This window comes from Halorubrum sp. CGM4_25_10-8A, assembly GCF_005435025.1.
Taxonomy (GTDB): Archaea; Halobacteriota; Halobacteria; order Halobacteriales; family Haloferacaceae; genus Halorubrum; species Halorubrum ezzemoulense.
Window position 1 is genome coordinate 1 of the sequence record NZ_SGTX01000004.1, and the last position, 57,671, is coordinate 57,671.

At 56.3% G+C, this 57,671-nt stretch carries 53 protein-coding genes and 6 pseudogenes (1 of these 59 running past the window's edge); 27 read left to right on the top strand and 32 right to left on the bottom strand.

The window, feature by feature from the left end; translation table 11 throughout:
* The 6 genes and pseudogenes from EXE52_RS05910 to EXE52_RS18260 all read right to left on the bottom strand — a co-directional run.
* A pseudogene (locus EXE52_RS05910) lies at positions 1-196 on the bottom strand (flagella accessory C family protein); the annotation flags it as partial.
* Between the two features lie 143 nt (positions 197-339).
* Positions 340-915, bottom strand: a complete 576-nt coding sequence (locus tag EXE52_RS05915) for a chemotaxis protein CheD (RefSeq protein WP_049930113.1) — start codon at positions 913-915, stop codon at positions 340-342.
* Positions 912-2,102 (bottom strand): chemotaxis protein CheC, encoded by a 1,191-nt coding sequence (locus tag EXE52_RS05920; RefSeq protein ID WP_137703504.1) that lies wholly within the window; start codon positions 2,100-2,102, stop codon positions 912-914. Before EXE52_RS05920 ends, EXE52_RS05915 begins: the two co-directional genes overlap by 4 nt.
* Positions 2,102-2,458 carry a chemotaxis protein CheY gene (cheY, locus tag EXE52_RS05925; protein ID WP_006628944.1) on the bottom strand — a complete coding sequence of 119 codons (357 nt, stop codon included), beginning with the start codon at positions 2,456-2,458 and terminating at the stop codon, positions 2,102-2,104. Before cheY ends, EXE52_RS05920 begins: the two co-directional genes overlap by 1 nt.
* 71 nt (positions 2,459-2,529) lie before the next feature.
* Complete coding sequence (locus tag EXE52_RS05930) at positions 2,530-3,321, bottom strand: hypothetical protein (RefSeq protein WP_158413985.1); 792 nt, start codon at positions 3,319-3,321, stop codon at positions 2,530-2,532.
* Positions 3,219-3,707 carry a hypothetical protein gene (locus EXE52_RS18260; protein WP_158413986.1) on the bottom strand — a complete coding sequence of 163 codons (489 nt, stop codon included), beginning with the start codon at positions 3,705-3,707 and terminating at the stop codon, positions 3,219-3,221. Before EXE52_RS18260 ends, EXE52_RS05930 begins: the two co-directional genes overlap by 103 nt.
* Before the next feature lie 202 nt (positions 3,708-3,909).
* Between EXE52_RS18260 and EXE52_RS05935 the strand changes: the two genes are divergently transcribed.
* Positions 3,910-4,362: a zinc ribbon domain-containing protein gene (locus EXE52_RS05935; RefSeq protein ID WP_089308388.1), complete on the top strand. Its 453-nt coding sequence runs from the start codon at positions 3,910-3,912 to the stop codon at positions 4,360-4,362.
* Between the two features lie 486 nt (positions 4,363-4,848).
* On the opposite strand, the gene EXE52_RS05940 is transcribed toward EXE52_RS05935, so the two are convergent.
* Entirely contained in the window at positions 4,849-7,092 is a 2,244-nt protein-coding gene (locus EXE52_RS05940) for a PGF-CTERM sorting domain-containing protein (protein ID WP_158413987.1), read from the bottom strand.
* Positions 7,093-7,218: 126 nt separating this feature from the next.
* Here EXE52_RS05940 and EXE52_RS05945 point away from each other — a divergent pair, with 126 nt between their 5' ends.
* Positions 7,219-8,361, top strand: a complete 1,143-nt coding sequence (locus tag EXE52_RS05945) for a hypothetical protein (RefSeq protein WP_137703506.1) — start codon at positions 7,219-7,221, stop codon at positions 8,359-8,361.
* A gap of 388 nt (positions 8,362-8,749) precedes the next feature.
* Here EXE52_RS05945 and EXE52_RS05950 read toward each other — a convergent pair whose 3' ends face one another.
* Positions 8,750-9,868 carry a DUF1616 domain-containing protein gene (locus EXE52_RS05950; protein ID WP_137703507.1) on the bottom strand — a complete coding sequence of 373 codons (1,119 nt, stop codon included), beginning with the start codon at positions 9,866-9,868 and terminating at the stop codon, positions 8,750-8,752.
* A gap of 119 nt (positions 9,869-9,987) precedes the next feature.
* Between EXE52_RS05950 and EXE52_RS05955 the strand changes: the two genes are divergently transcribed.
* Genes EXE52_RS05955 through EXE52_RS05965 form a run of 3 tightly spaced genes read left to right on the top strand, consistent with a single transcriptional unit; the run spans position 9,988 to position 12,391 of the window.
* Positions 9,988-10,263 carry a hypothetical protein gene (locus EXE52_RS05955; protein ID WP_089308389.1) on the top strand — a complete coding sequence of 92 codons (276 nt, stop codon included), beginning with the start codon at positions 9,988-9,990 and terminating at the stop codon, positions 10,261-10,263.
* Between the two features lie 57 nt (positions 10,264-10,320).
* A complete protein-coding gene (locus tag EXE52_RS05960) occupies positions 10,321-11,388 on the top strand; it encodes a DUF4350 domain-containing protein (protein WP_241988201.1) in 1,068 nt (355 codons plus the stop codon).
* Positions 11,381-12,391 (top strand): MoxR family ATPase, encoded by a 1,011-nt coding sequence (locus EXE52_RS05965; protein WP_137703509.1) that lies wholly within the window; start codon positions 11,381-11,383, stop codon positions 12,389-12,391. The genes EXE52_RS05960 and EXE52_RS05965 overlap by 8 nt, the downstream gene beginning before the upstream one ends.
* 43 nt (positions 12,392-12,434) lie before the next feature.
* On the opposite strand, the gene EXE52_RS05970 is transcribed toward EXE52_RS05965, so the two are convergent.
* The 3 genes from EXE52_RS05970 to EXE52_RS05980 are packed head-to-tail and all read right to left on the bottom strand — an operon-like array spanning position 12,435 to position 15,428.
* Positions 12,435-13,304 (bottom strand): hypothetical protein, encoded by an 870-nt coding sequence (locus EXE52_RS05970; protein WP_137703510.1) that lies wholly within the window; start codon positions 13,302-13,304, stop codon positions 12,435-12,437.
* 31 nt (positions 13,305-13,335) lie between these two features.
* Complete coding sequence (locus EXE52_RS05975) at positions 13,336-13,977, bottom strand: hypothetical protein (protein WP_137703511.1); 642 nt, start codon at positions 13,975-13,977, stop codon at positions 13,336-13,338.
* A 26-nt stretch (positions 13,978-14,003) separates the two neighbouring features.
* Entirely contained in the window at positions 14,004-15,428 is a 1,425-nt protein-coding gene (locus EXE52_RS05980) for a DUF58 domain-containing protein (RefSeq protein WP_137703512.1), read from the bottom strand.
* A 104-nt stretch (positions 15,429-15,532) separates the two neighbouring features.
* Here EXE52_RS05980 and EXE52_RS05985 point away from each other — a divergent pair, with 104 nt between their 5' ends.
* The 6 genes from EXE52_RS05985 to EXE52_RS06010 all read left to right on the top strand — a co-directional run bounded on the left by EXE52_RS05985 (position 15,533) and on the right by EXE52_RS06010 (position 21,975).
* Entirely contained in the window at positions 15,533-17,656 is a 2,124-nt protein-coding gene (locus tag EXE52_RS05985; RefSeq protein ID WP_137703513.1) for a hypothetical protein, read from the top strand.
* Between the two features lie 61 nt (positions 17,657-17,717).
* Positions 17,718-18,251, top strand: coding sequence for a metal-dependent hydrolase (locus EXE52_RS05990; protein WP_099288874.1), 534 nt, complete (start codon positions 17,718-17,720; stop codon positions 18,249-18,251).
* Positions 18,241-18,975, top strand: a complete 735-nt coding sequence (locus EXE52_RS05995) for an ABC transporter ATP-binding protein (RefSeq protein WP_308203505.1) — start codon at positions 18,241-18,243, stop codon at positions 18,973-18,975. The genes EXE52_RS05990 and EXE52_RS05995 overlap by 11 nt, the downstream gene beginning before the upstream one ends.
* On the top strand, positions 18,968-20,185 hold the full coding sequence (locus EXE52_RS06000) for an ABC transporter permease (protein ID WP_137703514.1): 1,218 nt from the start codon (positions 18,968-18,970) through the stop codon (positions 20,183-20,185). The genes EXE52_RS05995 and EXE52_RS06000 overlap by 8 nt, the downstream gene beginning before the upstream one ends.
* Positions 20,185-21,411: an ABC transporter permease gene (locus EXE52_RS06005; RefSeq protein WP_094520457.1), complete on the top strand. Its 1,227-nt coding sequence runs from the start codon at positions 20,185-20,187 to the stop codon at positions 21,409-21,411. Before EXE52_RS06000 ends, EXE52_RS06005 begins: the two co-directional genes overlap by 1 nt.
* 45 nt (positions 21,412-21,456) lie before the next feature.
* Entirely contained in the window at positions 21,457-21,975 is a 519-nt protein-coding gene (locus EXE52_RS06010) for a metal-dependent hydrolase (RefSeq protein WP_137703515.1), read from the top strand.
* Between the two features lie 61 nt (positions 21,976-22,036).
* Here EXE52_RS06010 and EXE52_RS06015 read toward each other — a convergent pair whose 3' ends face one another.
* The gene (locus EXE52_RS06015) at positions 22,037-22,318 is read right to left on the bottom strand and encodes a hypothetical protein (RefSeq protein ID WP_241988203.1); all 282 of its coding nucleotides are present in this window, start codon (positions 22,316-22,318) and stop codon (positions 22,037-22,039) included.
* On the opposite strand from EXE52_RS06015, the gene EXE52_RS18465 reads away from it, so the two are divergent.
* Positions 22,317-23,780, top strand: a complete 1,464-nt coding sequence (locus tag EXE52_RS18465) for a hypothetical protein (RefSeq protein ID WP_241988204.1) — start codon at positions 22,317-22,319, stop codon at positions 23,778-23,780. The genes EXE52_RS06015 and EXE52_RS18465 overlap by 2 nt on opposite strands.
* Before the next feature lie 300 nt (positions 23,781-24,080).
* Here EXE52_RS18465 and EXE52_RS18990 read toward each other — a convergent pair whose 3' ends face one another.
* Positions 24,081-24,209, bottom strand: coding sequence for a hypothetical protein (locus EXE52_RS18990; protein WP_255510313.1), 129 nt, complete (start codon positions 24,207-24,209; stop codon positions 24,081-24,083).
* Between the two features lie 122 nt (positions 24,210-24,331).
* Here EXE52_RS18990 and EXE52_RS06030 point away from each other — a divergent pair, with 122 nt between their 5' ends.
* Positions 24,332-25,606 carry an IS4 family transposase gene (locus EXE52_RS06030; RefSeq protein WP_137703516.1) on the top strand — a complete coding sequence of 425 codons (1,275 nt, stop codon included), beginning with the start codon at positions 24,332-24,334 and terminating at the stop codon, positions 25,604-25,606.
* Positions 25,607-25,736: 130 nt separating this feature from the next.
* On the opposite strand, the gene EXE52_RS06035 is transcribed toward EXE52_RS06030, so the two are convergent.
* Positions 25,737-26,618: a hypothetical protein gene (locus tag EXE52_RS06035; RefSeq protein ID WP_137703517.1), complete on the bottom strand. Its 882-nt coding sequence runs from the start codon at positions 26,616-26,618 to the stop codon at positions 25,737-25,739.
* A gap of 223 nt (positions 26,619-26,841) precedes the next feature.
* Here EXE52_RS06035 and EXE52_RS06040 point away from each other — a divergent pair.
* A pseudogene (locus tag EXE52_RS06040) lies at positions 26,842-27,876 on the top strand (RNA-guided endonuclease InsQ/TnpB family protein); the annotation flags it as partial.
* Between the two features lie 221 nt (positions 27,877-28,097).
* Positions 28,098-28,316: a zinc ribbon domain-containing protein gene (locus EXE52_RS06045; protein WP_394347642.1), complete on the top strand. Its 219-nt coding sequence runs from the start codon at positions 28,098-28,100 to the stop codon at positions 28,314-28,316.
* Positions 28,317-29,244: 928 nt separating this feature from the next.
* Here EXE52_RS06045 and EXE52_RS06050 read toward each other — a convergent pair.
* The 4 genes from EXE52_RS06050 to EXE52_RS06065 form a co-directional block, all read right to left on the bottom strand.
* Positions 29,245-29,484, bottom strand: coding sequence for a type II toxin-antitoxin system VapC family toxin (locus EXE52_RS06050; RefSeq protein ID WP_158293626.1), 240 nt, complete (start codon positions 29,482-29,484; stop codon positions 29,245-29,247).
* Positions 29,459-30,709, bottom strand: a complete 1,251-nt coding sequence (locus EXE52_RS06055) for an RNA-guided endonuclease TnpB family protein (RefSeq protein WP_137703518.1) — start codon at positions 30,707-30,709, stop codon at positions 29,459-29,461. Before EXE52_RS06055 ends, EXE52_RS06050 begins: the two co-directional genes overlap by 26 nt.
* A gap of 414 nt (positions 30,710-31,123) precedes the next feature.
* Positions 31,124-31,474, bottom strand: a complete 351-nt coding sequence (locus EXE52_RS06060; RefSeq protein WP_137703519.1) for a type II toxin-antitoxin system PemK/MazF family toxin — start codon at positions 31,472-31,474, stop codon at positions 31,124-31,126.
* A 15-nt stretch (positions 31,475-31,489) separates the two neighbouring features.
* Complete coding sequence (locus tag EXE52_RS06065; RefSeq protein ID WP_137703520.1) at positions 31,490-31,759, bottom strand: AbrB/MazE/SpoVT family DNA-binding domain-containing protein; 270 nt, start codon at positions 31,757-31,759, stop codon at positions 31,490-31,492.
* A gap of 505 nt (positions 31,760-32,264) precedes the next feature.
* On the opposite strand from EXE52_RS06065, the gene EXE52_RS06070 reads away from it, so the two are divergent.
* Positions 32,265-33,449: an orc1/cdc6 family replication initiation protein gene (locus tag EXE52_RS06070; protein ID WP_094520032.1), complete on the top strand. Its 1,185-nt coding sequence runs from the start codon at positions 32,265-32,267 to the stop codon at positions 33,447-33,449.
* Positions 33,450-33,562: 113 nt separating this feature from the next.
* On the opposite strand, the gene EXE52_RS06075 is transcribed toward EXE52_RS06070, so the two are convergent.
* On the bottom strand, positions 33,563-34,363 hold the full coding sequence (locus tag EXE52_RS06075) for a hypothetical protein (protein ID WP_094520031.1): 801 nt from the start codon (positions 34,361-34,363) through the stop codon (positions 33,563-33,565).
* 115 nt (positions 34,364-34,478) lie between these two features.
* Here EXE52_RS06075 and EXE52_RS06080 point away from each other — a divergent pair, with 115 nt between their 5' ends.
* Together EXE52_RS06080 and EXE52_RS06085 are read left to right on the top strand one after the other, a co-directional pair.
* Positions 34,479-34,967 (top strand): ArsR family transcriptional regulator, encoded by a 489-nt coding sequence (locus EXE52_RS06080; protein ID WP_137703521.1) that lies wholly within the window; start codon positions 34,479-34,481, stop codon positions 34,965-34,967.
* A gap of 112 nt (positions 34,968-35,079) precedes the next feature.
* Positions 35,080-36,075 (top strand): hypothetical protein, encoded by a 996-nt coding sequence (locus EXE52_RS06085; RefSeq protein ID WP_137703522.1) that lies wholly within the window; start codon positions 35,080-35,082, stop codon positions 36,073-36,075.
* Positions 36,076-36,273: 198 nt separating this feature from the next.
* On the opposite strand, the gene EXE52_RS06095 is transcribed toward EXE52_RS06085, so the two are convergent.
* From EXE52_RS06095 to EXE52_RS06125, 5 genes and pseudogenes are all read right to left on the bottom strand, one after another.
* Positions 36,274-36,573 (bottom strand): type II toxin-antitoxin system HicB family antitoxin, encoded by a 300-nt coding sequence (locus EXE52_RS06095; protein ID WP_049933459.1) that lies wholly within the window; start codon positions 36,571-36,573, stop codon positions 36,274-36,276.
* 257 nt (positions 36,574-36,830) lie between these two features.
* Complete coding sequence (locus EXE52_RS06100) at positions 36,831-37,310, bottom strand: NUDIX domain-containing protein (RefSeq protein ID WP_080508758.1); 480 nt, start codon at positions 37,308-37,310, stop codon at positions 36,831-36,833.
* Positions 37,304-37,753: pseudogene (locus tag EXE52_RS06105) on the bottom strand (UDP binding domain-containing protein); the annotation flags it as partial. The gene EXE52_RS06100 and the pseudogene EXE52_RS06105, both read right to left, overlap by 7 nt.
* Complete coding sequence (locus EXE52_RS06110; protein ID WP_158413988.1) at positions 37,681-37,980, bottom strand: DUF5615 family PIN-like protein; 300 nt, start codon at positions 37,978-37,980, stop codon at positions 37,681-37,683. The pseudogene EXE52_RS06105 and the gene EXE52_RS06110, both read right to left, overlap by 73 nt.
* Before the next feature lie 424 nt (positions 37,981-38,404).
* The gene (locus EXE52_RS06125) at positions 38,405-39,316 is read right to left on the bottom strand and encodes an NAD-dependent epimerase/dehydratase family protein (RefSeq protein ID WP_137703523.1); all 912 of its coding nucleotides are present in this window, start codon (positions 39,314-39,316) and stop codon (positions 38,405-38,407) included.
* 700 nt (positions 39,317-40,016) lie between these two features.
* On the opposite strand from EXE52_RS06125, the pseudogene EXE52_RS19130 reads away from it, so the two are divergent.
* Positions 40,017-40,094 (top strand): annotated as a pseudogene (locus tag EXE52_RS19130) (IS6 family transposase); the annotation flags it as partial.
* A gap of 1,052 nt (positions 40,095-41,146) precedes the next feature.
* Positions 41,147-42,421 carry an IS4 family transposase gene (locus EXE52_RS06135; RefSeq protein ID WP_137703524.1) on the top strand — a complete coding sequence of 425 codons (1,275 nt, stop codon included), beginning with the start codon at positions 41,147-41,149 and terminating at the stop codon, positions 42,419-42,421.
* 56 nt (positions 42,422-42,477) lie between these two features.
* On the opposite strand, the gene EXE52_RS06140 is transcribed toward EXE52_RS06135, so the two are convergent.
* Positions 42,478-43,413, bottom strand: a complete 936-nt coding sequence (locus EXE52_RS06140) for an NAD-dependent epimerase/dehydratase family protein (protein WP_137703525.1) — start codon at positions 43,411-43,413, stop codon at positions 42,478-42,480.
* A 149-nt stretch (positions 43,414-43,562) separates the two neighbouring features.
* Between EXE52_RS06140 and EXE52_RS06145 the strand changes: the two genes are divergently transcribed.
* The 5 genes and pseudogenes from EXE52_RS06145 to EXE52_RS19135 all read left to right on the top strand — a co-directional run.
* Positions 43,563-44,777, top strand: a complete 1,215-nt coding sequence (locus EXE52_RS06145) for a glycosyltransferase family 2 protein (RefSeq protein ID WP_137703526.1) — start codon at positions 43,563-43,565, stop codon at positions 44,775-44,777.
* A 329-nt stretch (positions 44,778-45,106) separates the two neighbouring features.
* A complete protein-coding gene (locus EXE52_RS06150) occupies positions 45,107-45,235 on the top strand; it encodes an AbrB/MazE/SpoVT family DNA-binding domain-containing protein (RefSeq protein WP_080508704.1) in 129 nt (42 codons plus the stop codon).
* 6 nt (positions 45,236-45,241) lie between these two features.
* Complete coding sequence (locus EXE52_RS06155; protein ID WP_137703527.1) at positions 45,242-46,480, top strand: RNA-guided endonuclease TnpB family protein; 1,239 nt, start codon at positions 45,242-45,244, stop codon at positions 46,478-46,480.
* 400 nt (positions 46,481-46,880) lie between these two features.
* Positions 46,881-47,696, top strand: coding sequence for an IS5 family transposase (locus EXE52_RS06160; RefSeq protein ID WP_137703528.1), 816 nt, complete (start codon positions 46,881-46,883; stop codon positions 47,694-47,696).
* 648 nt (positions 47,697-48,344) lie between these two features.
* Positions 48,345-48,778 (top strand): annotated as a pseudogene (locus EXE52_RS19135) (cell division control protein Cdc6); the annotation flags it as partial.
* 209 nt (positions 48,779-48,987) lie between these two features.
* Here the strand turns inward: EXE52_RS19135 and EXE52_RS06170 are convergent.
* The gene (locus tag EXE52_RS06170; RefSeq protein ID WP_137703529.1) at positions 48,988-49,440 is read right to left on the bottom strand and encodes a GDP-mannose mannosyl hydrolase; all 453 of its coding nucleotides are present in this window, start codon (positions 49,438-49,440) and stop codon (positions 48,988-48,990) included.
* Complete coding sequence (gene rfbB, locus EXE52_RS06175; protein WP_137703530.1) at positions 49,440-50,366, bottom strand: dTDP-glucose 4,6-dehydratase; 927 nt, start codon at positions 50,364-50,366, stop codon at positions 49,440-49,442. Before rfbB ends, EXE52_RS06170 begins: the two co-directional genes overlap by 1 nt.
* Positions 50,367-50,417: 51 nt before the next feature.
* Here rfbB and rfbD point away from each other — a divergent pair, with 51 nt between their 5' ends.
* Positions 50,418-51,308 (top strand): dTDP-4-dehydrorhamnose reductase, encoded by an 891-nt coding sequence (gene rfbD / locus EXE52_RS06180; protein ID WP_137703531.1) that lies wholly within the window; start codon positions 50,418-50,420, stop codon positions 51,306-51,308.
* Here the strand turns inward: rfbD and EXE52_RS06185 are convergent.
* The 3 genes from EXE52_RS06185 to EXE52_RS06195 are packed head-to-tail and all read right to left on the bottom strand — an operon-like array spanning position 51,305 to position 53,031.
* A complete protein-coding gene (locus EXE52_RS06185; protein WP_100050322.1) occupies positions 51,305-51,484 on the bottom strand; it encodes a hypothetical protein in 180 nt (59 codons plus the stop codon). The two genes, rfbD and EXE52_RS06185, sit on opposite strands and share 4 nt — an antisense overlap.
* 2 nt (positions 51,485-51,486) lie before the next feature.
* A complete protein-coding gene (locus EXE52_RS06190) occupies positions 51,487-52,560 on the bottom strand; it encodes a glucose-1-phosphate thymidylyltransferase (protein WP_137703532.1) in 1,074 nt (357 codons plus the stop codon).
* Positions 52,561-52,563: 3 nt separating this feature from the next.
* Positions 52,564-53,031, bottom strand: a complete 468-nt coding sequence (locus EXE52_RS06195; protein ID WP_137703533.1) for a dTDP-4-dehydrorhamnose 3,5-epimerase family protein — start codon at positions 53,029-53,031, stop codon at positions 52,564-52,566.
* A gap of 206 nt (positions 53,032-53,237) precedes the next feature.
* On the opposite strand from EXE52_RS06195, the gene EXE52_RS06200 reads away from it, so the two are divergent.
* Entirely contained in the window at positions 53,238-54,653 is a 1,416-nt protein-coding gene (locus EXE52_RS06200) for a polysaccharide biosynthesis C-terminal domain-containing protein (protein ID WP_137703534.1), read from the top strand.
* Between the two features lie 396 nt (positions 54,654-55,049).
* Here the strand turns inward: EXE52_RS06200 and EXE52_RS06205 are convergent, their stop codons facing one another.
* Together EXE52_RS06205 and EXE52_RS06210 are read right to left on the bottom strand one after the other, a co-directional pair.
* Entirely contained in the window at positions 55,050-56,789 is a 1,740-nt protein-coding gene (locus tag EXE52_RS06205; protein ID WP_137703535.1) for a hypothetical protein, read from the bottom strand.
* Positions 56,790-57,298: 509 nt separating this feature from the next.
* Positions 57,299-57,671, bottom strand: a pseudogene (locus EXE52_RS06210) (ISH3 family transposase) (it continues 758 nt past the right edge of the window).

The window sequence follows — 57,671 nt, forward strand, 5'->3', positions numbered from 1 at the left end:
CGCCCATACCGCCGCCCATCCCTCCACCCATGTCGCCGCCGAAGGGATCGTCGTCGCCGTCCATACCCCCGGAACCGTCGTCGCCGGATCCGTCGTCGTCGAGGAACCTGTCGAGGACGCTCGCACCGACGAGCCCCAGCGTGGCGACTGCCCAGACGGCGGTTGGAGCTCCCCACACCGGTAGTTCGAGGCCCATTACCGTGTACGACCCGCAGAAGGCACTTCAATTCACCCCTCAAAATATCAACCGTGAGAAAGCATGCCGTCGGGCGAATATCAGACGTTACAGGAGTATATGCGGAGAACTGAGACGGGACCGGACCGGCCGCCGATCGGCGCTCAGATCGCCCGCTCGAAGCCGTCGGCGGCGCGGACGACAAGCCGACCGTCCGAGCGGAGCCGAACCGTGCGGCCAACCGCGTCGCCGACGTCGCTGGCGACGATCGGGACGCCGGCGGCGTCGAGCACCTCGCCGACCCGCTCGACGTTCCGCGGACCGACCGCGTCGGTGAGGTCGAGCATCTCGGCGCCGCCGGCGACCCGCGCCTCCAGACGGCGGGGGTCGGCGCCGGCGTCGTCGAGCCCCCCGATCAGCGAGTCGATCCCGGTGTCGACGTACTTCGCGGGCCGCGAGGCGGCCGTCGTCCGTCCCTCGCCCGCGGGCAGCATGGCGTGGAGGAGTCCGCGGACGCCCGCCCGTCGGTCGACGAGCGCGACCGCGACGCAGGAGCCGAGCCCGCTGGTCGTCAGGATCGCGTCATCGGCGGTGACCGCGAGCTCGCCCACGCCGACCTTGATCCGCCCAGGGTCGTCGGAGGCCGCGCCACCGGTGACGGCGGCCGGGTCGGCGACTGCGTCGCTCTCCGTCCGCTCCGGCGGGTCGTCAGGCCCATCGTCGGAGAGCGAGCGGGTCACGGGTCGGAAAGGTGGTCGAGCGCCCGAGCCAGTTCGCGCTCGTCGGGGAGCGCGTACACGTCACAGCGCGCTTGGATCCCCTCGGTCTCGATAGCGGTGTCGATCACAAACCCGTAATCCTGTCGCTCGCTCAGCTTCGCGACGAGCGGGCTGATCGTCGAGGCGCCGATGTCGTGGACGAACTCCGGCGGCGAGTGGGTGATCGACGTGCCGAGCACGTTCGCCCAGCCGTCGATGAACCCGCTCGTCATCACGTTGCCGAGCTCGCAGAGCGCGTTTTGGGCCATGTCGCCGAGCGGCTCGTCGGGCTCCATCGGGAGCATCGCATCCGCGACCGCCGCCGCCGAGGACTCCTCAAAGAGGATCGCGAGGTAGCCGCTCGGCTCTCCCTGGAGCTCAAACACCGTCCCCGCATGGGGCTCGGTGCCGACCTCTGCGGGCACGTCGGCGAGCGGGACGAACCGGAGCCGGCTCACGTCGACGCTCGTCTCTAACCCGGTCATCATCGCGATGTTGTCGGCGGCGTTCGCCGACCCCTTCTTCGCCAGCGACGAGAACGTCGACAGCGACTCGTACGGCACCGCCGTGCTCGCCGTGCCGCCGGCCGCCTCGCCGCCGGCCGCTGCCGCGGGCGCCGTCTTCCCGACGATGAGGTCGCGGAAGGGCCCCGAGTCGGGCAGCATGTAGATGGAGAAGTCGAGGTCGGTCGTCGTCGCGTCGAGGCGGCTCTCGAAGAGGAACACACCGTCCCCGGCAAGCGCGCCGTCCGGCAGCACCGCTGCGCCGTCCGCCTCGAAGTACCGCGGCGGCGACATGTCGATTGCCTTCCCGAGGTAGTTCGCCCAGCCGTCGAGGAAGCCGCCCAAGGCGATGTTGCCGACCTCCGTCACGGCGCTGCGCTCCATCGACTGCCCGCCGGGGAGAAGCGAGAGCAGGGCGTCGGCGTTGACCGCGTCGAACGCGAGGACCGCCTCGCCGTCTAACCCGCCGCGGAGCCCGACGCTCACGCCGATCGACTCCCGGCCGGCGAACGACTCGGCGAGGTCCTCGCCGCTGGCGACGCTCGCGCCCGTCACCTCCACCGCGAGGTCGGTCCCAGTCAGGTCCGAGAGCGCGCCGGCGGCCTGTTTGGCCCCTCGTTCCGCGAGGCGGTTACAGGCGCCGAGCGCGCGGACGTCGACGCGCATTATACCGCCGAGCCGATGGCGTCGAGCACGTTCGGCTTCTGGAACGGCTTCGTGATGTACCCCTCCGCGCCCGCCTTGATGGCCGCCTTCATCTTCTCCTCCTGCCCGACACTGGTACACATGATCACCGTCGCGTCGGGATTGTCTTCGAGGATCTCCGTCGTTGCCTCAATACCGTCGCGGATCGGCATCACGATGTCCATCATCACGAGGTCTGGCCCGTGTTCCTCGTACATGTTGACCGCCTCTACGCCGTTCTCTGCCTCCCCGACGATCTCGAACTCGCCCTCGAGGATCTCCCGGAGCAGGTTCCGCATGAACTCCGAGTCGTCGGCGATGAGTACCCGCGTAGCCATTGTTGTCTGAAACCGGGCGCAGCGATCACTTAATCGCTCCCCCGCGGTTCTCAGCGATGAGAACGGAGCTGTCACGAGTCGAGCGCGGCGCGGGCGCGAGGAGCGACGAGCAGCGGCGGAAAAGCCCGAGGCGGCGGCTCGTGCGAAGGCCGATGGTCGGAGCGCCGGTCAGACCTAGTGCCTGAGGAGGTGGACCGCGCCGACGAGGACGGCCCCGCCGAACGCCTCGTGGGCGCCGAACGGGAGGGGATCAGCCCCAAGCTGCGCGAGCCGTCGTCGGTCGGCCCCTCGGACAGCGCGCCATCGCCGTCGGTCCCGTTGGCGGCGTGCTCGCTGTCGGGGCCCTCCCCGTCGTCGGATGCCGTCTCGTCGGTCGACTCGCCGTCGTCGTCCGGCCCGTCAGCCGCGTCGTCGTTCGCGGCGCTGGCGGTCGTCCCTCCGTCGCTCGTGTCGATCACGAGGTAGAAGCGCCCGGGCGCGTCGGGCGTCTCCAGTTCGGTCGCGTCGGCGAGAAAGAGTGTGACGTCCTCCGGGTCGGCCCGCGACAGGTTGAGCCGCGAGGCGGGCTCGTTGATCCCGGGGTTCGTTTGCCTGACGCGGAGCGACACCCCATCCTCGGCGGTCAGGAAGTCCCTCAGCACGCGGTGGTCGACCGTCTGGCCGGCCTCGAGCGGGCCCGCGTCGCGCGCCGCCGAGAAGTGGAACAGCGCGCCCCAGATGCCGGTCGCCTCGGACCCGAAGACGATCCGGTTGCCCTTCGTCACCGCGGTCCGGTCAAGCCCGTTGGCCTGGAGCCCGGCGAGCGACTTCGTGTCGCCGTTGCTGTCGCTGTCGATGGCGGCCAGGTCGATGCTGGTGAACACCTCGATGTCGTCGTGGAACGCCGGATTCTCCAAGCCGAGGTCGGCTGGACGATGCCCGACCCGTCAACGGCGAGGGTGCCGTCAGTGATCGCGAGCCGGTACCGCTGCGAGACGAGCGGGCGAACGAGCCTGGCAGCGGCCGTCGCGCCGGCGAAGCCGCTGACGTTGGCGAGGGAAGTCGCTGTCACATCGCCGTCCGCGTTCCTGAACGTGAGACCACACGAGGCGTCGTCGCGGGTGCAGCTCCGCCCGTTGGTCTGGTTCGTCCCGATCGTCCGGGTGTTGATCGTTATCGTCGTCTGGGCAGTGATCTTGATCACGTCGACGTACCCAACCGACTGGCCGGTGTCGCTGAGCCGGTTCCCGCCGACGAGCAGGTACGCCACCCGTTGGGGTTGTTCGCTGGGTGGCGTATCTCGATCGGATCGCCGGCCACGGGGGTGTAGGTCGCCCGGGAGAAGCCGCCGCTGATTATCAGGCCGTGTAATGAGGCCGGCGAACTCGGCCGCCGAAATCGAGAATCACCCGACCCAAACGCCTCTGCCGGTCCGAAGAATTAAGCCCTGCGGGAGCCCGAATCACGGCAATATGCCATCGTGTCCCCGCTGTGACGCACCGGTCGACGACAACGCGCGGTACTGCGCGCAGTGTGGCGCCCCGCAGACAGAGGACGCGGCTGAGGAGCTAGACGAGTACGTCCAGCGGCAGGCGGAGCAGGTCGCCGGATCCGACGGCGGGGGCGGCGGAGGCAGCGGATCGAGCGGGACCGACGTTTTCCCGTCGACAGAGGAACTCACCGACCGCGAACAGCTGTGGCGGCGGGGGTCGTATGTCCTCGGCTACGGAACGATCGTGATCGCGATGACCCGCGTGCCGGCGGCCGAGTCGTGGCCGCTGATCCTCGCCAGCGTGGCGATCTTACCGCCGATCCGCCGGCTCACCGCCGAGCCGCTGGGCAGTCCACTCAAACGCGAGGTGATGGCGGGGATATACGCAGTTTTCGCAGTCATCGGGATCGCGTTGTTCGTATTGTTGGGGTGAGCCAGTGGGTGGCAGTTTTGTGAGGAATTTCGCCTACCCTCCGTCTTTAGTTACGGTTTTCGCAGCATATTGTTGATGGATTGCTATCTTGTGACTTCGGTCTGTCGCGGGTGAATTCTATTCGGCTTAGAGAGACGTTCAAATCGGTACTCAGCTTTGAACGTTGTCGTGTTGACACTATTGGACCCGAAATCGGAGGAAAAGACGTTCTACGAGGAGTTTACGGTATCGGCCGAACTGGAGAGTGATTCACAGAGGATAATGAAGGCAGCGTTCAGGGCGTTTGAACCTCTAGTGGAAAGTGGAGCGTCTGCGGCTGAACTCCCTTTTCCATGCTCACACCGTCTCAGCCGCCATTTTCGGTCGATTAAGTGTTAGATACTCAACGTTCAAAGCTGAGATCGGTAGTTGTAGCTACTCAGGGGAATACAGTGACTGTATCAACAGTCTCCTACCGAAGAGCGAGAGGAAAAAATGACGGCGTTATCAGCTGTGTTGGCGCCGGGAAATGAGCCCAACGATTAGCAATGCTATGAGGGCAGCTACAACCCCAAATCCAGGCGTTGAGCCGTCCGTATCTTCTCCTTCGTCTGTTTCATCCTCTCCGCTTGCGGAGTCTTCGTCAGCGCTATCACTTTCATCGTCACTTCCCATGCCGTCATCAGCACCCTCGTCACTATCCGTGTCATCTGTCTCGTCACCATCATCTGGGATCTCAACGGTCAGCGTTCCAGTTTGACTATCCGATTCAGTCATAACGGTGTACTCAAGGCTGCCTTCGATTCCCGACGTGTTGATCCCAGTAAATGTAACAGTCGTGCTACCCTGTTGGTCAAGTGTTACTTCTTGAGTGGCGACCGTGTCGTTCCCAACACGGAGTTCAACATCCTGAGTGCTGTCGCTGTAGCGGCTCGTTGTGACTGTCGTGGATACATTGAACCGTTCACCTTGCGTCACAGTGATATTCTGCGGATCAAGGTTTGAGAGGGAGAACGTAGTCGGGAGACTACCGCCGCCACCACCGCCGCCACCGCCACCACCACCACTGCTGTCATCGTCGTCCTCATCAGTGGTCGAAGATTCGGCGACTGCGAACGGTGAGAGACCGCTACTGGTTGCCGTCAGCCTAACGTCACCATTAGTCGGAGTTGCGTCGGTAGCAAGCTGTTTCCACGCGCCATCAACGTAGTGTAGCAGCACGGCGTTTTCTGTAGCGATTCCTACCTCGTCAAGCCGAGACTGACTGATCGTTACTGTGACCTCTGTGTCTTCACTCACACTGGAATCACCACTAATGTCAAGATATGTCGCAACAGAATTATCCGGGGTTGGTGCTCCTCCAGTGGGTGAAGATGACTCAGTGACCGACACGTTCTTTACACCAGAATCAGACGGCAGGCGAACACTCACGTTGCGGACATTACCGTCTCCTGTGAGCTGAACATTAGTACGCCCGTCATCAACAGAGTTGCTTCCGCTGCTGATCGCATTAATGACCTCAAAGTCGACTCGATTTGAGGACATCCGCGTTGGTTCTCCTTCAACCATTGCAACGTGAACAGCGACGTATTCACCCGGGGCAAAGTTCTCAAGTGTGTCGACAGTTAGGGTAGTATCGCTCCCTGCTTGTTTCGAGGTTACAGAGGCATTTATTCGTGAATCGCCCACAGAATCGGTCTGCGGTTCGCTAAATTCACCCTCATTCGCAAGGAACGTGATAACGTCAGGAAGTGCGTAGACGCCCGATCGTTTGTTTGAGGTTAGAGTGCGGCCAAATGCTGACACATCATCTTTCGTCCGCTGAACACCATTAACCTCGTCAATTGAGTGTTCGATTTCGAATTCATCTGGTGTCGTATCAGCGTCGATGTCACTAGGGGCTACAAGAGTTAGGTCTTCGCTGGCTACTTGTGATTCATTCCAAATTGCGACAGCATGCTCGATGTCACTGCTTCCTAAGTTAGCGTTAACATCGAATGTCACACTATCGCCCGCCGCATATGTTTCGCTAGCACGTTGGACACCCAGCGTAGATGCCGTCTCTTGGACAATCGCAGAGTCAACGCCAACAACGCTCACCTCACCCGGAACAGTAATGTCGCCGTTGTTGACGACGTTGAGTCCTTGGCCGCTGTTCGTAACTACTGCCATGTAGAGATACGACCCTGGCTCAGCGTTGTTGATTGTGAAGTCGGCCCCGCCGTTCGTTACCTGCTGGGAGCTAACATTGTCAAACGTGACATCGTCGCTATCTGCGTTGTCACGAATGAACTGACGGAGGGTATCAATATTAGTCGTGGATGGGACTTGTGTGTCTGTGGACTCGATCCTCGCAGAAATGAGATGAACCTGTTCGTTGTCAAGGTTATTAATTGGATCAAAGCCCAAGTCGATTGTGGCAGTATTCTCATGTACAACCAACCTGTTAATCCCTAGGTCGACCTTAACTCTTGGATTGTCGAGGCGTACACTGGTGTCCATATTTTCTACCGCTGTTGCAATAGCATTGTTTTGGCTTCGATCTACACGAAGCGTGAATGGTGCGGAATTCCGAACATCAACACTCTGCGTTACGTTGATAAAATCGCCAGACTGTTCAACCGGTTGACTGGTGGTGGGCGGATCATCTATTGCCTGAGGGGCTGGACCGACTGCTCCAGCAGCTCCTGCCACTGGGGACATGAGCATAACAGCAGTAATAACGCCCACAAACAACTTGTTGAGTGGCATACTAATTCGAATGTCACGCGGGGACATATTAATTTCTTTGGAGGGGAGTGCGTCGCAGTAGAAAGATAGCACCAGAGGTCGCACGATGCCGAAAGATTCAGTACCCCGATGGATCTGAATTGAATTATGTCACGAGTTTTGTTCGTTGCCCTCCTTGTTGCTTTAGCGAGCCTCTTTGGCGCAACAGCAGTCGTACAAGCGAACGGCTCAGATGTCATAACGGTTGAAAACGGAGAAGTTGATGTGCCGGACCGGCCCGTAGAGATTGACCCATTCGGATCATACAACGTGTCATCGGTTGCCCCCATTAAGCCAGGTGAACAGATTGAAGTTTCTGTTTCAAAGAACACAGATGAGCGATTTAATCTGTACTTGTACGACGCCAATAAGAATCCGGTGAAATCAACGAACACGACAGAATCTACTGTTACGTTTGATTCGGACGATCTCAGCGCTGGAACCTACATACTTGCGTACTTTTCTAATGAAACGTTGCAGACAGTTCAACCAGTTGTGATTCAAGGGTATGAGACAACGGTCACTGCCCCGTCAACAGTTGCGGTTGGTGACAATGGTTCAGTAAACGTTACTCTAACAGCGTATGATGGTTCGGATGAGCCATCGATCGAAAGTGTCGGAGTGGTACTCGTAGATGGCGAGCAAGGAGAGCCGATTCCAGCAACTAAAGAGGGAGACACGTACACAGCACCACTTGATGATGAGTATGAGCCTGGCGACTACCGCCTGTACGCTGTCGTGAATGGGTCCGGTCAGGTTGCTGGACAGTTCTCGAACATTCTCTCCGTGAGCGATGAGCAATCGCTGACTATCACTGAAGAAACGGCAGATGAGTCAGGAGACACCGGAAACAATGGTGGTAGCGGTGGCGGTGGCGGTGGTGGTGGAGGTAGTGCTGCTCCCGTGGACAATACGACATCTGAGAGTGTGAATGAGACGACTAACGCCACCAGTGAAAACAAGTCAGTCGAAGTAAACAGTACTGGTCAGAACGTCTCGAACACGACTAAAAGTAATGTAACAGCAGACGGAGAAGCGAATACCACCAACGCTACAGGCAGCGAGAAGTCTGACCCGAGTGGAAACGTTACGGGAAGTACACAAGACACTGGAGACAATAGTAGCCAAGTAACTGAACCATCGGAACCAAACCCAGATCAGAATACCGACGAATCAGTTCCACTAAATGGTCCTACGCTGCTGCTAATTTCGCTGTTTGTGATTGGAGCGGTGACACGGCTCAGAAATTGACATCCTCCTCCGCGTGAACGCGGAGGAATCCCGAGCGGTGGGTGTTTCAGGTTCACAGTTCAGTCACTCAGCTTTGAACGTTGAGTATCTAACACTTAATCGGCCGAAAAATGGCGGCTGAGACGGTGTGAGCACGGAAAAGAGAGTTCAGCCGTAGACGCTCCGTTCTCCACTGGAGGTTCAAACGCCGTGAACGCTGCCTTCATTATCCTCTGTGAATCACCCTCCAGTTCGGTCGATACCGTAAACTCCTCCTAGAACGTCTTTCCCTCCGATTTCGGGCCCAATAGTGTCAACACGACAACGTTCAAAGCTGAGACAATCACACAACTCCCACACCTTTCGGGCACGGGTAGCGTGGAAGAGGCGCGTCAGGGCCGGAAAATTGTCAACCAGTTGCTTCAACGTCGATCCAAAGATGGAGGTTACGATATGCGTTCTCACTGGTGGGTGTATCTGGCAGACTGCCATTATATAAGAGGTACTGAACCCGAAGGTTCTCACCAGTCTGTGGTGGGCGAAGGGTATGTTGCTGATGCTGGGTCTCGTTGTGAGGGACCGTCACCTCAAACCGATCAATTTCGGTCCGATCAAGTACAGTTGTTGAGTTGTCTGTCGTATTGACTTCTTGTACTTGGACAACAACAGTATACGTCGTCGATTGATACTCATTGTTTCCGATTCCGACGATCAGTTCTGCTGTCTCGCCTCGTGTCATCGTTTCAGGATATCCGTCGGCAACGAGTTCACCATCAGGATTCTCCGTAAGGAGGTAAAACTCCGTGAACTGCTCGCCTTGAGGTGGAACCGCAACCGCATAGCCAACGCTGCCGATAGCAAGTAGTACCGAAATGGCGAGTACAATATTGAGTGTGCCGTCAACCCGATCATCCGGATCAAACAATTCTTGTTTTGTGGCACCGATCCAATCGGGATAAGGGACAACGAACCGCTCGTCTGGCGGCAGTTCCCAGCGGCGTTGTGCGGCAACAGCGACACAGATGAGTGTGAACCCAGCAACGCTCGTCGCAATTGGGACAAGCCGGATTCCCCATGGTGTGAAGTTCAAGATGAGCCCGATCAGCGGCACAATCGCAATCGAGAGCCCAAACGAGAGCGCCGTCCGTTCGATCCTGTCGATCCCTGAACTATCAGTCGGGTCAGAGTTGACCGTTTCTGTATTGCCGTATTCTGCGGCTGCCTCAGTACCTGGAACTGGCTGCGGTGTTGAGTCGTCGGTACTCGCTGTTTGCTTTGATTGCTCGGCAGTTTCGACCGGTGGAGACTCCGATCCGGATTCTGGAAAGAGCGCGGCAATGAACGCATATCCAGGGAGAAACAACACGAAAGTGAGCCCGAATCCGACGCGGAGTGGCGTCTCATTGATTACGGGTACGAAGACAGTCGCAAGCGTCAACAACGTCAGGATAACTACCGCAGCGAGATCAGCTGGCAGTCGACGAATAGGATGTGGAAGAACGAGCCAAACATCCTGACGATCCACCATGGTGCTCTGAAATGGGACAGAAGACAAAAGTCACTCGGTCAGCGAATGCGTGGCCTACGTCTTTAGCCGGGAGAGCCAGCACCAGAGGATTGATGCCGGAGGATACAGAGACACGAGTAATGGGACTCGGGAAGCGACGCCAGTTTCTCTACGGGGTCGTCGCGTGGATGCTCAGTGTCATTGTCTTGTTGACGGCGCTTGAATCGTTGACACTAGAGCTCTTTTTTGTGATGTCGCTTATTGGACTGTTAGTCGTCGTTGAACTCACAGCCCCATTCAACGTGACACCACGTTGGCGGCGCCGTCTTCTGCCTGTAATTGCGATTGGACTTGCGGGGTTCGGATATATCGTTATCAGACGCATCTTGGAGATTCTTCCAGAGGGAGTCATATAGATGCGTAGACCACCGGTCCCACGTCTCGTATTGTATGCGCTGATTCTCACGCTCAGTGTGGCAATCGTCATCGCAGCGAGTACAAGTACGGCTACATTCGGCGGGTATAACATCGACTGGGACGGAACGAGTGAGTTTCGAGAACTCGCAGATCAACAAAGCGAGTCACAGATCGCCCTCGAAACGACAGCCTATGAGCGTTCTAACACGAGTGAAACAACCGCAATTATTCTCGCTCCCGAAGAACCCTACACAGCAAACGACTCACGGCGTGTCCGAGCGTTCGTACGGTCGGGTGGTACTGTTGTCATTGCTGATGACTTCGGTTCCGAGGGGAATGCGTTACTCTCAGCGGTCGGTGCGGATGCCCGGTTTAACGGGACACAACTACTAGATGAACGTGAGTACTACCAAGCGCCCTCACTCCCAGTAGCGACGAACATCACTGACTCACAGTATACCTCTGACGTTGCGCAGCTGACGTTGAACGGCGCAACGGCAATCGACGCCAACGGATCAACCGTACTCGCCACAAGCTCGCGGTTCGGCTATCTCGATCGAGACGGAACAGGAGGATTATCGCCGGGCGATGAACTGAGTACCTATCCGGTAGTGACCGTCGAATCCGTTGGTGATGGACGCGTGATCGCGGTGAGTGATCCCAGTGTGTTCATCAATACAATGCTAACGCAGCCCGACAATGAGGCGTTCGCGACGGCACTCTTGGAGACACGCCAGCAGACGCTGCTTGATTACTCGCGAGCTGGTGAACAACCACCTCTATCTATCATACTCTTGGCTGTTCGGTCATCAGTAGTGGTTCAGATGGGTATCGTCGGGGTTGGGATTGGATTCGTCTGGGCGTACGGTGTCTTCGGTCGGTTCACCAGCCGATCGATCTGGGGTGGGCTACTCGAGATAGTACCGGAGCCCCTACGTGACCACTTCCCAATATGGCTTCGTGAAATCACTAGTGGCGACGAGGATACGCCGACGGAACTTATTGATGAGGACACGCTCCTCAGATCGCTCAGTCAGCGACATCCCGAGTGGGATGAGACACGACTTCGGCAGGTGATGACAGATGTTTTATCCGAGCGCTCACGAACCGAAGATGATGAGTAGTCCGGAGGGGGTGTATGAGGCGATCTGTGAGGCGACCAGTGGGGTCGTCGTCGGAAACGAAGACATTCTGGAGGGGCTTACGATAGCACTACTGACAGACGGCCACGTCTTGCTTGAGGGAGTTCCCGGTGTCGCAAAGACTACCATTGCCAACGCATTCGCGCAGGCAACAGGCTTGTCGTATAGCCGGGTTCAGATGACACCGGATATGGTTCCGGCTGACGTCGTCGGAACAAACGTATACCGACAAGCAACAGGGGAGTTCCAACTACGGAAAGGCCCGGTGTTTGCGAATCTTGTCGTGGCCGACGAAATAAATCGGGCAACCCCGAAAACACAAAGCGCACTGTTGGAGGCGATGGAAGAGTCAACGGTTACTATCGACGGCGAAACACTCTCGTTGCCAGCACCGTTCATGGTGATTGCGACACAGAACCCAATCGAAATGGAGGGTGTCTTCGAGTTGCCTGAGGCCCAACGGGACCGATTTCAGTTCAAATACACTGTCGATATTCCCGACCGAGCAGAGGAACGAGAAGTACTCAACCGATTCGATAGTGCGCCGGCGTTGGATGCGGAGACAGTCTCACAAGTCGTTGACTCAGATGAGCTTGCGGCCGCACAAGACGTTGTCACAGACGTGTTCGTTGCTGAGTCGGTCAAAGAGTACATCCTAGATCTCGTCGCTGCAACACGAGAGGCAGCCACGCTCCAGTATGGTGGCTCACCGCGGGCCACACTGGCGTTTCTCCGCGGGAGTAAGGCCCGGGCAGCGATCCGAGGCCGTTCGTATGTCATTCCTGATGACGTGAAAGCGCTCACAGAGCCCGTGTTCGTCCATCGAGTCATTCGGACGACTGATGCGGAACTTGCCGACCAGTCTGTCACAGCGATCATTGAGGAGATCGTCGATGGTGTGATGCCGCCAAGCGCAGATCTCGAGTTCGACGCGAACAGCCAACCACAGGCACCCGATGGCGGCTCAGAACTCGACGAAGAGTAGTCCGGGACCGCTACACAGCAGGACTGTGTGGAGACCACCGGCTTCAGGTCTCATTTTGAGTGTCGTACCGACAGGTGATCGCGAGCGGATCATCGTCAGTTATCTCGACACGGACCGGTATACTAAGCGTTTCAACCAGACTGACAGCCAGAAATGAGGGAATCGGATGATCAATTCCCGTGGGATCACCGAGCCCGGCACCAACCACTTCGAAGGTGACCCGACCTGTGTCGGTATCGACCGCGTACTCAACCCCATCAGCGAGTTCAAACAGTTCAACCAGCGCATCGGCAGCCGTCGCCGCAATCGTGTGCGGAGTCTCGCCGAGTGGCTGGCTGCGGGTGTCTTCAAACGCCTTGAAGAGTGGTCTCCCAGTTGGATGGAAGGCGACGCCACCCTGCTCAGGTGTCTCGGGAACGACAAACAGATCCGATAGTGCTGAATCAGGTGGAAGCGGCCGGTCCTGGTAGCGTGGAACGAACAATCGGACGTCATCTGTCGGCACATACACCGGATCTCCTTCCAAGCCAAGTTCATCCACAGTCGCATCGCGATCGGCTCGGAGCGCTTGGAATAAGCGCGCACCGACGCGCGCGGATACAAATCGTTCTGGGGTTAACACGAACGTAAGCACGCCGGCGAAGACGCCTGTTCCGCCGAGAGCGAACAGGACAGCCCGAGCGTCTGGAAAGATGAGCCCACCGGCGATCCCGGCGACACCAACAATAAACAATCCGAGTGCGGTCCGTCGATAGGTGGCCTGTTGGGCGCGGGCATACTCTTCACGGAGTTGGCGATTCTCCGCTTCGAGGACAGCAAGTTGTCGCCGGAGATCAGCTGGTGACGTCTCCTCGGGTGATTCCGACTCCGTCACAGCTGATCGTGTTGCGTCTGTCTCTCCGGTACTGGCCATTCCGTCGCTGTCCCTTTCGAGACTGGTATGTTTACCTTTTCGGCTCGCTTTCGTCGTTGGTTGAAGAAGGATTGCTCTGGATCTCGTCAGTCTCGCTCAACTCAGAGGCTGGATCAGTATCAGGATGTGTGTCGGGAACAGAAGTCTCACCGGCTGTCTCATCAGTTGACACAGCAGTTGTCGTCTCAGCACCACTAGCCCCGTCAACTGACGGTGTGTGATCCAAAGCGACACGACCGAGCTGTACCAACGTCACCCGCCGGGCAAGATACGTCCCCACTATGACAGCGACACAGAGGAGCCCACCTGCCACGACGAGCCCCTCACGGAGTCCAATAGCAACGACAGCCACGAGTAAGCCATACGTCGGTAGCGTGCCGATAAATACTGCCCACCGCTGGTGACATCGGGCAGGCTCAGTAAGCACACAGAGCAACGCGAGTTGCGTCACACCGACAAGCAGCGTGTCTTCGAGAGAGATCGTGGGAAAAACGGCAAGCTGGCCTGTAGCGAAGGCAATCGGTGCGGGGAGCACCCCTGCGACGAGTAACAACGGAACGGCAATGAGGAGTTCACGCGTCATCCCGGTAATAGCGATAACGCCGAGGAGGATAACCAGCGCACCGATACTGACGGGATCGCGAGCTCGAAGTGATCCGATGGGCGGGTCCATACGCGACTGTGGTGTGTCCGTGTGAGTCATCGGGTAGTTGAACTCATCCGACGGTGTGCGAGCACCGCATCGACACGGCTGTCTGGTGCGATTTCGAGTGCTGTCATTCGGGGATGCGTATCGAGATCCTGGCGGAGTGTTTCAAACGTTCTATACTGGTCGTATGCGACATCGAGATCCGTCAGCCCAGCCGGTTCGAACAGACATTGGGGAGTCAAAAACAGGATCGTCCGGCCACCGCCACGGACAGCAGCCTTCGCCGCCTCCGTTACTGTGGTCGGATCTGTATCACTGGTAACGATAACGAGCACGTCGTCGGCGCCGACTTGGTTACGAACGCTGCGGACAGTCCCGACAAGTGGGTCATCACGGATTCGTGTCACATACGGGTCCTGATCACGCAGATACGCTCCGAGAATCCGCGCAAATGGTGTCTCATCATCAGTGAGGCGATCACTCCGCTCACGGGCCTCACGCGCCGTCCGTCCACCTGAGGATGAGTCGGCGGTGGTCGGGACGAGGTCATACAGTCGAGACTCGATCTGTGCGTACGTCTGATCGCTTGTCCCAGATTGAACGATATTCGTCAGGCCGTCATCACCGACCGTGCGTAAGCCAAGTGGGTCATCACGAGTAGCAGCCGCGCGTGTGATTCCGATTCCCACCTCACGGGCGTACTCCAACATCGTCTCTCCGTCACGGCCCACCCCCATCTGTGAGCGGTGGTCGATGATAAGCGTCGTCCGCCGATCGGTTTCTCCTTCGGTTTCTCTGATATAGGTCTCTGCGAGCCGCGCCGTTGCGTTCCAATCGATCTGTTGAACATCATCACCGGGGACGTACTGTCTGAGTTCCCGAATTGTCACGCCAGGACCAGGACGATCCGATTGGTGTTGCCCATAGGCGCTGTCAACGCGTTCACCACCCCGGCCGACATGGAGGTCCGGCGTTGGTGGACGGACCGTTACCGTCGGTGTGGTCTCCCACTCAACATGCGTCTGATACAAACCTAGCGGATCGTGTAGAGTTATGATTGGCTTGGGGAATTCAAATCGACCCGATATCGAGGCGGTAACGGTGAACTCCGTCGTGTCTTCTGTGTCACCTGGCGCTAGCGAGAGCGTCTGATCGCCGGCTTCGGTGGTGACGCCCGGTGGTGTGGTCGCCTGAACGGTCACCGGGAGGGTAGTACGAGTGTTCGGTCGCGATAGCGACACCGTAGCTATAATCGGCGTATCAACAAGTGTATCATCAGCACCGAGCGTGTAGGTTACTGTCGTTCGGTCGTATGCCTGCGTAAATGTCCGACCCGCAACCGCGGCGGTGGCAAGAATCCACGCGCCGAGTCCCGCTGCCGCAAGTAGCAACGCCGGTCGTTCAGCAAGCACACCGATGATGACGAAGACAAGACCGCTTCCGGCCGTTGCCCACCAGCGGTCTGTGACGTCCATTGGGTACATCTCAGTTTCAATTCAATTCAAACTTGGCTTCCGATCTGGCCGTTCATCTTTGAGGAAGAGGAACATTCAAATCACCTGACGGCTGGTATACTGGTGTGTTGGCTCGCCGTCGCCGCTACAGCGCACTCGCCGCTGCGATCATTCTTGTCAGTGTCATCGCCGGTGGGGTTGGAGCAACCCCAGCTCCAGGGCCAGAAAGTTCGGCCACGAACGGGACAGCTAATGAGACGGCCAACGCCACGCCCCCGCACCAGAACCCCGAAGTCATCTCTGAAGCTGGTGACGACCAACGCGTCGCAAGCCATCTCGCGACACAACTAGGGTCACGGTTGAATCTGAGTGCGGCCGCACTCAGCGAGGGTGAGTACGCGGAGGGTCGGCTACCACTCGAAGCCGAAGAATATGCTGTCCTTCTCGAGCGGTATTCGGCCGTGGCTGCTGACATTGGTGCCGAGGAGACAGCGGATCGGTTCAATCTAACTCGTGAACAGCAGCTACAACTGACAGATTCAATCGAGGAATTGGAAATAACTGGCCAAGAGTATCAGAATGCGGTCGACAACGGGAGTGATGAAAAAGCACGGCAATTGGCACGTGAACTCCTAACGACTGCTGAAGAGCTGAATCAAACGACAACGGAGCTCAACGAACAGTACGACGCACTCGAAACAGAGACTGAAATCGATTTCAACGCAACACAGGAGTCGATCTCCGTCGTTCAACAAACGGTCCAGCGAGCGGCAGCTGGCGTCATCGACCGTGAGTTTACTGAGACGAACATAACTGTCGAGACGAACCAAACAACGGTCGCCGCAAGCGATCCACTGCGTGTTTCCGGACAGCTGACCACGGTCGATGGAGCGCCAATCAGGAACGCATCGGTAAGCGTTAGCTTAGGTGAAGATTCCATCACGACACGCACGACCGAGACTGGACAGTTCGAGACGACATACCGACCACTGCTCGCCTCGACAAGTGTGAGGAACCTCACAGTAGCATATACGCCCACTGGGAGTGAGCCGTATCTTCCAGTTACGGAGACGGTTGCCGTCTCGATCACTGAGCAGGCTGCGACATCGGTCGAACTCGAGAACACGACTCAGGCGGCCGCGTTCACCGAGCCAGTTCAGGCCACTGGACAGGTTATGATCGCAGCCGAATACAACCGATCGCTTGCGGGCATTCCCATTGTTTTGACACTCGACCAGCAGCGGATCGCGACTGCCGAAACCAATGCTAGTGGTCGCATTACGCTTTCGGGATCGATGCCGGAGACAATTCCAGCCGGTGATGCTAATCTCCAAGTGTCAATCGATCGGCGTGAGCTGGCGATCGAGCGGTCGATGGCAACGGCACCGATCACCGTTCGATCGACCCCAACAGACCTCTCGATTGACCCGACCGTCACCAGCACGAACGAGACTCGGAATGTAACGGTGGGTGGGCAGTTACGGACTGCCGATGGTGACCCACTGTCCGATCGATCTATTCGTGTCGCGATCGGAGAGACTACTCTCGGTACTGTCGAGACGAATGCGAGTGGGGGGTATCAGGCTACTTACGAGCTTCCAGCCGGTCTTCGTGGCAGTGACATCACGGTGACTGCGACCTTCGAGGGTACTGGCACGAACCTAGAGGCGAGTGCGGCTCAACAACGCGTGCCACTTCCAAGCGCCGGAGTTGGAGTCGGCAGAGTCCTCGCTGGTGTCGTTGGTGGTGGCCTCTTAGTCATGAGTGTTATCGTGGTGTTGCTCGCTTCGCGTGGCGTTGATCGAGAGTGGATCACGCAAACCTGGGCTCGAGTTACCGATTCAACGGACCCGGCCGCAGACTCCGAGACAACGACAACCACCGCGTCGTCTGCCACGACTGGACTGTCGGATAACGGCCAGATAGAGGCGGTCACGCAGGCATCATTACATTCGGCCCGTGAAGCGCTGGCTGCTGGCCACCCAAATGTTGCCGTCCAGTCTGCGTACGCAGCCGTCCGGTCACGGTTACAATCTAGTGACTCACTGTCGACCCCACAGACTCATTGGGAGTTTTATCGCCAGTTACATGCCGATCATGAGATCAATACGGCACAGTTAGCACAGGTCACAGAAGCGTACGAGACCGCTACGTATTCGGCAGACGGACTGTCATCGGATGCGGCTGCCGAGACCCTCTCAGCAGTAGAGGAACTGATCGGCGACTCGGGGACGAGTTCTACCAGGTGATATCCCGCAAAAGAATTCTATTCAACGGCGTTATATGTTGTCCAAAATTAAATCAGAATAGATGTTACCGTGGGGACATGCTGCGTTCGGCTACCTCATCTACTCGGTGTATGCTCGCTGGCAGATCGGGCATCCGCCGATCGGCTTGGCCGTCTTCGCACTTGGACTTGGAACACAGTTTCCCGATCTGATTGATAAACCGCTGACGTGGACGATCCCACTGCTCCCCTATGGACGGAGTCTGTCTCACTCATTAGTGACGTTCTCAGTGGTCGTACTCGTTCTGCGGAGGCTCACTCAGTACTCCGATCAGCGTACACTCGTCAGTGCGTTCGCGATTGGCTACGTCTCCCATCTGGTTGGAGATGGCATCTATCCAGTGCTTACACAGGAGTATACCGGACTCGGGTACTGGCTCTGGCCTCTGACTTCCGTGCCGGAAGGTGAATCCCGGAGTTTCATCGAATTCTTTCTCACTCTTGAAGCGACACCGATGGTGGTGTTTGGGGGTGTCCTCACGGTTGTGGGTCTCGTGGTGTGGGTGTATGATGGACTACCTGGAGTAAAGGACTTGTACGCAGAGTATGTCCGGTGAATTACAGATGAGTTCGATGAGCGACTCACCCGTTGTCCAGTGTACGGAGGTTGTTCGAACGTACACACGCGGCAGTACTGGAGGCCTTTTCTCACGACAATCTGGGACGTCAGTCACGGCTGTAGATGCCGTTTCGATGGCGGTCCAACGGGGTGAGTTAGTCGGCCTCGCGGGCCCTAGTGGAAGCGGAAAATCCACATTGCTTCATCTACTGGCTGCGCTCGAGACACCCGACACTGGCAACGTCGCGATTACTGGTATGAACACCAGTTCGATGGGCGAACGTGGACGCACCGCCATCAGGCGCGATCACGTCGGAATTGTGTTCCAACGGTTCCACCTCCTCCCGTCGTTGACAGCGCTTCAAAACGTTGCGCTGCCAATGATCGAACAAGGCAGTGGGAAACGAGAGCGGCGACGCCGAGCACAGTCACTACTCGAAGACGTTGGACTAGGCGATCGACTCTCACATCGCCCAGCAGCACTCAGCGGTGGTGAACAACAGCGGGTTGCTGTCGCGCGGGCTCTTGGCGGGGACCCAGATCTCGTGATCGCTGACGAGCCAACCGGTGAGCTCGATTCGACGGCCAGCGAGGCAGTCTTAGATTTGCTCGCGGACGTGGCTGCCGATCATGCTGTCGTTGTCGCGTCACATGACCCGATGGCGATCGATCGGATGGACCGTGTACTCCGGCTCCGTGACGGGAGGCTCACTGATGGGTAAACGAAGTAGTCACTTCGGGGTTGGTGTCACCCAGACCGTTGGCCGACTACGGACTGGTGAGAGTCGGCGGCTCCTGTTGAGCGTGTGTGGCGTGGCGCTCGCTGTGGCGTTGATGATCAGCGTGACTGGCGTCGCGGTCAATTTGGCTGGTGGATCGACGATTCAGGGTGATGATGTGGATTATTGGATCGTTCCCGACGGTGGATCGGTCAGCAGCGTCGCCGTCTCCGTGGAAGGCCCCCAGCTTGGTGCTGTTCATGAGACCACAGCACGGCTCCAAGCTGATGAGCGAGTGACCTTTGCCACGCCAGTTGAACTTCAAATTCTTCAGATTGACACGGACACGACACCCGAATACGTCTTTGCGGCGGGCGTGATTCCACCGGAGAGTGGCGAGCGCCTGTTAGGGCTGCCAACCAACCAGCTTACGCCGGGCGATCCACATTACGCTGATGGGGAGTATACTGGTCCCTGGACGGGCGAAGCGATCGTGAGTGGTGCCGCCGCCGAAATTGTGGGGCTTGAGCAGGGTGATACCATCCATCCCGCCCGAGCAGGGCAGAATCAGACATTCACAACGACTGCCATTGCCGACGGCGATCTCTCTGGTGGCGTAGGCCCCGTCCCGCTGATTGTGGTCCATGCGAGTGAGCTTCAGACACTGACAAACACCGCACGCCAGGATTCAGCCGACCAGATCCTCGTCAGTACAAACGATCCAACCGTCGAATCCACACTAGCGGCGGCATATCCGGAAACACAGGTGTTGACGCGGGCGGGGCTGGGTGGAGAAGACCTTTCTACATCAAGCCTGCCGGTTGCTGTCGCCGTCGCTGCCCTCATCGCAACCGTCGCAATCGGTACGCTGTTCGTTGCAACACTCGTTGGGTTAGAGACAATTGCTGCCCGGGAGATGATCGCCGTTCAAGGGGCGCTTGGCATATCGACATCCTCACAGATGGTCATCGTGTTCGCGCAGACACTCACCATCGCCGGGCTCGGCGGGTTCGTCGGCACTCTGGGTGGGGTGGCTGGCCTCCAAGTATTGAACGTCGGCGCAACCATCTTTGGCTCCGTTAGCCAGATCGCGGCGTTTCACCCCGCCCTGCTCGCCTACGGCCCCGGTGTCGCCTTCGCAATTGGTGTGTTGGCGACGCCGTATCCCGCCTGGATCGCGGCACGAACCGACCAGCTCGAGGTGCTTAGCTAATGCGTGGGGTGTCCCGCTTGCGAGCGGTCACCGGTATTGGGCTGACACAGTTGCGGCAGCACCGCACCCGGACGCTGTTGGCGATTATCGGGATTGCGCTGGCGGTGTTGTCGGTTACGCTACTTGCCGGAGTGGGGCTTGGCGTCGTCGAGACGGGGCAAGAACAGTTCGATGCGTCTGGCCGTGACCTATGGGTTACTGGCGGCCCTGTCCAGCTTGCGCCGGGAACTGTCGGGGGCTTTGAGAACACGGTCGTCGATGCGCATTCGGTTGCGGCCGCAATCGATTCGCGTGAAGACGTGACAGCGGCGGTGCCGATGGCGTATCAAACCGTCTATGTGAGCACGAGTGGGGACGAATGGGAGACGATCGTTGGGGTTGGGTCCGGCGTTGGACCTGCCGTGGAGATCACAAACGGGACACAGTTCCAACAGGGTGACGTCCACTATGCGAACGGGACCTACGCTGGCCCGATGACTCACGAAATCATTATTGATCCGCGGACGGCCGAACTGCTTGATGTCGGTGTTGGAGACTCCATCTATGTCGGCGGGACGCTCTCGTCAGCCCGAGCTAACCAGTTTGAGATTGTCGGTGTTTCACCAACCTTCTCACGGTTTCTTGGAACGCCGTCCGTAACGCTTCACCTGAGTGAGCTCCAAGCGGTCACAGGGACTACCGCAACTGATCGGGCGTCACTCATTACGGTGAGTCTCAACGCAGGTGCCTCTCCAAGTACCGTTTCGAGCGCGATTGAAGCCGAGTATCCCGAATATACGGTTCGGACGAATAGCGAGCAGTTGGAAGCCACACTCGAACGGCAGGCCGTCTTGCTCGCGAGCGGCGGGAGTCTCGTCGTGCTTGGTGTTCTTGCGGGACTCGCGCTCACGGCAAATCTCATGGTGTCGGTGGTGTATCAACAACGACAGGAGCTGGCAGCACTCAAAGCGCTTGGCTCACGGACCTCAACGCTTGTCGGGGTAGTGCTTACACAGGCGTTGGTGCTTGGTGTCCTTGGAGGGGTCGTCGGGGTGGTCGCCACCCTGCCGCTCGTTGAACTCCTCAATCTTACCGCTGCTGCTCTCGTCGGCTTTGAGGACGTGGTCCGGACTCCACGGTGGTTGCTCGGTGCCGGGCTCGCGATCGCTGTCCCGATGAGTCTGGCTGGGTCACTGCTAGCTGGCTGGCAGATCGCGTTGTTGTCTCCAGAAGAAGGATTAGAGTGAATTGCGGCAAGAACGTTCTTCTGCCCGGGGTTAGAACCAATAGGCGTGTTCCCCCACGGACACTTACTCGTCGCCCTCCTACCGGTGATAGCGTACGTCGCCGTTCGTGATCGACACCTACCGACACGTGGAGTGGTGTTTGTGACCGCGGTCGGCAGTCAGTTTCCGGATCTCGTGGACAAGCCGCTCGCACACCAGTTCGGGGTGCTGCCAAGCGGCCGGGTCTTCGTACACTCGTTGCCGTTCGCGCTCCCAATCGCGGCCGGTGTGCTTGCGTACGGGCACTACACCGAGCGGCCGCGCGTCGCCGGCGCGTTCGCCGCCGCATACCTGTCACATCTGGTCGGTGACACGTACCGGAGCCTGCTCGCGGGACAGGTGCCGCCAGACCTGCTGTGGCCGTTTGTCGCGGCGCGGCCGCGCCCCACCGTGCCGTTCTGGGCGGGCGTTAACGGGATCAACGTCCGGCTCTGGACCGCCTTCTCCGCGGTCATACTCGTGGTGACGCTGGTCGTGGTCGCACAGGACGTCAGACACCAGATCCGCAGCACAGCCCGCGCGTAGCGCCGGCTCCTCACCGTCAGAGACGGAGCGTGTGACAGTCTCTCTTCATCAGAGATGTTGTTCAAGCGAACCCGAGTTCACGAGCGGCGTTCGCCGAAATAGTGATCCCTCGCTCTCCGTATGAGACATGACTGGAGACGGATTCGCTGATAAGTTTGTGAAGATCGACGATATATGACTTCGGGCGCTCCTCTTGGATGCGTGTCGTTGCCTTCGTCTCAAAGTGTAGGCCACGGTGCGCGACGTACACCTCGACAAACCGACGCCGGATCGACTCGGGACTCTCCCAGACGACCGCCGGGACGGCATCAAGGGCGGTCTTTGCGCCCTGTGGGGCGCCCATGGCGACGAGACACCGCCCGAGCACCGAGGCGGAGACACATCGAAAACGAGGCCACGTCCAGACGGCGACGGATATCTACCGAGCGGTTTCCGAGGCGATACGCGAAAACTTGGACCAGGTTGACGACAGCAGCGGATACTACGGCCGAGAGGTGGAACGTGCTATCGAGTCGTATACAGAGACAATCGCAGAACAGGACCTCGGCCACGAGCGAAAGCGGCCGTACATCCAGTATCTTTGTGAAGAGTTCGTCGGGGCAGACTACGGCTTCGCCAGCGACTACTACGACGACGCGCTCCGAACGCTCTGTACGACGGACGCAGACCTCGAATACTGGCTGGAGCAACTCGACGCACACATCTCCGGTGTCACACTCGACGCAGTACTATCGGGAGAGTCGTCCTCGAAAGCGGACGGCCGCCGAGATGAAACTGAAGACGGCGTCGATACAGCGGCCGAATCAGCGAGCAACGACAAGTCGACTATCCACTCCGAGCGGACGGACGACGTTCTCTACGTATCTGATTTCACTGACGGACCGCTCAGTACCGACGAGTTCACCGGTGGAGCAATAGACGTCGAACACTTGGCCGTCGGGACACTGAAACTCAAGTACTTCGTCGGTGACGTGTTCGAGAAGTTGCGCATCGATGAACCGACGACCGTCGAGAGACACACCGCTAGCGTCGAACCGACCGAATCAGGAACGAGAGACACGAACGTATCGTCGTCACTCCAGAAGCGGCGGATATTCTCGACCTACGTCTACATCCTCGAGGAACTCGGCCGCGAAGACGCCCTCTCGCAACTCTACGAAGAGATCTATCTTGAGAGCAAACGGTTTTGTAAAGAGCACGCCCGACAACTGGTTGACGAGGGCAACAAAGACCGTGCGATCGAAGTCGTTGAAGATGGTATTCATACGTTCCGATCGCCCCGTAACCTTCGTTGGCTCGCTGCCGACCTCTACGAGGACCGGAATGTGGACGAGTACCGTACCACGCTGAAACAGTTGTTTCTCGATCATACGGAGTGGGCCGCGTACGATGACCTGAAGTCAGTCTGTGACGATCAGGAGTGGCAGTCGATCTACGAGGAATTTGAACGGCATTTCGAACGGGACGATAGAAAGGACCTCGTCGCACTGTACGTCCACGACGACGATCTGAAAAAAGCGTTCGTCGAACTGAAAGAGAACGCAGATCTCTCGTCAGTTCGCCAGTACCGTGATCCGGTCGCAGCCACTGCGCCGGTCGAGTACTTCGAGCTCTACCGGGAGCTGCTCGTCCCGTTTGCCGCCAACGACACGGGGCGACGCCACTACCGAGACATCGCCGACCACCTAGAAGAGATACAAGGATTGGTCCCCGAAGCGCGGTTTGAGGGGTTCGTCGATTTCCTGAAAGACAAGCACTCGAACCGCCCGGCGTTCTTGGACGAACTGGAGAAGGCCGGGTTTTGAGCAACGCCGTGCTGTTCGCTGAGAGTTCACTTGTCAGCTACCCACCACTGAAGCGCTGTCTTTTACCCACAAGTTCACTGAGTCCCAAACAGACGTTTCAGACGCTGTCGAACCCAATCTATTCTCGGAAGATCGAGGTGAGGAGTGAATCGGGCGATGATATCGGCAGTGGGGGGTTGCTGAATGTGGTAAGCGAGATGAGCAAAATCGTCTCATAGGAGTGTTAAATCTGTAGATATCGAGGCTTCGGTCGGACTTATTGACCGCAACAACAACTCGATCTGTGGGTAAGAGACAGAGCTAAAACACGAGGCTTGCTCCTCGATTCTCCGTCACGAACCGGGGAGCGACACCGTCGAGGCGTACGTCGATGCCGTCGAAGTCGCCGCAGACGGCTACATCTCGGCTCTCAATCTCGCCGAGGTTCACTCTATCGCATCCGTCTTTAGCTAAGAGAGAAACCGCGTGACAGCAGCGGCTTATCGAGGCTTCTTTTCGAGAGGAATGAGGAGGCGGCAAGTGTACACCAAGACGCCTCCTCATCGAGAATCATGCGTCGGCTCACTACACTGTTTCCCTCCGAGTTCCTCGAAGAGCATGCCGAGGAACTCGGCGTGGTCGAGCGTGAGGGGAAGCTTCAGGTTCCTGTTCTCGTGTGGGCGCTCGTGTTCGGCTTCGCCGCAGGCGAGAGCCGAACACTCGCCGGGTTCAGACGCTGCTACAACTCGACAGCTGATGAAACGATTTCTCCCGGTGGCTTCTATCACCGGTTGACACCAACGCTGGCGGAGTACCTCTGCGACCACGTCGAGCACGGCCTCGACGAGGTCGCTGTTCCTGACACCGTTGACGCTGATATCGACCGATTCAGGGACGTGATGATCGCCGATGGAACGGTATTGCGGTTACACGAGTTCCTTTCTGATGAGTTCCAAGCCCGTCACGAGGAGCAGGCTGGAGCGAAGCTCCACCTGCTCCACAACGCTACTGATGAGACGATTGAACGGATCGACGTAACGGACGAGAAAACGCACGACAGCACGCGGTTCAAGACGGGATCGTGGCTGCAAGAACGGCTCGTTCTGTTCGATCGAGCGTACTTCAAGTACCGCCGCTTCGCGTTGATCGATGAGAACGACGGCTACTTCGTGAGTCGGCTGAAAGAGAACGCGAATCCGCTGATAACGGAGGAATTGCGGGAATGGCGCGGCCGCGCCATTCCCTTGGAGGGCAAGCGGATCCACGATGTGGTCGATGATCTCTCGCGGAAGTACATCGACGTAGAGGTCGAAGCGGAGTTCAAGCGGGGCCAGTATGAGGGGACGCGGTCGCTGGATACGAAGCGATTCCGCGTCGTCGGGGTCCGCGACGAGGACGCCGACGACTACCACCTCTACATCACGAATCTGCCGAGAGAGGAGTTTTTCCCGGCGGATTTAGCAACGCTGTATCGGTGTCGGTGGGAGGTAGAAACGCTGTTTCGTGAACTGAAGACGCAGTACGAGTTGGACGAGTTCGACACAAGCGACCCAGATGTAGTGAAAATTCTGCTGTATGCGGCGTTGCTGTCACTGCTGGTGAGTCGTGAGCTGTTGGATCTGGTCACCGAGCAGGCCGACGACGAGATCGTGTTTCCACCGGAACGCTGGGCGGCGACCTTCCGGTCGCACGCCCAGCTCATCCTCCATGAACTCGGTGAGTATCTCGGTTACTCGCCACCGCCGTTGCTGGAGCGGCTGATCGAGGACGCCCAGAAGATTCACCAGCAACGACCGATCGTACAGGAGACGCTCGCTACCGCTACACAACCGAGGTGTGAGTCTTAGCTAAAGACGAATGGTTGTCGGCTTCATCCACGGGGTCAAGCCCCGTGGCATTCGCCTCGACAGCCTGTAAACACCCCAAACCAGCGGTGCGGGGCCGTGGAAGTCTTTGCCGTTCAGGGCGGAGAGGGTGTCAATTTGGGGTGCTGTTGACGATGCTGTTCCAGTCCGTTCGCGGGATCAGATGGACTGCGGTGAACGGTCGGCTGTCCGGGGTGTCCAGTTGTGGCTCGGTGACTGCGGGACTGCGAGCTTGCTTGAGTCCGATGTTGGCAGGTCGATTCTCTTCGAGCGTCAGCTCGCCATCGAGAATCATGACCTTGGTGTACTCTTCGTACGACGAGCACTGCGGGACGAAGGCTGTCCGAAGGAGTGACGGTCGCTCTGCGGGCGGGCAGCGTCCGTCGTGTTCCGTTATCCACGCATCGTAGCGGGGCCCCTTCTCGATTGTACTGTTCCAGCGTTCGGATTGGGTGGCTCCCGTTTCGAGGATATCGTTCTCGAATTGGGTTTCAGGCTCGTTGCTATCGCGCACTTGGTGTCGGTCACCGAGGTCGGCCTCTTGATCGGACGCGGGTGGGAGCTCAACAGAGAGGATCGGTTCAACAGGCGCCGGTTGCTCGTCGGTTGTTGCGACCCACACGCATGACTCCGTACAGGTCCGCTCGTTGCCGTCCGGGGTGAACGGAGCTGGCTGGGTGTAGCACTCTGCGCCTGCTGTCGTCCGCATCACCACTGGGCACTCGAGTAGTGCCCGAAGTCTCTCGGCATGTTGTGCGGATGTGGTTGCGATATGGACTGGCTCTGCGGCGGCGGTGAGTTGGCCGACAGTTTTGAGCACCACTCCCGGCTTGATGACGTTACTGGCGTTGGCGAGGACAGCAATCTGCGGTCCAGCGCGGGACACGTGGAAGCTAACTGGACCTCGTTGGTCGACTCGGTCGCTGTCGATCGTGTAGCCAGCCGCCCGATAGGCTGTTTCGACTCGGTTGGTCAGTATGTCGTGGTTCGCCATTGCTGACGATTCAGCGCACTCAGGGAGTCATAATAACGGATTCGAGGATCAAACGGGCGTAGAGCACGTTAAACGGGCGTTCAGGGAATCATACGACCGTACACTAACCACGTGGTTTTTATCGGCGGACAAGACGAATACCCCGAGGCTTGACCTCGGGGATGAAGCCGACAACTCGTGATACAAACCACTAACTGAACACCTCACTAATCAATAGACAGCGATGGAACACAGTCACCGCTACCACGCTTACCCGACACAAGAGGTAGCGGCTGGACTGGAACACCATCTGGATGTTCATCGCCAGCTCTACAACCACGTCCGCTGGGACTACGAACAAGCCCCGGAAGACAATAAGCCGAGTGAGTACGACCAGAACAACAAACTTCCCGACTGGAAGCGAAAGTGGCCCGTCTTCAGTAAACTACACTCGAAGGCCGCCCAAGCTACCGTCGCACGCTTCTATCGGAACCTCTCGAACCTTCGCAAGAAGAAAGAGAAGGGATACAACGTTGGTCGGCTCAAACGGCAAGCGCCCACCGATTATCGAAGCGTCACGTACAACCAGTCTGGTTTCGACCTCGATGAAAAGAGGGGCCAAGACAGGTTCGCGTACGTCCGCTTCAGCAAAATCGGTTGGGTGAAGATTCGTTACCACCGCCCGATTCCCGACCACGCCACCATCAAAGAGGTCACGTTCAAGAAAGAGACGACTGGCGAGTGGTTCGTCTCCTTCGGCCTCGAAACCGACGACGCCGATCTCCCCGAGAAACCCGACGTGAAATCGCTGGACGCAAGCAACAGCGTCGGCATTGACCTCGGAATACTCAACTACATCCACACTAGCGACGGCAAAACCGTGGATTGGCTCGACCTCGAAGACGACTACGAGCGACTCGGACGCGAACAGCGTAAATTATCTCGGAAGGAGAAGGGGTCGAACAACTACGAGAAACAACGAGTCGAAGTTGCCAAACTCAAGCGTCGGATTCGTCGGAAGGTGCTGGACTACCAGCACAAGATAACGACATGGCTCGTCCGCGAGTACGACGCCGTATTCGTCGAAGACCTGAACGTGAAGGGGATGCTTGAACAGTCGCACAACACTCGAAACAAGCAGGATGCGGCGTGGCGACAGTTCATCACCCTGCTCGAATACAAAGCAAAATTGTACGGCAGTCACGTCGTGCAGGTCGAAGCCCGAGGCACGAGCAAAGAATGCGCGTCGTGCGGTGTGGAGACAACGAAATCCATCTGGGCATCCGTCTTTAGCTAATACTCACAGTAATACTATCTAGCCGTGATCTGCGGTCGAATTTCGCTCGTACACCTCGACAAAACGCCGAAAACACCAATCTTAGCGTTTCTAATCGCTTGTTTTCACGATGAACAGCGTCTCACCGGCTGGAATTGTCCTTCCCAACACCTTTAGTTATATTCTGAGCTTTGAATATTACTATCAGTCTTAGCTAAAGACGAATGTCCATCTGGGTCAGGGAACACTCCTGTCCGTCGTGTGGATTTGAGACGGATAGGGACGCGAATGCGGCGATGAACGTCCTGCAGAGAGGCTTTGCTGAATTAGGGCTGGGATGGCCCGAAGACACGCCCGTGGAGACTGTGACCGCTACGGACACGGCTCACTTCGAGTCTGTGTCTGCAAGTCACGTCGTGGAAACGGGAAGCCTCGGGGCTTGACCCCGAGGCGATTCACATGATGAATAGACGTGCGCCGGCTGAGAGAAGAAATATATGCTAATTTTGTTTGCGGCCTTTCTGACCAAAATGACTATAATGTGAGTCTGAGAAGCGCCTGGTAATGACCAATCAAGCAATACGTTCTGATATACTTCCCGAGGCGCTGGCTGTCGCGCTCCTTGATGCTGGGTTTGATCAAGTCAGAACGCACGCCCGATATAAGTATCTCGAAGCGTTTGTCGATCGTGACGCAACGGAGCAAGAGCAAGCCCTCACGCGAAGTGAAGTTCAAGAGTACCTCGAAGCGACCTATCCCGATCTGGAGTTCAATTCACGGACGACGGGTAATACTGCGTTACGGGACCTGGTCGAAGCCGGGTTTCTCAACTGTAACGACCAAATGCAGACTTATCGATACTACTTAGTTTGGAGCGGTGCGGACGGCTCGGAGGGTGCCCAGTGTGGTTCCACTGGGGAGACCGCGATGGCGGATAGGAGCGATAATGATGGGTCGGTTAGCGTTAGTGGCCAGGGGACTGCTCTCCGAGGCACTGGTACTGTGGCCTCCGGTGAAGGAGATCAGACTTCAGCTGCAGCGTCGACCGGCTCTGCGACTACTGATAGTGCTCCTACCGGCTGGGTGCCATCTGTACGCAATTTGTCTCAATCTTGGGTAGGTGCGTGGGCCACTCTCTTCGTACTGTTTGCTGGCGGGAGCGGTGCGTTCGTCACTGTGTTGTTGGCTCGGCTTGCGGTCCCATCATCGGTTGTGACCGGCAGTGCGGCAATCGCGTGGGGGCTACTCTCGCTTGCGCTCGCTGCGGGGGTAGTGCTGGGTGTGGGCTCTCTGGAGCGTCTCAGCGTCGCTGGCCAGATCTACTAGCAGAGCATTTCTGACAGGGGGCCTGTATTTCGGACGTGGTTGTGATCACTCTTGGCTTCGATACGGGAGTGTCGTGACATCGAAGGCATCGTAATGGCGGTCGCACGTGAGTACATGATCAACATCTAGCTCGTCCATGTGTGCAGCGACGACGAAATCTGTGAATGACGCATCGAGATCCGTCCATTCAATGAAGGTCTCTTTGGCATCGATAACGACGCTCTCGGGGACTGCTTCAAATTGGTGAACCGCCTTGGGGTCAAGCCCCGAGGCTTCCCGTTTCAATGACGCGACTTGCAGGAACCGACGAAGAAGAGCCTCCATCGGTTTCCACAGCGGTCGCAGTCTCCACGGGCGTCGATTCGGCCTGTCCCAGACCTAACTCTTGAAGGCCGCGAGAAAGAACATTGTATGACGCATTCGCGTCTCTATCCGCCTCAAACCCACAACTCGGGCAACTGTGTTCCCGCACCCACAACGGTTTGTCCGTCTCGACACCACACTCGGCGCACTCCTTGGTCGTCCCCGCAGGGTTCACTTGGACGACGTGCGTGCCGTACAAGTCGCCCTTGTACTCCAGCATCTCAATGAATGCACGCCACGCGGCATCCTGCTTGTTCCGTGCATTTCCGTCGCTTTGGAGCATCCCCGCGACGTTCAAGTTTTCAACGAACACGGCGTCATACTCTTTGACGACCCACGTCGTGAGCTTGTGCTGGAAGTCTTCGATCTTCCGCTTGATCCTTCGCTTGACTTTGGCGACCTTACGGCGTTGTTTCTCCCAGTTGTTGCTCCCGTGTTCTTTCCGGGAGAGATTGCGCTGCTCCCGACGCAGGCGTTCGTACTCGTCGGAGCGGTCAAGCCAGTCCACGCTGTCGCCGTCAGACGTGTAGATGTAGTTCTGGATGCCGAGGTCGAGGCCAACACAGTCCTCAACATCCACGTCGTCTACAGCGGGTTTCTCGGGGAGCGTGGTGTCTTCGACTTCGAGGCCGAACGTGACGTACCACTCACCCGTCGTCTCTTTCTTCAGCGTCACCTCTTTGATGTCTGCGTTGTCGGGGATGGAACGGTGGTATCGAATGGGGATGTCACCGGTTTTGGAGAGCCAGATTGTGGCAGTCCGGCCACTCGTGTTTTTGAGCTCGAAGCCAGACTGCGAATACGTCATACTCTGGTACTCGCTTGGGGACTTCCAGTTGAGCCACCCGACCTTGTGCCCGTTCTGCTTCTTCTCGGAGAGGGTTGAGAGGTTGTCGTAGAAGCGTTCGACGGTCTTCTGTAACGCCTTCGAGTGGACTTTGGAGAACACAGGCCACTCGTCTTTCCATTCGGTGAGGCGCTTCTGGTGTTGGTACGCCGAACCGATGTTGTCCTCGTCGGTGTCGAGGACACTGTATTCGTAGCGGGTGTGATTGTATGCTTGGCGGTGGATGTCGATGTGGCGTTCCACTTCCGCAGTCACACCTGTTCGGTCAGGGTAGGCGCGGAAGCGGTAGTCGCACCACATCGCCGTACCTCGATTATCGCTGTGTTGCTAGTTAATGGCTTGTGTCACGGAGTGTCGGCTTCATCCACGGGGTCAAGCCCCGTGGCATTCGCCTCGACAGCGCGTTAATCTTCTATGACACCCTAAACTGCGCCGATCAAGATCTTGCGCCGCATCGCTGTCGAGACGCTCACTGCTGCTTACGAGACAGGATAGCAGAGGACAGGGGAGGAAGCAGGATGGGGGGCTGTCCTCAGCAGGGACCAACGGTCCCTACCACATGAAGGCAACTCGCGCGTCTAATACCTTTCGGTTTTCGCACATTACGGGTCCTTCACAATGGTCGATACGAGGGTGTCATAGAACTCTTCTCACGCCTCGTTGACTGACCTGTGAATCGCTCAGTACAGACTATACACTGACGGAACGTTTCGCTCAGATGCCGAGGCTATCTTTGATTGCCGAGTCGATTTTTGCCATATCTGCTGACGGGACGGATCCGATGTTCTTCTTAACACGTCCGTCAATGTCGATAACCCGGATTTGACTTAGGTCTGCCACTGAATCGTGACTGAGGGCAGTATCCGAAGCCAGTACTTCCACCTCGAACGGGTACGTGTCTCCAGATGTGTACTGCGTTGTGAATGGAGCGATGATAGTTGTCGGTGAGTACTGATTCCCAACATCGTTCTGGATAACAACACAGGGCCGGCTCTTTCCGTGCTGCTCACTCCCTTTCGTGGAATTCAATTCAACGATAACAATGTCGCCACGGCGTACCTGCACAGTTGACTCCAGAATTCACTCGCTCCAGTCGGGTGCGTCACCGAGACGCTCAGTTGCTTCTGCGGATGCGTCTTCCATTTCTTCAGCCAACTCACGAGACCGCTCGGCTCTCTTTCGATATCCTTCAGCAAGCCGTTCCTCATCTCTCGGCGGTTTAATTATGATCTCGTCATTCACTTCGACGAATTCAACTTCGTCACCGCCTTCGATGCCACGACGGTCCCGAAGGTCCTTCGGAATCGTCACCTGCCCCCGATCTCCGACTTTCCGTTTGTGTTCGGTCATACCAGTTCATACTTTTTTCATACTAATATAGATATCGGTGGCATGGTCATTCAGTTCGCAAGCGCGTTCCATCAGCTGATTCGGCTGTAAATTCACGAAATAAATGTCGTGCCAACTCTTCTATGACACCCTAGAGACATAGTTTATCAGCCCAGAGTTGAGTACACCTCGAAGACGCCAGAGAGCACTCCCACCCCACTAGTTCCGCTGTTAACGTGAGCGAACATGGAAGGGAGGTATGGATTTGACTCCCACCCCACCGCTTCCGCTGTTAGTGTCCTTCTGGTGGTGAAGTGCGTTCACCCACACACCCCATCGCTTCCGCTGTTAGGACGGAGTAGTAGGCCTAGCGGTGGCTCAATTGAGTGCGCCTCAAAAGGTGATACGTGGGAGGCATCTAGGTACGAACAGCGGAAGCAGTGGGGATGAATAGTATATAAATAAGTGGCTACAACGGAAACAACAGAAGTGGTGGTTTTATTTCATCATAGGGAGGCCAACCAGTATGGACGACTTCTCGTTCACGCCAAACGATGCTATCTTCGAGAATCGGGAGGCACTTCTCGAAGAGTGGACGCCGGACAGCCTCGTCGGCCGCGACAAGGAACTCACCCGCTACCACGCCGCCCTCCAGCCGGTGATCAACAACGAGACCCCCTCGAACGTGTTTCTCTACGGGAAAAGTGGCGTTGGCAAGACTGCGGCCACGCGCTATCTGCTCCGCACGCTTGAGCGGGACGCAACCGACGTGCCAGAACTGGAACTCACGACAATTGAGGTCAACTGCGATGGGCTGAACACGTCCTACCAAGTTGCTGTAAAGCTAGTCAACGAACTTCGTGAGCCAGGTCGACAGATCTCCAATACAGGATACCCGCAGGCGAGTGTGTACGAGTTCCTCTTTGACGAACTCGACGCCTATGGAGGGACAGTACTCATCGTCCTCGACGAAGTCGATCACATCGGCGACGATTCCCTCCTGTACAAGCTTTCGCGTGCGCGCTCGAACGGCGACATTAGCGAGGCGAAGCTCGGCGTCATTGGGATCTCGAACGACTTGGACTTCCGGACGCAACTCTCTTCGAAGGTCCAGTCGTCACTGTGTGAAAAGGAGGTGTCCTTCAGCGCATACGATGCCGACGAGCTCCGACTCGTCCTCGAACAGCGTGAACGGGTCGCTTTCCAAGATACCGTTCTCGAAGACGGGGTGATCGCGATGTGCGCTGCGTATGGAGCGAAAGACTCCGGTGACGCACGGAAGGCTTTGGATCTCCTCTTAGAGGCCGGCGATGTCGCCCGTGAGAGTGGGTCCGACATCGTGACCGAGTCGCACGTCCAGGAAGCTCGTGAGCGCGTTCAGACGGATCAGGTGGTTGAGGGGATACAGAACTACTCGCAGCATGGAAAGCTCGTATTGTACGCACTCACACGGCTTCACGAACGGGGTGACACGCCGGTTCGGACGCGCGAAGTCGTCGAGACGTACCGGTCCGTGGCTCGCTCGGAAGGAGTGAGTCCGGTCTCCGAGCGGTCAGTGCGTGACTATCTGGGCGAGTTGGCACAGTTGGGAATCACAGGCGTGACAGAGCACAACCGGGGGAAAGACGGGGGCAAGTACAACGAGCATCAACTCGAACAGTCCGTGTCGGCGGTTCGGAGTGGGTTGTCGACGCTGTTGGAGTCGGCCTGAGTGAGGATTCGCTTGTGGTACTGAGATGGTGGCGTCCACCCCGTACTAACAGCGGAACCGGTGGGGTGGGTGTGTCGAGTCGCGTCGCGATCGAAGGTTAGTGGGTGGATAGTTCACCGTTCTCCCCTCTCTTCCCACTCCGGACGGGGTGTCGGGGACGGGAGTTCGTCAACCGCCGTTCGGAGTTCGTCCTCTGTCGTCCACGGGAAGCACCGTTCGTGGAGTTCGAATTTGCGGAACTTGTTGAGATGGACCCAACTGTACGTTGCCAGCCCTTTGTCCTCATCTGCCCGGTTGTCGATCACATCCCACACCTCCTGTTCGTCGATGTCGAGGCCGCTCTCTTGGGCGCGATCAACGAGCGACTCGACGTTTGCTTGGACTTCATCCGCCGCCAAATCGTCTGTGAACGCTATCTCGAGGGCGGCTTGAACGACGTGCTGTTTCGAGTCAAGATTCTCGTCAGTCACCCACGCGTAATCACGTGGGAACACGTGCGACTTGTCGAAATACGGTGGGTCATCGATCTCGCCCAATTCAGGCGCCTCCCCACCACTCTCCTTCTCGAAGATACCGACGATGTAGTCGCTGTACGTCGCGAGCAACGAAAACATGATATCGAACGTATTGAGTCGGTCAGTCGGGAGTTCGAGGAGATCACCCATGATGAACGGATAGGCACCGAGCTGCTTCGTGAGTTCGTTCTGGACGGCGCGAAGCCGGCGGATATAGGGGTCGCGATAGCTCCCCAAAATGAAATACGATGTCCGCTGACTCCAGAGATACGGCAATTCACGCTGGGTGAACCGCCAGATTTCCCGTTTCTCTGCAGGCTCAAGTTCGATACCCCCGACGGCCTCGTGAACGACGGTCATAATTTCCCCAGCGTCCGGTGGCGGGCTTGGGTCGGTCATTAGCTGCCAACTCAAATTACATCACCTTGTCTCTTCTGAATTACATTGGTTTTTTCTGAATTAACCAACTTGGATGGCCCTAACTGTTATGTCGCGCTCCCTCGTACCAGCACATATGAGCGAAACCGACACTGGTGCGGCCGATACAGGGCCGTTCGCAGAACAGCAGCGGCTGTTCACGCTGTTGTCCCAGGATACGCGCCATCTCATCATCCAGGAGCTGCTGGGCCATCCCGCCCATCTGATGTCGCTCGCCGAACTCGAGTATATGACCGGAAAGAGTCAGGCGGCCATCAAAGACCAGTTGGAGACGTTGATCGACGCCGGGCTCCTCGCACGCTACACGTATGACCCAAGCGAGGGGACACGTGATCTCCCCTCTCAGTTCTACGGATTCACAGAGCAGGGGGTCGAGGTCCTCCACGACTACAAGTATCTCCGTGGGCTTCCGGTCGCACGTGCCCTCTACGAAAACACGCGCAAGACCGAGAAAATCGAGCGCCACGAATCGGCCCCTCGCCCGGAGCTTCCCGACGCTGTTGCGGACGCACTCGAGTTCAACGAGCCCGATCTCGACGCCATCGATGGTGGCACAAACCGATAGAGACAATACCGCTTCGAAAAGCCAGCGGCCAGCCGTATCGTCGCTAGCGAGGCCCTGCTGGGATTCGTGATCAAAGAAGAACGCATTTTGCCTACATCTCTGTAGTAGGACTATGGCCCACGAGTGCGACGATTGCGGAGCGTCGTTTGAGACACTCACCCGCCTCCGCCTCCACGACTGCGAGGATGTCGAGTCAGAGACATCCGGTGGTTCGGCGAACCTCGACCAGTCACAATCCACAGGTTCGTCGCCAGCCGACAGACGAAACAGATCCGTCGCCGAGCTTGATACCCTACTCAACCGCTTCTCGGAGGGTGACAGAGACGCCCTTCACGACGCAGTCGGCGAGTTCGAGTCGGCGCTCTCGGCTGCACTCGAGGAAGACACCAGTGGCGACACATACCGAGACGTGTTCTGGCCGTACCACGAGCGCGTTGGTGAAGCCCTTGACGAGGCGGCGCAAGCAGCTGGCTGGAGTTTTCTTGAGGAGGTCATCGATGCGTACGACCCGACCGCGGACGACGAGCTGCCGCTTGTGACGCCCACGATCGCGAATGCTGTGGGACGGAATCTGATCCGGACGCGGGTAACCGAGAGTGTGGAGGCGATTCCAGTTGCGGCGCTCGAGTACCTCGATGGCGTCGCAGTCAACGCCGCCGATACGGCCGATACTGCGCGGGAAGAAGTCCACGCGTACGGGTGGGGAATCGGGCATCCTGACCACTCGGTGGCCGACCGTCTCCACGCCCGCGCCTCGGAGGACATCTTCTCGGTTACTCCGACACTCGAACACGCGTTCTACGCCGACCAGTACGCGGCGGTCGATCTCCTCGAAACGTTGGTGAGAGACGAGTCGATCGACGGAACGCTCCCTCGCATCAGCCGTGACGATATGCCGTATCGTCGCTACCTGCTCGATTGCGCCTACGGGCTGAAGACGGACGACCACTGGCCAGGGATGCCGCGGTACTACGACTGGCACGAGGAATTCGACTACACGTTTAAATCAGACGACACGGTCGAACAGCGCATCCGCGACCTCGTCGAAGAGGCCGGCTTCGACGCCGACCTGCCGAACGACTGGACGTTCCGCGATCTCGGCGTTTGAGCGGACCTCCCTCACGCTTTACAGAGAACCGGGGAGAACGCATCGCGTTCAGTGCGGAGAGGACGTCATCGTCGTTTGTCGGGTGCTCGTACCGCGGCTTGACGTGGCTACCAGTTCAGTCAACAATAACGAAGCGGTTTTTCGTGAGTGCCTTGACCACGTCGCGCCCGGAGAAATCGCGTGACGGCATTCGATTCACTACATGAAATCGGGGAGGCCATCGTGCTCATCACGACCCTGCGCTACCTCATCCGGATCGATACCGAGCTCCTCGAGTACTTCCTCCTCTTGCTCCCGTGTATCGATCGATTCGCCGATCTCTCCCTTGTGGAGCGCGACTGCCTCGTCGAGGTTGTCGAGGGCGTCCTGTCTCTTCTCACCTTGGCTCGCAACACCCGTCTCCTCGTCACGGGCGACCCACCAGCCGTCGTCCGCCTGCGTGAGCGTGATGGTTCGCCCACTCTGCGGATCGTCGTTCGTACTCGTGTCAGTGCTCATTACCAGCGTATTACCTGAGTAGTGTGATAACCATTCGGCCGGTAAACAAGTCGTTATCGATGGTCGTTGAGGGTCGTTGGTGATGGGCTCGACGGCTGTCTCCCTCACGCACGACGAGGTCAGTGACGCTCGCAGCTAGGACGCGAACGGCTACGTCCACCGAGTCCGGTCGCTGCTCAAGGAGTGAGATGCGAACGGGACGTGGACACGCTCGCCAATGTCGAACGGGCGACACGGCTCGGGCGATAGTCGTCGGGCTAGCGATCGTCGAGATACGCCCGGACGTACGGATGGAGATTCTCGAACGGCGGCTGGAAGACTTGGAAGGCGCTGTGCTGGTCGTCGCCACCGATCTCGGGATCGTCGCGTTCGAAATGACACCGGTAGCCGGTCGCGAGGTAGTGTTTCGAGTCGACGCCGTCGACATCGGCCGTCTCGTAGCAATGTTCGTACGTTCCGAGACACTCATCGATCACGACGGCTTCTCCGAGTTCCTCACTGGCCACGCGGTGGACAGCCTCAGTCCGAGATTCGTTTTTGTGTACCGTCCCGCCGGGCACGAACCACTCGCCTTTCGCGGGGTCGTTCTCGCGTTTCCCGAGGAGCACGCCGCCGTTGTGTTCGATCACGAGGTCGACCGAGACGAGCGAGACGTTCGCGACGATCGTCCGCCACTCGGCGTCGGGGATCCATCGATCGCGTTCGCCGGGCGTGGAATTCCGGGGGTCGCTCACCACGTCAACCCCTCGTACACGATCCCGTCACGGCGGTCGATCGCCCGCCGGCCGTCGACGACCACGGGCGTCCGCATGGCGTTGAACTCCTCGTCGAGGCCGGTGATCGCTTCCCAGTCAGTCACGACGAGGGCGGCAGCCGCCTCGGACAGCGCTGCGTCTGGCGTGTCGACGTACTCGACATCTGGGAACCGCTCGCGCATGTTCTCGATCGCGACCGGATCGTAGGCGACGATCTCGGCGCCGCGCGCTTGGAGCCCCTCGATGACGGGGATCGCCCGGCTGTTGCGGATGTCGTCTGTGCCTAGTTTGAATGCGAGGCCGAGCACCGCTACCCGCTTGGCGGCGACGTCGACGTCGACGTGGTCGTCCATCAACGAGAGCAGCCGGGTGGGTTGGCGGTCGTTCCCCCCAGTCGTGGCGTCGAGCATCGCTGGCTCATGTCCTGTGGGGCAACGAAGACCGGGACCGCGGCGTCTCGGTCAGCAAAGCCTTTGACATCTGTCGTGATGATCGCCATCCCTTCGGACGCGGCGTACGCCACGATCGCGTCATCGGTCGCTTCCGGGCCAGGTGCGGCGATCTCCCGCGAGTACTCGACATCGTGACCGTCACCACGGAGTGCGGAGACGTACTCTTCAGGCACGTTCACGTCGGCAAGAATCCGGCTCACGACTCCGTGGCATCCTCAGTCGACTCGGCAGTCTCACCGCGGCGTTCGTCGACGAGCTTGCGTGTTTGGCGCTCGCCGTCGCGACGCGTCCGTTCGGCCGCCCGCTCAGCGTCCTCGAACGCGTCGCGGTGTTCGCGAGGGGATTTCGCGCCGTAGCGGTGATATCGACATGCTTGTCACGATCAAGTTGGAGCGTTTTCCCACCCGTATTTGCGAAGTCCTGCTCAAAAGCAATCCGAGAGAGTTTCGTTTTGAAAATCCTCTTTCGTGTATCTCTACACGGTTTCACGCCGAATTTGAGCGCTGGAAACAGCACGGTTGACGCAGCACGGCAGACCGGTTTCGCCTCAGCTGTCTGGACCATCTGTTGTTTGACACGGCCTAGCGTGAAAATCAGCAACTACTGTTTACGGCGAGGAGGATGTCACTGGTACGATTCACACACCCGCGACACGCCCTCTTCGAAGCTGATCGTTGGCTCCCACCCGGTGGCCTCATGGAGCTTTGAGTAGTCCGCCATCGTGTCGTGAACGTACTCGGCAAGCGGATTCTCGATATATTTTGGCTCGATGTCGGTTCCGAGCTCGTCGTTGATCAACTCAATCATCTCGTTGAACGAGTAGCTTGCTTCGGTGCCGACGTTGTAGATGCCCTGCAGTTCGTGATCGGCGGCAAGTTCACAGGCGCGGACGACGTCGTCGACGTGGGTGAAGTCTCGCGTCTGGGTGCCGTCGCCGAACAGCTCTGGGCGTTCCCCGTTCGCGATCTTGTCGGTGAACTGCGCAACGGTGTTGGCGAACTCGCCTTTGTGTTCTTCGGCGCCACCGAAGCCCTGATAGACTGAGAAAAACCGCATCCCGGCGAGGCTCATGTCGTGGAAATTGTGGAAGTACTCTGCGTAGCGCTCACGGGCGAGTTTCGAGGCTTCATACCCGGTGCGGGCCTCAACGGGCATCGTCTCCGGGGAAGGCTCGGTGCGATCCCCGTAGATTGAGGAGGTGGTCGCGTACACGACGGTGTCACAGCCGTCTTGGCGGGCTTGTTCGATTGTGTTCACGAACCCCTCGACGTTGACGCGGGCGCCCTTGGCGGGATTGTCTTCGTGCATCTTGTACGAGGACAGCGCCGCGAGGTGGAACACGACATCAACGTCGGTGGGGAGATCGTCGTCAATGACCGAGGCGTCAACGAACTCAACATCATCGTTGAGGTTGTCAGGTGTTCCAAGGTAGCAGTCGTCGACGACGACCACATCGTTGTGTGCCGCGAGCTGGTTGGCGATATTGGAGCCGATGAAGCCAGCGCCGCCTGTGACGAGGACACGTTGCGCTTCCATGTAGTGGACTGCTCAATGTGTCCGTGAAAACGTTACGATACTGAAAGTATTCTTATCTGTCTCACCCGATACGGATTAACAATCAGTTATCATTCCCTCGAATTTCGGAACCTATAGCATCCGGAATAGTTATTATTCGGTTACAGGAATTTACATTATGCCCCGCCCGGACGGCCCTCTCCCTCCCAGCGAGCAGCGACTCGTCCAACGCCTCCGCACCGAGCTCAGCGAGTATCTGTATGTTGTGCTTGTCTATCATGACGAATCAAGCCAGCTCTTGTACGTCTCACCACATGCGAAACGCGCCCTCCGCCACTCCGATGAGCCAATAACTGAGTCACACCCCACCCTGACACAGATCAAGCGAAGCTGTACAGACCAGACTACCGATCAGACACTCCCACTTGGTGAGCACCGATGCTCGCTCCAACTGTATGATGAGTGGCTTCTGTTACACTATACGGAGCCGCCGTCCGGGGTTATCATCGGCGTTGATGCCGCAAGCGCATCGAATTTGCGGGATTTTCTCGCCGACATCTCTCCTGTGGTCTCCGATGTCTTGTCGGCCAATTAATCTGTGAAAAATACTATCAACGGAACATCTCACCGCAGTACAGAACAGTTGTGAACTACCAGAAGCGTAGGAGGCGGTGTTCAGATAAGGATTGAAACGTGAGGCGGTGCGTTCTCAAAGTAGTTCGTGCCCGAAAACGACCGCCTCAACGGCTGTTTAGACGAGATCAAGTTAGACTTTGTGGAGCGAGAGGCAACACCGCGGCGTAGGAAGACAGTCGAGAGAGGCAGTACTAACTCTCCAGCCTACAGTCCGGTCGTCTCGTTTGAGCATGACCGGGTCTGAAGATCATTGTGACTTCGACCGTCTTCGACACCGGTCACATTTAGCGGTCGCTGAGAGCCCGCGTGGAATTGGCCGGCCACAGTCACACCGCGGACCATCTGTGGTCTCAGACATAGATTTATGTGAGATATTCTGAGTAATAGTTCTTGCTCAGCATCTACAGATAGAGCAGGCCGAGTACCTCGGGGCTTGACCCCGAGGGTGAAGGCCGTACGCTCACTTTCACTTTCACCTCGGTAAGATGGTATTTAATACACTTAGCAACAAATAGGGTTGTAACGGCCAGAAACCACCCCCAAAGCATGGAATTGAAGACCTCAATTCCTTTGCTGGTCGTTCGGCAGTTTGGAAATGCGACTCCTCTCAAAACCCGCTACGGCGGTGAGACGGGAGTTGTCGGGCCGTGGTGGAGCGGCCACCCCTCACGGATACATCGGCGTGTTCGGGTGTTAATTCCAGCCGACCCATCTGGGAAGGTCAAGGGGAATTAAATTCGCCTGCGGGCTCGGTGCGGCCCCAAGACGGTGAAGCCTCGGGGCTTGACCCCGAGTACTTCACACAGCTCACAGCTCGTAGACGGCGACATCGCCGCCGCAGCCGGGACACTGTTCGTGGTTCCGCGTGAGATTTGCCCCGCAGTTGCGACACTCACGATGTCTCGTCGAAGCGTGTGAGCTGTCTCCACGAGTGAGCACAGCTTGGAGTACGCCTCGCAGCGGCATCGATACACCGTTCATACAGTGTGATCGACATCAATGTACTGGCGATTTGGAGCACTGCTGTACGGGGCGATTCTAGAGAGACACACGGGCGCCTGAGTTCAGCGTGAAAACCCTCCAGTTGAGGAGTACTCGTGCGGGCATCCGTCTTCAGTTAAGCAAGAAACCGCGTGATAGCGGAGGCTTATCGAGACATCTTTCGGAAGGAATGAGGAAGCCGAGTTTGTGCCCAACGGCTCCTCATCTCGAATTATGCGTCGGCTCACTACACTGTTTCCCTCTGAGTTTCTCGAAGAGCACGCCGAGGAACTCGGCGTGGTCGAACGTGACCGCAAGCTTCAGATCCCTGCCTTCGTCTGGACATTTGTGTTCGGTTTCGCCGCAGGCGAAAGCCGAACACTCGCCGGGTTCAGACGATCTTACAACTCAACTGCCGATGAGACAATCTCGCCCAGCGGGTTCTATCAGCGGTTGACGCCGACGCTTGCGGAGTACCTCCGCGACCTCGTCGAGCGCGGTCTCGACGAGGTCGCTGTTCCTGATGCTGTTGACGCTGATATCGACCGATTTAGAGACGTGATGATCGCCGATGGAACGGTGTTGCGGTTACATGAGTTTCTTTCAGATCAGTTCGAAGCCCGCCATGAGGAGCAGGCTGGAGCGAAGTTCCACCTGCTCCACAATGCCACAGAGCAGACGATCGAACGGATCGATACTGCTGACGAGAAAACACACGACAGCACCCTGTTCAAAACAGGGCCATGGCTTGAGAACCGCCTCATGCTGTTCGATCTCGCCTACTTCAAGTACCGCCGGTTTGCGCTGATCGACGAGAACGGCGGCTACTTCGTGAGCCGGCTGAAACAGAACGCGAACCCGGTGATTACGGCAGAATTACGGGAATGGCGCGGCCGCGCCATTCCCTTAGAGGGCAAGCAGCTCCGAACTGTTCTCGACGATCTCGATCGGAAGTACATCGATGTGGAGGTCGAAGTCGAGTTCAAGCGGGGGCCGTACAATGGGACACAGTCGCTGGATACGAAGCGATTTCGCGTCGTCGGCGTCCGCGACGAGGACGCCGACGACTACCACCTGTACATGACGAATTTAGCGAGGAAGGAGTTCTTTCCGGCGGATTTAGCGGAGATCTACCGCTGTCGGTGGGAAGTTGAGTTGCTGTTCCGGGAGCTGAAGACACAGTACGAATTGGACGAGTTCGACACGAGTGACGAACACGTGGTGAGGATCTTATTGTACGCAGCGCTGCTGTCGCTGCTTGTAAGCCGCGATCTGTTAGATCTAGTCACTGAGCAGGCGGATGATGAGCTTGTGTTTCCGACAGAGCGCTGGGCGGCGACCTTTCGGTCGCACGCCCAGCTTATGCTCCACGAACTCGGTGAGTTCCTCGGCTACTCACCACCGCCGCTGCTCGACCGGCTGATCGAAGACGCTCAAAAGATCCACAAGCGACGACCAATCTTACAAGAGACGCTCGCTACCGCTACACAACCGAGGTGTGAGGCTTAACTAAAGACCGATGCTCGTGCGGGTATCAACGCACCTCGCGACGTGCGTGAGCTATGTCACTCCACGATCTCGTTGATCAGATCGCGAGCGCCCTGTCGCACGGATTCATCACTCGAGCGGGTCGGCTCCCAGCCAAGTGCGGCAAGCTTCTGAATTGACAGTCGCATCTTCGGCACGTCACCCGTCCAACCGCGATCTCCGCCCGTGTAGGTGTACTCCGGATCGACGCCGAGTTCATCGCTCACGATGTCTGCGATGTCCGTCACTGAGGTTGTCGTCTTCGTGCCCAAATTATAGATGTTGAGCGGCTCGTCTGCGTGCTCAACGACGTATTTCATGGCAGAGACACACTCAGAGACGTACATGTAAGACTTCTCTTGGCGTCCATCACCGAGGATTTCGAGTTCGGTGGGATCATCGGTGAGTTTCTCGATGAAATCTGGGACGACGTTGCCGCGCTGGTAAGGACCAACAATATTCGCAAACCGGAACACCCACGACTGGATGCCATACGAGTGGGCATACGTTGAGATGAGCCCCTCATCAGCGAGCTTTGAGGAGCCGTAAATTGAAATCGGCTCGAGTGGTGCGTAGTCTTCAGGGGTCGGCCGTGGCGCCTCGCCGTACACCGTGGAGGAGGAGGTGAACGCGAAGTGTTCGACATCGGCGTCACGCATTGCTTCGAGCAGGTTGTACGTCATCTCCGTATTCTCCTCGAACAGTTTTCGATCGTCATCGAAATTGGTGTCCGTGTACGCAGCCAAATGAAACACCATATCGAGGTCAGCGGTCATGACCCGATCGACATCGTCGCGATCAGTGAGATCGGCTTCCGTGAACGTCACGTCAGCTGGGACACGCTCGCGCGTGCCTTTCGAGAGGTCATCAGCGACCCGCACTGTTGTGCCCGCGTCGTGAAGCGTCGCTGCGAGGTGACTGCCAACGAGGCCGGCACCACCAGTGACGAGCACCGTGGCGTTGGAAAGATCCATAGGAGATGGTGACAGGCGAGATAGATGTAGATTGGGAAACAGCACTGTGTCGAAACTACCGCTATTGAGCCTATTTCATCATCAACATGTGTTGAGTAAGTTTCATATATGTCGTCCCTAATCAGTTAGTAATCACATATTTCGAGCAGATGACCTCCACTACATCCCATCCACCGACTGAACAGGCGAGCCTGGAATCGGATCAGAACTTAAGCGCTGATGAATTGCTCGTTGGTCGTCACTCAGACACGACACCGCAGTTGTCTGTTGTGATGCCCACACTGAATGAGGAGGCCGGAATCCGCACGTGTATTGAATGGATTAAAACGGCGGTCGAAGAGCTCCAAGTACCAACCGAGATCATTATCAGTGACAGCTCAACCGATCGCACACCCGAAATCGCTCGCGAGATGGGCGCCATTGTCGTCGAACCCGATGGCGAAGGGTACGGGTATGCGTACCGGTACGCCTTCGAGCGGACACGGGGGACCTATATTGCGATGGGGGATGCCGACACGACCTACGACTTCAAACAGATTCCCCGGCTGTTAGACCATCTCGAAGAGACTGGTGGGGATATGGTGATGGGCAGTCGGTTAGACGGTGAAATCGAAGACGGCGCAATGCCGTCGCTCCATCAGTATATCGGGAATCCGGCGCTCACCCGATTTCTGAATACGTTTTATCGCGCGGGCGTAAGCGACGCCCACAGTGGGTTCCGGATCTTTACGCGGGAGGCGTACGAGACGATGGACTGGGAGACTACCGGCATGGAGTTTGCCTCCGAGATGATCATGGATGCTGGGTCAAAGGATCTCGAAATCGTGGAGGTGCCCATTGTGTATCACGAACGCGAGGGCGAAGAAACGCTTGACAGTTTCCGTGATGGGTGGCGCCACGTTCGGTTTATGTTGGTCAATGCGCCCGGCTATCTGTTTTCGGTGCCTGGCTTGCTGTTGACGCTCTTTGGGGTGGCAGTCATGACGATTTCACATACCGGGGTGGCGCTTGGCGAGATCACACTCGGCGTGAACTCGATGATCGCCGGGAGTCTCGCAGCGATTGTGGGCACACAGGTCGGCTCGCTGGGCGTCTTCGCGACGGTGGCGAGCGATCCGATCCAGCGGCCTGAGGACCCGATCACATCAGGTATCACCCGCTATGCTACGCTCGAGCGGGGCGCGACGGCTGGCGTGCTCGTGTTTGCGGCCGGTGGCGCGTATGCCAGTTGGTTGATCGGCGACTGGATCCTGAGCGGGTTTGGGTCCGTGCCGTTCACGTCTGCGGCGCTTATTGCGTTTACCGCCGTTGTCGTCGGTATCCAGCTGGTGTTCTCGTCGTTCTTCTTGAGTGCGGTGAACTAGTCAGCGACGGCTGGCTGATCTCTGGCTTCGCGTTGGTTTCTGTTCGCCTCCCTAGTGTTGGAGATGCGATTGAGCTGTGTGGTGGGTTGGTCACGTCGGTATTCAGGTCTGATTCTGGGGATGTGCGGTCTGTTGCCCATGGTAATAAGCAACTAACAACGTCACAGCACGGTCTAGGTGTCGCTACACACAATGTTACGTAAGTTTGTCATTGGCTGGCTCTGTCTCACCGGGATGGTGGTGTACAGGCGGTCGAGGCGACTGCCCCGGGGCTTGACCCCGGGGTTGAAGCCGACAGCATTATTATGCCTAAGACAGTATGATTCAGTATGGGACAGATGGAATGTTATCCAAAACTGCGACAACGGGGTGTCGTCACGATCCCAGAAGAAGTCCGAGACGGTCTTGATCTGGAAGAAGGCGACCAACTGAAACTCATCGTCGAAAAACTCGACTAACCAACCGTGAAACACACGCTTCGTTTTCGCGCGTACCTGCCTGACGACGTGGAGAGCGAAGCGTGGCACCACATCGACATCCTCCGGCAGATCCGCAACCACGCTGTCCGAGACTACTACAACTCCGACTACAACGACCGACCATCAGACTACGACCAACACAACAAACTCACCGCTTGGGCAGACCGCTGGCCGACCTTCGCGGAACCCTCCAGACACGCCGCACAACAAGCAATCACTCAGATCCACAGCGATCTGGAAACACTACAAGAACGTCGAGAAAACGGCTACAACGTCGGAAGGTTACAGTGGCAAGGCAACGGCGAATTTCGCTCAGTGTCGTACAATCAACCCCGTCGCTGGAACGTGGATCACAACACGGGCGACGACCGATTCGTGCGACTCCGACTCGAAAAGATCGGCTGGTTCAATATCCGAGCAGACCGCAACGTGCCATCCAAAGACGAGATTGACGAGGTCATCCTCAAAAAAGAATCGACGGGTGAGTGGTACGTCTCGCTCGTCACCACCGTGGAAGACACGCCAGAGAAACCGTCACTGAGTGAGATTAAACCCGAAGACTGTGTGGGTGCTGACCTCGGCATCACCAACTACATCCACACCTCGGAAAATCTGTCCGTGGATACGCTTGACCTGTCGGATGAGTACGATCGGTACGCACGCGAGCAGCGGAAACTCGCTCGGAAAGAACATGGCTCTAACAATTGGGAGAACCAACGCCAACAGGTGGCGCGAGCCAAACGCAAAATCAAGCGGAAGGTCGAAGATTTCCAGCACAAGCTGACGACGTGGCTCGTGAAAAAGTACGATGTGGTGGCCGTGGAGGATTTGGACGTGAAACCGATGCTGGAAACCAGTCAAAATGCGAAAAGCAAACAGGATGCGGCGTGGTCGCAGTTCATCGAACTGTTAGAGTACAAAGGTGAATTACACGGCACACACGTTGAAACGGTTGAACCTCGTGGGACGACAAAAGAGTGTTCGGTTTGTGGCGTCGAGACGGCCAAGCCGATCTGGGTGCGGGAGCATTCGTGCCCTGCGTGCGGACACAAGGAAGATCGTGATTTGAACGCGGCGAAGAATATTCTCACTCGTGGATTGCGGCAGTTAGGGCTGGGACAGTCCGAATCAACGCCTGTGCAGACTGCGCTCCCTACGTTCACGCCTCACCGAGAGGCCGTGGATGCAAAGCGCGTCGTTGAAGCAGGAAGCCCCGGGGCTTGACCCCGGGGTGCGTTCACGTGCTGCTGGTAGGCGCTCGTGAGTTCGCCCAGACCACAATCACAGCTGGCCAGGCTATGTGGGGCCGCGGTCAAGCACTCAGGAGTTGAGCATTGGAGCGATACGAGGGTGTCATAGAACACATCTCACACCTTGTTGACTGATCTGTGAATCGCTCAGTACAGGGTACATATTCGAACTCTAGTCAGTAGTGTATTGACACGGGTTTCGTTACAATTACAGCAGTTTCAGACGGGGTTTGGTGTAGTGAAACAGTGAATAGTACACTTAGATGATGACCAGCCGCTAGGTTGCTCCGTTGCGACGCTGAATAACTACACTCTTGGCCTTTCTCCGTCTGATTTTCGTGAGATTTGTATGGAATTGGGTGCCGTCTGGCGATATGAGGTCGAAGCGGTCAACGATACGACAGTGTAAGCATCTTGCCAAAGAGCACGTTGACAATCCAGATGAACCCGCTGCGCCGACTGGCGACAGCGGGTTCGCTGAGTGGGTACAGATCACTCTCATCCTCCTGCATACGGAACTTAACAAGAGCTTTCGAGAGACGGAGGCATGGTTCAACGATTCCAAACCACTTCATGAGGAACTTAACCTCCCGAAAACACCGGATCATACGACTCTCTGCCGATGGGAACAACAAGTCTCAATGCGGGAACTACGCCGCCTGCTCCGCAGCAGCGCGGAGCAGGCTGGCTGGTCAGGTTCTGCAACAATCGATGTAAGCGGCTTTCAACGTGATCAAACGAGCTGCTACTATCGAAACCGCGCTGGATTTTCCTTCCACAAGGTGAAGACAACGGCACTGGTAGATACGGATTCGCTAGCGATCAAAGACGTTCACTTCACAACCAAGCGGAAATGGGATGGCCACGTCGGGCTGCAGGTCTATCGGCGGAACGCCGATGACCTGCAGAGTCTGCGTGCAGATGCGAATTACTCGTGGAGCGAATTTCGTGAAGAGTGCCGAGAGGGGAACACTCGCCCACTAATCAAACACAAAGAGCATAACAGCCTCAAGAAGGCTCATAACGCTCGTCTTGACGATGATTCGTACAATCAACGAAGTATGAGTGAAACGGCCTTCTCGATGTTGAAGGCTGATGGAGAGCGGTTGCGTTCCCGGAGTTGGTATGGGCAATTCCGGGAGCTAACGCGGAAGTGTATCGTTCATAATCTCTCGCAGGCGGCGAGTTAGCCTCGCCGCCCGCGCTCCTTCTTCGGACGTATTGCTCAGAGGAATCACTGCTCTCCAGCTGACCCACGCAGGATATCAGATAAATTTGATAATTCTGAAGAATCTGATTTGGGTGCTTCCGCAATGCCTGTATCTAGAAATGCGGTAGCTTAGCGACATAGACTACAGAATCTACTATGTAAGGAATTCAACACGGGAGCCCTCTTGCGATAAACGGAGCACGCTAGGTCCTGTTGGTATGGCCTAATGCTGGATTCGCAAGTGCGTTTATCAGCTGATTCGGCTGTAAATTCACGAAATAAATATCGTGGCAACTCTTCTATGCCACCCTAGCGATACTGTTGACGCCGTCGACGTTCCCGTTCCCGCGAGAGTACGAAGTCTCTGGCTGCTCGCCATCGGCGCCAGACAGTGCTTCGACGCCTCACACCACCGACGTTATCGAGAAGCCGGATAACCCGTCGTCCAATCTGGTGGTGATCGACTTCGATATGTTTCACTCTCGCGATTGTCCACGCGAGTCAGAGAGGTCTGCCAGCTCCAGGCAGGCCTGGTCGTCTCAAGATACGGTACCTACACCGACATCCGTGTTACCGCGTTAGGGGCTTACGGGAGAGACAGACGCAAGCAACGTCACGCCACTGGTGGGTGATCGCGATGTGTGCTGCGTATGGAGCGAAAGACTCCGGCGACGTACGGAAGGCCTTGGATCTCCTCTTAGAGGCGGGCGATGTCGGTCGTGAGAGCCTTCAAACGGACCAGGTTGTCGAGGGGATAGGAACTACTCCCAGCACGGTCAGCTCGTGTTGTACGCACTCACACGGCTCCAGGAGCGCGGTGACACGCCGGTCCGGACGCGGGAAGTCGTCGAGACGTATCGAACTGTGCTCACTCAGAAGGCGTGAGTCCGGTCTCAGAACAGTCAGTGTGTGATTACTTGGGCGAATTGGCACAGTTGGGGATCACGAAGTCGAAAGAACACAATCGTGGGAAAAGACGGCGAGAAGTACAACGAGCATCAGCTGGCGCAGTCTGTTTCGGCGGTCCGAAGCGGATTAGCGACGTTGTTAGAGTCCGCGTGAATCGGGTGTCCGTTGTGGGGTGGTGGTGACAGCGGTGTCCGCTCCGTGCTAACAGCGGAAGCGGTAGGGCGAGTGTGTCGCGTCACTACGCGTTTAAGGGCTGGCACGTGGACGATGGTAACCCCGAAGATAGGGGCGAGAAGTTGCTTCAAAGACGTAGCGGGTGAGACAGCGAAAGTGGGGGCCGAGTACTGTTCGCAGGGAGCGGGCTACCAGTCGTCGAGATATCGTTCGACGTACGGATGGAGATTCTCGACCGGCGGCCGGAAGACTTGGAAGGCGCTGTGTTGGTCGTCGCCGACGATCTCCGGGTCATGGCGTTCGAAGTGACAGCGATAGGCGGTCGCGAGGTAGTGTTTCGAGTCGACACCGTCGACATCAGCCGTCTCGTAGAAGTGCTCATAGGTGCCGAGACACTCGTCGATCACGACGGCTTCACCGAGTTCCTCGGTGGCCACGCGGTGGACGGCGTCAGTGCGAGATTCGTTTTTGTGTACCGTCCCGCCGGGCACGAACCACTCGCCTTTCGCGGGCTCGTTCTGGCGTTTCCCGAGGAGTACGCCGCCGTCGTATTCGATCACGAGATCGACAGAGACGAGCGGGACATTTGCGACGATCGTCTCCCACTCGTCGTCCGAGATCGGATTGTCCGTGTCGGCCATTAGTCAAGGTAGTAGTCGACAGTCCGTTCGAGTCCTTCCTCGAAGGAGTACTGCGGCTCCCACCCCAGCGCTTCGATCTTCTCGGTGTCGAGCGCGTAGCGCTGATCGTGGCCGGCACGGTCCTCAACGAACTCGATGAGATCGTCGGACGCACCGACAGCATCGAGGATCGCCTCGGTAACCTCGAGGTTCGTCTTTTCGGCGTGGCTGCCGATGTTGTACACTTCGCCAATGCTGCCCTCCCGAAGCACGAGATCGAGTGCCCGGCAGTTGTCCTCGACGTAGATCCACTCACGGACGTTCGACCCGTCACCGTACACCGGGAGAGCTTCCCCGGCAGCCGCGTTCTGGATGAACTTCGGGATGAGCTTCTCGGCGTGTTGTCGCGGGCCGAAGTTGTTACTAGTGCGGCTGATCACCACGGGGAGATCGTGGGTCGTCTGGAAACTGTTCGCGAGCAGATCTGCGCCTGCCTTCGTTGCGGCGTAGGGATTGCGTGGGTTGAGCGGGTCGTCTTCCGAGAAGGTACCGTCGAGCACTTGCCCGTACACTTCGTCAGTCGAGATCTGTAGGTACCGATCGATACCCACCTCGTTGGCCGCATCGAGCAGCGTCTGCGTCCCTTGGACGTTCGTGCTCACGAAGGGTTTTGCGCCCTCGATGGAGCGGTCGACGTGTGACTCCGCGGCGAAATTCACGATCGCGTCCACGTCAGCAACGAGATCTGTAACGAGTTCCTGATCGCGGATGTCCCCTTCGACGAACTCGTGGCGCGGGTCGTCGAGGACCCCCTCCAAGTTCGCCTTCGAGCCCGCATACGTCAGCGCGTCGAGCGTGACGATTTCGTCGTTTTCGTGGGTGTCGAGTACGTGGTGAACGAAGTTGGACCCGATAAAGCCGGCCCCGCCTGTGACGAGAATTCGCATACTACTTTCCCTCAACAGCACCTATTTATATTTCTGTTGAAAATTCGACCTATGCGTCTTCTCGTCGTCGGAGCGAACGGACTTCTCGGTAGCAATGTCGTTCACGTCGGCCGGCAGCGCGACTGGACCGTTATGGGCACATATCATTCGACACGGCCTGAGTTTGATATCCCACTGACACAGTTCGACCTCGCAGCGTCCGAGACGTTCGACGACGTACTTGAGACACACGATCCAGATCTCGTCGTCAACTGTGCCGCGATGACGGACGTGGATGGCTGTGAAACGAACCCGGAGCGGGCGGACGTGCTCAACGGCGATGCACCGGGCGCGTTGGCGGCTCAGTGTGTGGCCAACGATGTCGAGTTCGTCCACGTTTCGACCGATTACGTCTTCGACGGCACCGCACGCGATCCGTATGGCGAGGCGGCGTCGCCGAATCCCGTCCAAGTGTACGGGGAGTCGAAGCTGGCGGGCGAGCGAGCGGTCCACGAGGCGGCCGGAGACCATCTAATCGCGCGGCTCTCGTTCGTGTGGGGCGTCCATCGGAGTTCGGGTGAGCTCACCGGATTCCCGGCGTGGGTTCGGGATCAGTTGGCGTCGGGTAACTCCGTCCCGCTCTTTACCGATCAGTGGGTGACACCGACGCGAGCGGGTCAGGCGGCTGCGACGCTGCTTGACTTGATCGACGCGGATACAACCGGGCTGTACCACGTGGCGTGTCGATCCTGTGTCACGCCCTACGCGTTCGGCGAGGTACTTGCCGACCAAGTCGGCGCAGATACAGCGCTGCTCAAGGAAGGATCGACCGACGACATCGACCGGGACGCGACGCGCCCGACGTACTCTTGTCTCGACGTGGGTGCCGTCGAGTCGCAGCTCCGTCGGCCACAGCCAACCCTCGAAGAAGACGTGAGCGAAATCTGGGACGCGGTGCGCTAGATCTCGTAGCGCTCGCGGTTTTCGAGGAAGTGGTCACGCGCCTCCTCCGGCAGATCGTCGAATCGGAGGACTCCCTGACAGCCGAGCCCCGGACACTTCATCACACGGTTGGACTCGAGTTCGTTCGCGGCGACGACGGTGCCACAGTCCGGACAGGAGTGAGTGATGATGCGCATGGTTACAGTTTGAGCTGGGAGTTCTCGCCGACGACGAGGCGACGACCTTCCGGGAGGAGCTTCTCGGCACTCTCGACGTTTGCGCCGCGTCCCAGCAGACTGTCGACGATCCGGCCCGAGGCCGTGATCTCGGAGTCGCCGATGACGACGCTGTTTTCGATGTGGATCTCTTCCAGTGTCGTGTTCGCGCCGATCGAGGTGTAGGGACCGACGTACGTCCCGCTCTTGATCGTCGTGTTCTCCGCGATGGAGACGGGCCCCCGAACGACGGCGCCGGCTTCGATCGTCGCCGACTCGTGGAGCTCGATACGCCCATCGATCTCTGCACCGTCCGCGACGGTGCCGGTGGTCGTCAACTCCGTGTCTTCGAGGACAAGCCGATTCGCGTGGAGGATGTCCTCGGGTTTCCCGGTGTCTTTCCACCAGCCCGTGACGACGTGTGAGTCGATCGCGTGACCGTCTTCGAGCAGTGACTGGATCGCGTCGGTGATCTCGAGTTCGCCGCGCCACGACGGTTCCAGATCGTCGATCGCGTCGAAGACCGCGGGCGAGAAGACGTACATCCCGATGAGCGCGAGGTTCGTCGGCGGGTCGTCGGGCTTCTCGATGAGCTCCGTGACGTTGCCCGCGTCGTCGACGTCCGCGATACCGAATGCTTGCGGGTTCTCTACCTCTTGGAGCGCGATCCCGGCGCCATAGTCGCCCGCTTGGAAACTTTCGACGAGATCCGTGACGCCCGACTTGAGGATGTTGTCCCCGAGGTACATCACGAAGTCGTCGTCGCCGACGAAGTCCTGGGCACAGCCCGCGGCGTGCGCGAGTCCGAGAGGGTCCCCTTGGACGATGTAGGTGATGTCGACGCCGTACTTCGAGCCGTCGCCGAGGAGTTCCTGAATCTCGTCACGGCCCTTGTTCCCGAGGATGACGCCGATCTCGGTGATGCCGGCCTCTTTGAGGTCGTCGATCGCGTATTCGAGGACGGGTTTGTTCGCGACCGGGACGAGCTGTTTGGGACCAGTGTGGGTGATCGGGCGGAGGCGTGAGCCCGTGCCGCCAGAAAGTAGGACGCCTTTCATGTTTCACTCATGCGGTGGTTCCTCCCAGTCTAAAGGTATTTGGTCAGTGTCATATGGGAGTCGAACCTCATCCGGCTCTTCGTAGTCGTAGAGTTCCGTCGGATAGTTAATGAGGAGCGACGGTTCGTCGCCGATCGCTTTGAACCCGTGCCAGCAGTCGCCCGGAATGCGGATCAGCTTTTGCTTGTGTTCGCCGATGACGAACGTGTCGAGTTCGCCTTGAGTGGGAGAGTCGTCGCGATCGTCGTAGATGCCGACCTTGATACGGCCTTGTGGGCAGACGAAGTGATCGATCTGGCCTTCGAGGTGGCGATGCCACGCACGAATAATACCTGGGTATGTCATTGAGCAGTAGGACATTGCAGGTTTAAGATCGTAGATATCCCAGTCCTCACGGAACAACTCAACGAGGTGACCACGTTCGTCGGTGTTCACTTGGAGATCATGTACTTCAAGATCGTGAATTACCATCTTTAGTAAGGATACAAAGTCAATCTTTATAAATCATGCCGAATTATACCCGTATGATGTTTTACTACACTTAATAGCAAATTTATATATTGGATAATACACAATTAAAACAAAATTAAGAGTATAAATATATTAGGTCAATTAATACTGGAGAACTTAGGTAATGGTAAAGAAATCTTTATAACTCTTCATGATTGAATTTGTATATGAATATTCTACGCTCTAGTCTAAAAATCTTTTCTGCGAGATCTCTAAACGTAATTATTGGATTTATTGGGATTGTGTACTTTGCAGGTATTCTTGGCCCAGAACAGATTGGTACATTTTTCCTTTTCCAAGCTCTTTTAGCTATTTTTTCAATTTTTGGGGACATCGGTATTGATGATGGACTAGAAAAGCGTATTAGTGAAAAGAAAGCGGCTGGACGCTATTTGTCGTCTGGAATCATTCTTAAGCTTGCTGTGATGTTACTAGTCTGTATTATAATATTAATGTTCAGAAACTATATTAATCAATACCTTGGTTCTCCTCTCGCATTTCTTCTCGCTATTGGAATGATTCTTCGGGAGGGAATGAACACAACGATAAAAGTTCTAAATGGTGAACATCGAGTAGGTGAAACAGCTATACTCGAGCTTATATATCAGGTTATGTGGGTAGGATTGGGTGCTATTTTTCTTTATTTCGGTTATGATTCTCGAGGAATTATATATAGCCTTCTAATTGGGTATGGATGTTCTTTGATTTGGGGTATAATGAAGATCTCAATAACAATTCGTCCTCCATCATTTGAATTTGTAAGCTCTCTTTTTGATTATTCAAAGTTCCAATTTATTTCGAGGCTAGGGGGAGAAGTTTTTAATTGGATGGACATATTTTTCATAGGTTTATTCCTAACTCAGACAGAAGTAGGGCAATATGAGATCGCTTGGAGGGTTGCGACGGTAGTTATAGTCTTCAGCAGGTCTCTTTCCGCATCAATCTTCCCAAAAATAAGCTATATGAACGAGAATGACAATATTGGTAAGGTGAATGATATTATACCAGGGCTGATCACTTTATCTGTTATTTTGGTTATCCCTGCTTTTTTTGGGACATTAGTGTATTCACAGGAGATTCTAAAATACGTCTTTGGGGATGAGTATGCCTCCGCTCGGTTAGTCCTTATTTTATTGATGAGTTACAAACCTTTCCAAGCTGTTCAAGCTATCTTGGGCCGAACTCTCCTAGCTATTGATAAGCCTGATCTCGCCGCGCGAGCCACTATTATCAGTATTATAATCAACATACTCGCAAATATTATTTTGATACCTCGATTTGGAATAGCAGGTGCTGCCGTCGCTACGATACTTGCATCATTAGTTAGCGATGCTTTACATTACTGGTACCTATCCGAGTTTATAACCATACATATACAAATCTTTAACATCTCTTGGTCAATATTAGCGTCATTAGGTATGACAGTCCTTCTTTATTGGTTAGGAAAATTAATATTGATAGATAATCTTACGAAACTTCTTCTAATGATCAGTTTAGGTGTATGTGTTTACGCTATTCTATTGATCACCTATTCACCCATTCGGCGACAGTTGAAAGTATATATCCACAACCTCCGTAAATAAAATAAGTTGTAGAATGATAAAAGGGGAAGAGGGTACTGTCGATCCACGCCTGTTCAAGAAGTGAATGTTTTATTTAATTGATGGAAAAGCTGCTATCCCTAGAGAACATGAAGCTAGCATAAGGCGCAAGAGACTGACAAGGGTCCCGTGCCACAGAGAACGTTCTGTTAACTGGTCCATGCGCAAAAGAGATCGACTTATGCGCCCTACAGCCCGGATACCGCATGTCGCGGTATCCGGGAGGGCCCGAATCGGTGAACCCCTCCTTCCCGTGCTGGCGTCCCAAGTCACAAGATCGCGTCTCCTAACAGAGCTACAAATCGCACTTGTAGGAGCGTCTAAACAAGGATCGATAATTGTAGATGTGTATCAAAAAGCATGTATTTGTTAGGAAATTTACTTCGATTGATTAGTGGCACTATTGCTTGTTTCATATATTGAAGCGTGACCTGATGCTACGTATACACGGTTTGACTGCGGGAATGTTTGTTCAACATCTCTGTTTGATATTCCCGATATTTTTGAATATGATCTGCCTTCAGATATCCAAAGAGAATTGACATAATTTGACAATAATCCAGATGATATAACATAATCAACTTCAGAAAGAGAAACTGGACGCCCTTCAGTACCCAAGTAGTTCTGGACTACCTGAGACTGGGGTGGGGCAACTAAAGATGAAGCTGTATAGGCGCTTCCTCTGTATTCCGAAATACCTTTCAGCGGATCTTGGTATCTTTGTAACGCCCAGTGGCGTGATCCTGTTACATATGTTGGGTTTTCTTTGTTATAATCATCTATCCAATTAGTCGCGGAATGTGTGGGCTGATGCCACGTGTGATTGGGTACACCGTTTATCCCTGGAATTGGATAAAGAGCTGGAATCAAAATCATCATTATAATCAATATAACAAAAAGTATCTTTCCGAGTTGGGTTCGCTCGATCCTAGAACATACAACAAAAGATACCATAGCAAGTATGCTGATTAGAATGTAAATGAAAAATGTACCAACTGATGACATAAATAGAGCAGGAACTGACGAATAAATAAGAGATCCTATGACAAATACAATTAGGTATTTATACTCTATGATACTCTTTTTTACACGCACCTGATTAATACTCAAAACTAATGAAGCGACTCCAACAATTGTAGCAAATGATAAAAACCGCGGTGCCAAGGGCGATTGTAACGGGCCAATTACTAATGCCATCCCAGCAGCGAAAAATAAATATATGCTGTCAATAGCTAATGTGTTATTATTAATTTTTTTATGTTGAGAAAGATCTAGGGCGTTCACATAGCTGACGACACCTGTGGTAACTCCGAATAGAACTAGGGGTAATGGGATCAGCCCGATCTCTGTGAGAGAACTACATGTGATCGAGCTTGATTGAGAAGGAATACATGTCACTGGTGTAGGAATTTTGCTTGATGATACGACTCCGATTATCATACTATATAGGCTAAATCCGGCTCCAGAAATTAGCTCTACTATTTGTATATATAAAAAATAAATGATAGATACGAATATACTAGCGTACAGATTTTGGATCGGAATCCATCCTAGAATTTTTGAATCCGAATTTTCATCTGTATCACTCAGTAGTTTTTGTATATTCGTGGAAACAACATAGCCGACGATAAGTAAGAATCCTATCGGATGGTACTGAGCGACCGCAAATAGAAGGATAATAGCAAGAACATGCCACCGCATATGACCTTGGGTAGATATTTTGTAAAGTATTTCAAGAGAGATGATTGCTAATGGTATGGACAGGAAGAAAGAGTGGTAGATCGAAATTGTTGATAGCCAAGTACCAAATCCAAGAGGTAAGAATATGGAAATAACAGCGACTAATCGCAATAATTTGGGATCGTTATAGTCGGAGATCGAGTTAACAAATACCACCCCACCTATTGGACTAATTATACAAATACCCAAAATCAAGGCGGCCCAAAAGTTACTTGTATCCAATACTAATTTTGTTATCCCTGAAAAAAGGGAAGGAGCAGGATACAAAGTATTACTGATTTCCCCGGTTTTGAAAACGTATAAAGCGTTCGCAGCCTTGTCATAGCTGTCTGGACCATATAATGTACCGGTCAGCTTAATTGGTAAAAAAGTGAGCAATACGCAGTATATAGTACTAGTGAAAATAACAATATAGAGGCTATTCCGAATATGACAAATATAGATAATTAGTAATCCTGTTAATATTATAATTGCCCAAATAGACCCCGGTAGATAATTTAGAAAAGAATCCTTATACGTATTATTAACGACTGATATGTATATCAGTAGTATTGATAAAAGAGTGTTTATGACTATAACTAATGATTTTTCACGGGTACCTGTTCCCTGGTTTATAAAATCTTTCATTGACTAGAACGCGAATTCTGGCTTCTTTCTATAAGTAGCCATTGGGATGACTAAACAGTAACGGATAACCCTATTATCAGCACCTCACAAAGCGTCTTCGGCTAACTGATTCTGAAGCGTGGGTTCTGTGTCGAAGCGAATCCACCGCCAATTCTCATCAGGTAATCACGGATGAATTGGTGGGAGCTGTCGCTATCGGCGACAGTCGGACGCCGAGGCGACAGCATTGCCACCCACGAAGTGGCGTCCGCGGTCAATGACTACCGGTCGAACCGGTCGTCAGGTGATCGGTTCGCGGGGACGGCCCGACACACCGCGAGAGCTGTCCATACACCCCGTCAAATCATATTGGCGAACTCCTTGTACGGCCATCATCAGAGGCGACGCTCGCCACGGCGGGGCGTCGCCACGAGTTCGTGGTGAGGATACCGCCAAACATTCTGTAACAGCAGACTCACCACGACCTACAGCAATCTCACTGTCGCGTCTCACGATGTTGTCGTCGCGATCGCTTGCTCAAACAACCGATAGCTCGACTCGATACCGAAACGTTTCAATTAATGATATCAAGCGTCGTGTGGTGTCTCGATAAACGGTGCGTCAGCGGCGTACCCGTGACGAGCCACACTGTTT

Bases quoted from the DNA above. Each gene is read 5' to 3' on its own strand.
- EXE52_RS06185 (WP_100050322.1), bottom strand. From the start codon at position 51,484: ATGCGCATCATCACTCACTCCTGTCCGGACTGTGGCACCGTCGTCGCC.
- EXE52_RS06080 (WP_137703521.1), top strand. From the start codon at position 34,479: ATGAGCGAAACCGACACTGGTGCGGCCGATACAGGGCCGTTCGCAGAA.
- EXE52_RS05970 (WP_137703510.1), bottom strand. From the start codon at position 13,304: ATGGCCAGTACCGGAGAGACAGACGCAACACGATCAGCTGTGACGGAG.
- EXE52_RS18465 (WP_241988204.1), top strand. From the start codon at position 22,317: ATGGCGACGAGACACCGCCCGAGCACCGAGGCGGAGACACATCGAAAA.
- EXE52_RS05995 (WP_308203505.1), top strand. From the start codon at position 18,241: ATGTCCGGTGAATTACAGATGAGTTCGATGAGCGACTCACCCGTTGTC.
- EXE52_RS06035 (WP_137703517.1), bottom strand. From the start codon at position 26,618: ATGGCGAACCACGACATACTGACCAACCGAGTCGAAACAGCCTATCGG.
- EXE52_RS05975 (WP_137703511.1), bottom strand. From the start codon at position 13,977: ATGGACCCGCCCATCGGATCACTTCGAGCTCGCGATCCCGTCAGTATC.
- EXE52_RS05965 (WP_137703509.1), top strand. From the start codon at position 11,381: ATGAGTAGTCCGGAGGGGGTGTATGAGGCGATCTGTGAGGCGACCAGT.
- EXE52_RS05955 (WP_089308389.1), top strand. From the start codon at position 9,988: ATGGGACTCGGGAAGCGACGCCAGTTTCTCTACGGGGTCGTCGCGTGG.
- cheY (WP_006628944.1), bottom strand. From the start codon at position 2,458: ATGGCTACGCGGGTACTCATCGCCGACGACTCGGAGTTCATGCGGAAC.
- EXE52_RS06125 (WP_137703523.1), bottom strand. From the start codon at position 39,316: ATGGAAGCGCAACGTGTCCTCGTCACAGGCGGCGCTGGCTTCATCGGC.
- EXE52_RS06030 (WP_137703516.1), top strand. From the start codon at position 24,332: ATGCGTCGGCTCACTACACTGTTTCCCTCCGAGTTCCTCGAAGAGCAT.
- EXE52_RS06085 (WP_137703522.1), top strand. From the start codon at position 35,080: ATGGCCCACGAGTGCGACGATTGCGGAGCGTCGTTTGAGACACTCACC.
- EXE52_RS06005 (WP_094520457.1), top strand. From the start codon at position 20,185: ATGCGTGGGGTGTCCCGCTTGCGAGCGGTCACCGGTATTGGGCTGACA.
- EXE52_RS05950 (WP_137703507.1), bottom strand. From the start codon at position 9,868: ATGGTGGATCGTCAGGATGTTTGGCTCGTTCTTCCACATCCTATTCGT.
- EXE52_RS06140 (WP_137703525.1), bottom strand. From the start codon at position 43,413: ATGGATCTTTCCAACGCCACGGTGCTCGTCACTGGTGGTGCCGGCCTC.
- EXE52_RS05920 (WP_137703504.1), bottom strand. From the start codon at position 2,102: ATGCGCGTCGACGTCCGCGCGCTCGGCGCCTGTAACCGCCTCGCGGAA.
- EXE52_RS06045 (WP_394347642.1), top strand. From the start codon at position 28,098: ATGTCCATCTGGGTCAGGGAACACTCCTGTCCGTCGTGTGGATTTGAG.
- EXE52_RS05980 (WP_137703512.1), bottom strand. From the start codon at position 15,428: ATGGACGTCACAGACCGCTGGTGGGCAACGGCCGGAAGCGGTCTTGTC.
- EXE52_RS06195 (WP_137703533.1), bottom strand. From the start codon at position 53,031: ATGGTAATTCACGATCTTGAAGTACATGATCTCCAAGTGAACACCGAC.
- EXE52_RS06000 (WP_137703514.1), top strand. From the start codon at position 18,968: ATGGGTAAACGAAGTAGTCACTTCGGGGTTGGTGTCACCCAGACCGTT.
- EXE52_RS05945 (WP_137703506.1), top strand. From the start codon at position 7,219: ATGTCACGAGTTTTGTTCGTTGCCCTCCTTGTTGCTTTAGCGAGCCTC.
- EXE52_RS06065 (WP_137703520.1), bottom strand. From the start codon at position 31,759: ATGACCGAACACAAACGGAAAGTCGGAGATCGGGGGCAGGTGACGATT.
- EXE52_RS05990 (WP_099288874.1), top strand. From the start codon at position 17,718: ATGTTACCGTGGGGACATGCTGCGTTCGGCTACCTCATCTACTCGGTG.
- EXE52_RS05940 (WP_158413987.1), bottom strand. From the start codon at position 7,092: ATGCCACTCAACAAGTTGTTTGTGGGCGTTATTACTGCTGTTATGCTC.
- EXE52_RS05935 (WP_089308388.1), top strand. From the start codon at position 3,910: ATGCCATCGTGTCCCCGCTGTGACGCACCGGTCGACGACAACGCGCGG.
- EXE52_RS06170 (WP_137703529.1), bottom strand. From the start codon at position 49,440: ATGGCCGACACGGACAATCCGATCTCGGACGACGAGTGGGAGACGATC.
- EXE52_RS06190 (WP_137703532.1), bottom strand. From the start codon at position 52,560: ATGAAAGGCGTCCTACTTTCTGGCGGCACGGGCTCACGCCTCCGCCCG.
- EXE52_RS06095 (WP_049933459.1), bottom strand. From the start codon at position 36,573: ATGAGCACTGACACGAGTACGAACGACGATCCGCAGAGTGGGCGAACC.
- EXE52_RS06055 (WP_137703518.1), bottom strand. From the start codon at position 30,709: ATGTGGTGCGACTACCGCTTCCGCGCCTACCCTGACCGAACAGGTGTG.
- EXE52_RS06160 (WP_137703528.1), top strand. From the start codon at position 46,881: ATGAGGTCGAAGCGGTCAACGATACGACAGTGTAAGCATCTTGCCAAA.
- rfbB (WP_137703530.1), bottom strand. From the start codon at position 50,366: ATGCGAATTCTCGTCACAGGCGGGGCCGGCTTTATCGGGTCCAACTTC.
- EXE52_RS06200 (WP_137703534.1), top strand. From the start codon at position 53,238: ATGAATATTCTACGCTCTAGTCTAAAAATCTTTTCTGCGAGATCTCTA.
- EXE52_RS06135 (WP_137703524.1), top strand. From the start codon at position 41,147: ATGCGTCGGCTCACTACACTGTTTCCCTCTGAGTTTCTCGAAGAGCAC.
- EXE52_RS06070 (WP_094520032.1), top strand. From the start codon at position 32,265: ATGGACGACTTCTCGTTCACGCCAAACGATGCTATCTTCGAGAATCGG.
- rfbD (WP_137703531.1), top strand. From the start codon at position 50,418: ATGCGTCTTCTCGTCGTCGGAGCGAACGGACTTCTCGGTAGCAATGTC.
- EXE52_RS06015 (WP_241988203.1), bottom strand. From the start codon at position 22,318: ATGGGCGCCCCACAGGGCGCAAAGACCGCCCTTGATGCCGTCCCGGCG.
- EXE52_RS06145 (WP_137703526.1), top strand. From the start codon at position 43,563: ATGACCTCCACTACATCCCATCCACCGACTGAACAGGCGAGCCTGGAA.
- EXE52_RS06075 (WP_094520031.1), bottom strand. From the start codon at position 34,363: ATGACCGACCCAAGCCCGCCACCGGACGCTGGGGAAATTATGACCGTC.
- EXE52_RS06150 (WP_080508704.1), top strand. From the start codon at position 45,107: ATGGGACAGATGGAATGTTATCCAAAACTGCGACAACGGGGTGTCGTC.